A 42,992-nucleotide genomic window follows, 5' to 3' on the forward strand; every position below is an offset into this window, starting at 1 on the left:
GAGCTTCTCGAACACCTCGGCCGCCTGGCGCCGATGCGTCCGGGCCGGTCGCTTCGCGAAGGCACCCGCGCGGCGCGGCTGCGCGCGGCCCGCACCTGCTACGACCACCTCGCGGGCCGCCTCGGGGTCCAGTTGATGGGCAGTCTCCTCGAACGCGAGATCCTCGTCGGCGGTGACGGCCGATACGACCCGCGCCGCGACACAGGCGATGCGCTGAGCAGCCCAGGCTACGACGTCCATTACGAGCTGACCGACGACGGCCGTGACTTCCTCTCCGGGATCGGTGTCGAGATACCCGACACCAGAAGGCCTTTGGTCCGCTACTGCATCGACTGGACCGAACAACGCCACCACGTCGCCGGTGCTCTGGGGCGCGGGCTGCTCGACCGTTTCTTCGCGGCGGGATGGGTGAAACGAGCGGCTCGGGGCCGAGGTGTCGCCGTGACCGACAGCGGCGGCAGGGCGTTCGCCGACCACTTCGGCATTCAGTGGCAAGGCTGATCGAAACATACTGGGAAGCAAGCACATCAGTGCTGCCCAGGGTCGGCCGTGTATGACGTGCCGACTGGCGGGGATCGCAGTTTGATCCCCGCCAGTGGCGTTGTGTGCTCGGCTCAGAACAGGCCGGCGTCGACGCTGGTGCTCACATCGACGTCGGTGTTGACCTGACCGGAGTTGTCGGTCGAGTTGTCCTGCCCGGAATTGTCGACCGAATTGTCGACCGAGTTGTCCACCGAGTTGTCCTCGACACTCGTACCGCCGGAGATCCCACCGGACACGCTGCCGTCGATGTCGCCGACATTGGTCTGGTTGCCATCGACATTGGTAGTCGTGGTGTCGTTGTCGTTGATCACGATGCCCCCACCCGAACCGCCGGCCCCGCCGGTGGCGTTGCCGCCGTCGTTGCCGACCCCGATCAGCCCGCCGCCACCGTCACCGTCAGAAGCGCTGCCGCCACTGCCCCCGCTCATGTCGACGTCGTTGATGACCGGGCCGTCGTTGTCGGAGATGATGTCCCCACCAGCGGTCTGATCACCACTGTCGTCGATCTCGTTGTCCTCACCGATGTTGACGTTGGAGTCCTCGATGTCACCGGTGTTGACGTTCTCGTTGTCATCGCCGACCACGTTGCCATCACCCTCGACGTTGGTGGCATCGATATCGCCGGCATTGCCGGTGTTGACGACCCCGCCGTCGGTGGCGGTGTTGGTGGTCTTGTCACCGAAGGTGATGTCACCGAACTCCAGATCGAAGTTGCCGACGCCCTGCTGCTGATCGGCGCCGACATGGTTGACCGTGTTGGTCTCCGGGCTCAAGAACCGGGTGTCGTTGTGGCTGAGCGTGTCGTTGTTGGACAACACCTCGGTCTGACGCTGCGGGGTGAACGCAATCCCATGCGTCTGAGCCACCGCCTGCTGCAAACCCACCACCGGATTCCCACCACCGTGCACCACCGCCGCCGGCGCGACCGCCGCGGCAGCGTGTTGCAGTTGGGCCGCCGAGGCATTGTGCACACCGGCGGTGCACATGGCCCGCTCGGGGTCGTCGACGAAGGCCTGAGCCGAGACCTCGTCGCGAAACAGGTTCAGAATCCAGTCAATTACGTTCGTCATCTCCGTGATCCTTTCGTGTCGCTGAGAGTTGGTCACCGGGCCGTCCGGCGAACTGATGCGAACGTTATGGATCCAAAGAGTCCCCCGAAACGGGTCGCCGCCCCCTCGCCAGGATCCGCGCATGCAGGGTCGACGCAACACCCCGTTAGGGGGTTAGGGGGTGGCGAGGGAGAGGCAGGATGCGTTAGCGTGAGGCCTTCTTGCGTTCGATGTCGGCAAGGGCCGCCGCGAGCTCCGCCCGTTGCGCCGCCGATGTCTCCCAGGCGAGTTGGCGGTTCTTGACCACCTTCGCCGGCGCGCCGACCGCGATCGAGTAGTCGGGGATGTCGCCCCGCACCACCGCGTGCGATCCGAGCACGCAACCGCGCCCGATCGTGGTGTTGCGCAACACGGTGACCTTGACGCCGACCCAAGTGTCGGGCCCGATCCGCACCGGCCCCTTTATGATTCCCTGATCTTTGATGGGCATGTTGATGTCGTCCATGCGATGGTCGAAATCGCAGATGTAGCACCAGTCGGCCATCAACACCGAATCCCCCAACTCGATGTCGAGGTAGGTGTTGATGACGTTGTCGCGGCCGAGCACCACCTTGTCGCCGAACCGCAGCGAGCCTTCGTGGCAGCGGATGGTGTTCTTGTCGCCGATGTGCACCCAGCGACCGATCTCCATCGTCGACAGCTCCGGCGTCGCCTCGATCTCGACGCCCTTGCCGAGGAAGACCATGCCGCGCGTGATGATGTGCGGATTGCGCAGCTTGAACTTCAGCAGTCGCCAATAACGCACCATATACCACGGGGTGTAGGCGCGGTTGGCCAGCACCCACTTCAGCGAGGCCAGGGTCAGGAACTTCGCCTGCCTCGGGTCACGCAGCCGCGACCCTCGCCAGCGCTTGTGCAATGGCGCGCCCCACATGGTCGTCATGGCCGGAAAGCCTACGCGAGGGTTTCGGTGCGGAACGGTTACCCTCACGTGGACCGACGACGAGGAACGGGAAGGATCCAGTGTTCCGGCGATTGACCGTGCTGGCGTCCACAGCGCTGATCACGGCCACCTTGGCAGGCTGCCAGGACACCGACTCCTGGGTCGACGCCAAGGCCGCCGACGGCTGGGCGGCCCAGTACCGCGACGCCGCCAACAGCAGCTATCAGACGGTGGCCGGCGCCGACACGCTCCGGCTGGAATGGACACGGTCGGCCAAGGGCGAACTCGCCGCCGAGGTCGCGCTCGGCACCGGCAGCTACCTGGCCGCCAACGCCCAGACTCGCGACGGTTGCTCGTTGATGGTGTGGGAGGCCGACAACAAGGCCCGGCAGCGGTGGTGCACCCGCCTCGTCCAGGGCGGCGGTGCGTCCGGCCCGCTGTTCGACGGCTTCGACAACCTCTACGTCGGCCAGCCGGGGGCCATGCTGTCGTTCCCGCCGACGCAGTGGATCCGCTGGCGCCAGCCGGTCATCGGGATGCCGACCACGCCCCGGATCCTGAGCCCGGGCCACCTGCTGGTCGTCACGCATCTCGGTCAGGTGTTGGTGTTCGACGCCCACCGCGGCACGGTCGATGGCAGCCCGGTGGACTTGGTGGCCGGCGTCGATCCGAAGGACTCCGAACGCGGGCTCGGCGACTGTCAGCCTGCCCGCCCCCGCTGTCCGGTGGCGGCCGCGCCCGCGTTCGCCGCGAGTTCCGGCCTCATCGTCCTGTCGCTGTGGGAGCCCGGCACGGACGCACCCATCCTCGTCGGCCTGCGGTACTGGCCGGGGCAGTCGCCCCTTCTGACCCGCGAGTGGACCAGCGACGCCGTCGGCAGCGGTCCCCTTGCCAGCCCGGTGTTCTCGGCCGACGGATCGACCGTGTACGTCAACGGCCGCGACGACCATCTGTGGGCGCTCGACGCCGCCGATGGCAAGGCCAAGTGGTCGGTGCCGCTCGACTACCTAGCGCAGACCCCGCCTTCCGTGTCACCCGACGGGCTGATCGTGGCCGGGGGCGGCCCCGGGGCGAAGCTGATCGGGATCAAGGACGAGGGCGACCGCGGCGAGGTGCAGTGGACCCGCGACGACGTGCAGCCGCTGTCCACCTCGAGTCGGTCCGGCCCCGACGTCGCCTACACCGTCGTCCGCGACGGTGACGGAGAGGATGCCGGACTCGGGCTGATGGTCTTCGACCCCGCTGACGGGCGCACCCTCAACACCTATCCGCTGCCCAGGGCGACGGGCTGGCCCGTCGGCGTCTCGGTCGGGAAGGATCGCCGCGTCGTCACCGCCACCAGCGACGGTGTGGTGTACGGCTTCACGCCCGCCTGATGCCACATCCTGGCGGCGTTTCGAATTTGTCATTGCAATGAAACACACCGGCACCGCGGACATGCCAACATGCCACCCGTGTGTGCCGCCTACTACTACATGGCCGAGACCAATCTGCGGTTCATCCTCGGCCGATTCTCGCCGATGTCCATGCCGGTCATCCGGGGCACGGTGGGGTCCAACGCGACCATGCTGCTTCAGGCGCTGATCCTGGTGTCGGTGGTCATCGGTGCGGTGTCGACGGCGGCCGAGGCGTGGGTGCTCGGTGACATCGGCGTCGGCTTGATGGCCTGGCTCAACATCATCGGATCATGATCCTGCAGCAGCCCGCGTACCGGGCGCTGTGGGATTACGAGAAGCAGAAGAAGGCCGGCCGGGATCCGGTGTTCGACCCTCGCGCGCTGGAGATCACCGGCGCGAGGTTCTGGGAGAACTACGACCCGCTGGCGGGCAAGGACCGGGAGTCGGCGCGGACCTGAGCCCTCACAGCGCGAGCATCGGCGCCACCGCCGCGCGCGGAACCGTTGCCTGCACCGGGCCCGCCGACTCCGGGAACAGTTCACCCTGGCTGAAGAAGAAGATCAGCGAATCGTCGGTCAGTGCAAAGTTCTGATAGTTCGCGGGATCGGTGCCCTCACTCTGGGAGACCGGGTCGATCATCCCCTGCCTCTCCAGGTACCGGCCGACCTCCGGGTAGATCACATCCATCGGCTTGGTGCCGGGTTTGAACAAGGTGCCGAAGGTGATCGGCGATTTGGTGGCGAGGTTCCAGTTGAACGACTGATAGAAGGTCTGCGGACGCACTCCGCCGACGTTCTGCCAGACGGTGAACACCACGCTGCGGGTGCCGGTGCCCGGAGGTCCGGATTGATAACCCGCACCGTCGGCGTCGAGTTCGTAGGGCAGGTTGTTCGCGTCTGGGTCCTCGGCGACGTTGACGAACCCGTCTCGCGCCTGGGTGAGGTAGGCCACCAGCGGCGCTTGGTCGGGATAGTCGTTGGGGAAGCTCAAATCGAGCGTGTAGTTCGGCTTTTGGACGTGCACCCGACACATCTGGTCCGGGCCAACCGTGCCTTGCAGGTCGGCGCAGCCCGGCTGGGCGGCGGCCGCGGGATTGGCGATCGCTCCCGTGACGGCGGCCACCGCGAACAGAACGGTCCACCTGGAAATGCGCATCGTCGACATCCTCGCAGCCGGCACCGGTCTGGATACCGGCGCATCACCGCCAGGATACGTAACACCTCAACGTGAGGGACGACAAATGAATGCCGTTGCCCGGCTTGCGCCTCCGGACCCGATGCGGGCGATCACCACCGAAGCTTGCTGCGAGCCCCGCAGGCGAAGCCGCGAGCGTAGCGCGTCGGGGTCGACGTCGACGCCGCGCACCAGGATCTCGACGGCGCCGACGTCGCGCGCCGAAAGCGCCTGCCGCAACCGTCGTTCGCCGAAGGCCAGTTGTTCGAGCACTTCGAAGCCGCGCACACCGGGAGGAAGGCGGTCGCCCGACAGGTAGGCGATGTCGGGGTCGAGTTGCCACAGCCGGTGCCGTGCGGCGTAGTGGCGGACCAGCCCGGCGCGCACGACGGCCCCGTCGGGGTCGACGATCCACCGCCCGGCGGGTGCGACCGCACAGTCATCGGGTTCGGCGTCGGTTATCTGTTCGCCGGTGTCCAGCAACGAGGCTCGGCGCCGCACGCCCGACTCCGCGAGACCGGCCGACCACAGGCACGCTTCCCGCACGCTGCCCGACAGCGACGTCAGCTCGATCTCCCCGTCGAAGCCCAGTCCCCGCACGGCGTCGAAATCGATTCCGGGAGCACATTTCACGACGGTGTCGCGATGGCGGTACACGTCGAGCAACTCGTCGAGCGGCGGCGCGTAGTCACGCGGGTCGAACCTGCGACGCCCGCCGCTGCGGCGCGCCGGATCGAGCACCACGACGGCCCCGCGGGTGATGGGCCGCAGCGCGTCGGCGCGGCACAGATCGACACCGTCAACATTGTTGTGCGCCATCGCGAGCCGCACCGGATCGAGGTCGCTGCCGATCACCGTCGCCGCCGAGTCGCGCAACGCAGCGAGCTCGGTGCCGACCGAACACGTCGCATCGTGTACCAGTGCGCCGCCGAGCCGGCGGGCGCGGTGGCGGGCGACCGGTTCGGCGGTCGCCTGTTGCAGGGCTTCGTCGGTGAACAGCCAGCTGTCGGGGTTGGCCAGCTTGGCCGCCGCTCTGCGGCGCAGCAGCGTGGTCTCGACCAGAACCGCAGCGCGGTCGCCGAAACGTTTACGCGCCGAAGCGATATCGGCGACGAGCGTGTTTCCGGTCAACGGCAGCGTGGCCGTTACGCGCAGCGCATCCGCGCCGGCCGGGCTCCGCAGATACTCGACGTCGCCGACGCCGAACGCCACGGTCACGCGGCGGGCTTGACCCCTGTGATCATGACGTTGTAGTACCAGGATTTCGGCACCACGCGGCTCCAGAGGTTCGCGTCGATCCAGCTCAGCCCGATCCAGCTGTGGAAGGCGAATTTCGCATAGCCCCAGCCCAATCGGCCCGGCGGCACGGCCGCTTCGAAGGTGCGCAGCGGCCAGCCCAGCATCGCGGCGGTGAACTCGGTGGTGGCGGTCGACACCTCGACGGCGCCGGCGTTGCTCGCCATCCGTTCGAGGTCGGCCGGAGAGAAGGTGTGCAGGTCGACGACCGCCTCCAACGCCGCCGCGCGTGACGACTCGTCGAGCTCGGCCTGTGGGCGGCGCCAACTCGAAAGTCCCGGCAGCTTGGTCACGTTCGTGACCACGCGCCAGGTCAGCGTCGACAGCGGGCGCGCGTAGTTCTCCCCCGCGTTGGTCGGCTCGCCGGCGAAGATGAATCGTCCGCCGGGCTTGAGCACCCGCACCACTTCGCGCAGCGACAGCTCGACGTCGGGGATGTGGTGCAACACCGCGTGGCCGACAACGAGGTCGAAGGTGTCGTCGTCGTACGGAATGCCCTCGGCGTCGGCGACGCGGCCGTCGATCTCCAAGCCCAGGTTCTCACCGTTGCGGGTGGCGACCTTGACCATGCCGGGAGACAGGTCGGTCACCGAACCGCGCCGCGCGATGCCCGCCTGGATCAGGTTGAGCAGAAAGAAGCCGCTGCCGCACCCGATCTCCAGCGCCCGGTCGTAGGGCAGCTTGCGCTGCTCGTAGAACGGAACGGTCGCGTCGAACAGGTCGCGGGCGTAGTCGACGCAGCGTTTGTCGTAGGAGATCGACCACTTCTCGTCGTAACTCTCGGCTTCCCAGTCGTGGTACAGCACCTGGGCGAGCTTGGAGTCGTGGCGGGCCGCCTCCACCTGCTCCGCGGTGGCGTGCGGATTCGGCTCCGGAGCCGCATCGGCGACGTTCAAGCGGGAATCAGTGCTCATAACAGGGCAGCCTAGAGGTCGAACGTCGCCTTGGCCGCAGCCAGTACCTGGGGCGGGTGCTCGACGAACCGTTGCGCCCAGGCCAGCGCGGCGTCGTACACGCCGTCGGGCGCCACCATCTGGTCGATCAAACCCAGGGCCTGCGCCTCCTTGGCGTCGACGAACCGGCCGCTGAAGACCAATTCCTTGGCCTTGCTCAGGCCGACGGTGCGGGCCAGGCGTTCGGTGCCGCCGGCGGGCACCCGCCCGGCCAATATCTCGGTGACGCCGAACTTGACGTTGTCTCCGGAGACTCGCCAGTCGGCGGCCAGCGCGACCGTCAGCCCGCCACCCAGCGCATAGCCGGTGATCGCGGCGACGGTCGGTTTGGGGATGGCCGCCAGCGCGTCGACGGCCTCGCGGCAGACCTGCGTCGCCGCGGTGGCTTCCGCGGCGTCGAGCGTGCGGAGTTCGGGAACGTCGTCGCCGGCGGAGAAGATCTCGTGTCCGCCGTAGAGGATCACTGAGTGGATGTCGTCGCGCTCGCCGATGCTGCGCGCCGCGCCCGCCAGTTCGCGGTAGACCTGGCGGGTCAGGGCGTTGGTCGGCGGCCGAGACAACAGCAGCGTGGCGATGCCGGGTCGCTCAACGCTTGTGTGGACGGAGACGAACTCGTTCATGCCTGGCGCGCATCGGAGCCGTAGCCCTCAGGGCTGCGGCGGTTGCGGGCGGCGTTGTACCGATGGCTGTCGAAGAACTCGATCTCCCAGTTGCCGGTGTCCTTGTCCGCAGCCAGGTGCGGCGTGACGGACACGATCTGGCGTTCCACCGCAAGCACTTCGGCGACGGTGCGGTTCTTGAGGGAGTCCAGCTGCGTCCACGTCGGCGGCAGCAGGAATGTGCGGCCGTCGGCGAAGTCGTCGAGAGCCTGTTGCGGGGTGATCCAGTCGGCCTTGTCGGTCTCGGTGTTGTCGCCGTCGGCGCGTTGACCCCCGGGCAGGGCGCCGACGAAGAAGTAGGTGTCGTAGCGGCGGGTGCGCTCCTCCTTCGGCGTCACCCAATTGGCCCACGGGCGAAGCAGATCCGCGCGCAGTACCAGATTCTCGCGGTGCAAGAAGTCGGCGAACGACAGGGACCGGTTCACCAACGCGGCCCGCGCCTCACGGTAGACCGAGGCGTCATCGACGAGAACGTCGGGATCGTCAGCGGCGCCGGCGAACAGCACGCCGGACTCCTCGAAGGTCTCGCGGGCAGCGGCGCACACCAGTGCCTGCGCCAGATCCGGCTCGACGTTGAAACGCTCTGCCCACCAAGCGGGTTCGGGACCGAACCAGGCGATGTCGGCGTTGCGGTCGCGGTCGTCGACGCCGCCGCCGGGGAACACCATCACGCCGGCGACGAAATCCATCGCCGAGTGCCGCCGCATCAGGAAAACTTCCACTTCGCCGGCGAAGCCCTCGCGCTTGTCGCGGATCAGCATCACGGTCGCGGCGGGCCGCGGCGTCAGTGGCTGTTCGACTGGTTCTTCGGTCATGCTCGTCTCCTGTGGGCGGCGCGGCTTCTGGCCCGGCGCGCGAAGTAGCGGCCGTCGACCACCTCGAGGGAGATCGCCTGGCCGAACGCCTTCGAAAGATTCTCGGCGGTCAGCACATCCGGGAGCAGCCCGGAGTCGACCACCTTGCCTTCGGACAGGATCAGGCCGTGTGAGAACCCGCGCGGAATCTCCTCGACGTGGTGGGTCACCAACACCATCGCCGGCGCATCCGGATCGGCGGCCAGATCCTCGAGGCGGGCAAGGAGTTCCTCGCGACCGCCGAGGTCGAGTCCGGCGGCAGGCTCGTCGAGCAGCAGCAGTTCGGGGTCGGTCATCATCGACCGCGCGATGAGCACGCGTTTGCGCTCGCCTTCGGACAACGTGCCGTATCTGCGCTCGGCCAGGTGTTCGGCGCCGACGCTTTCGAGCATGTCGATCGCCTGCTCGTAGTCGACGTCGTCATAAGCCTCACGCCAGCGGCCCAGCACCGCGTAGCCCGCGGAGACCACCAGATCGCGGACCACCTCCTCGTCGGGCACCCGCTGCGACAACGCCGAACTGCTGAGGCCGACCCTCGCACGCAGTTCGGACATGTCGGTTCGGCCGAGCCGTTCGCCGAGCACGTAGGCCGTCCCCGACGACGGGTGCTCCAAGGCGGCGGCGATGCGCAGCAGCGACGTCTTACCGGCGCCGTTCGGGCCGATCACCACCCAGCGTTCGTCGAGTTCGACCGCCCAGGTGATGGGCCCGACCAGCGTCTGACCGCCGCGCCGCAGCGACACCTTGGCGAAGTCGATCAGCACATCGGGGTCGGCTGCATCTCCTTCGGCGGCGGGCACTCGCCCATCGTAGTCAGGCGACTCGTGCGTGATTTCGTTCGCCCGGCGATCGATTTCACGCCCAAATCGCGCGTGCGCCTGCGGCGAGCCTCGGCGACGGAAGTCCAACCGCTCGCCGCCACCACCTTCTCCGGCGTGATCCGCAGGAAGAACTGCACCAGCGGGCCGATCCCGAACGCGTAGACGACGGTTCCGACGCCGACCGTGCCGCCGAGCAGCCATCCGGCCACCAGCACCGTCGCCTCGATCGACGTGCGGACCAGCCGCACCGACAGCCCGGTGCGCTCGACGAGGCCGGTCATCAACCCGTCGCGCGGGCCGGGCCCGAGGCCGGCGCCGACGTAGAGCACGGTGCTGACCGCGTTGAGCACCACTGCGCCGACCATCATCGCGATGCGCAGCGGCATCGACGTGGGCGTCGGCAGCAGCCACAGGCCCGCATCGACCGTGACCGCGATGACGACGACGTTGGCCACGGTGCCCACGCCGGGTCGGTTGCGCAGCGGAATCCAGGCCAATAGCACGGCCGCCCCCACCACCGCCGACGCCAGCCCAATCGACATCCCGGTGTGCCGGGCCAGTCCCTGATGGAAGACGTCCCAGGGGTCCAGCCCGAGGCCCGCCCGCACCATCAACGCCATCGAGAAGCCGTAGCCGGTCAACCCGACCATGAGAACCAATCCGCGCGCCGCGCCCCTACGCATGGTGGGGAAAGCGCAACTTGATCAGCTCCAGTTCCCGGGCGATCCGCGCGGCGTCGCGGTCAACGTAATCGGAGGGGCTGACCGGCGGCTGCCAGGCGAGAGAAGCGGCGAGGCGCCTGCCCAGGCGGGGGATCCAGTTCATGCTCATATCGCCATCATCGGGACCAACTGGCTTGCCTCTCAATAGCCAGTTCGGCAATACTGGCCTGTAATGACGCTTGAGATACCGGCACGTGCGCTCGATGTGGACCGACTGGCCCGCGAGCTGGGTAACTGGCGCACATCCAGTCGGAGCGGCCCGGCCTATCAGGGCCTGGCCGACGCGATCCGCCTGCTGATCATCGACGGGCGCTTACCCGTTGGCGCGCGCGTGCCCAGCGAACGCGCGCTCGCCGACGCGCTGCGGGTGTCACGCACCACGGTCACCGCGGCCTATTCGCAGTTGCGGGAGGACGGCTACCTCAACGCCCGCCGCGGCGCCCGCAGCACCACGGCGCTTCCCGTCGCGCCCGCGGCCCACGTCGACACTGCGCCCCCGTCGGTGAGCCTCGCCGCGGCCGCGCTGTCGGCACCGGCGGCCGCCGTCATGGAGGCCTTCGCCGAGGCCACCCGCGACGTGACGCCGTATCTGCACGCACCGGGACACGAACTCGTCGGCGTCCCGGCCCTGCGACAAGCCATCGCCGAAAGATATTGCGAGCGAGGCCTTCCCACCGAGCCGGACGAGATCATGGTGACCACCGGCGCGTTGCACGCCATCGGCCTCATCCTCACCACCTATATCCAGCCCGGCGACCGGGTGCTCGTCGAGCAACCGACGTATCACGGTGCGCTGTCGTCGATCACGACCGCCGGTGCACGCCCCGTCCCGGTCGCGATGACCGAGGACGGCTGGGACCTCGACGCGCTGCAGAACGCGCTGCACCAGGTGTCGCCGACCCTGGCGTATCTGATCCCCGACAACCAGAACCCGACCGGGATGACCATGCCCGCCGCCGATCGAAATCGATTGGCGCGCATTATCACCGAGACCCGCACCCGCACGGTCATCGACGAGACCATCCTCGACATGTGGCTCGACGAACCCGCGCCCGGGCCCCTGGCCGCTGAGATGAGCTCGCGACGTGATCTCGTGCTGACCATCGGTTCGATGTCGAAGTCGTTCTGGGGCGGCCTACGGGTGGGCTGGATCCGCGCCGAGCGCGCGACGATCGCCACCATCGCCGCCCTGCGCCCGTCCATCGACATGGGCACCGCAGTGCTCGAACAGTGCGCCGCTGCAAGGCTTCTCACCCGGCACGATGAGCTGCTGCCGGAGCGGCGCGAGATCCTGCGCAGTCGTCGTGCGTACCTGCTGGCTCTGTTGAGCCGGCATCTGCCCGACTGGGAACCGGGCCCCGGTGCGGGCGGCATGTCGTTGTGGGTGCGGCTGCCCGCCCCGATGAGCACAGCGCTGTCGGCGGCCGCCTCCCGGCTCGGACTCGAGCTTCCCGCGGGCCCCCGCTTCGGCGTAGACGGCACCCTCGAGCGGTTCGTCCGCGTGCCCTACGCTCTGCCCGAGGAACAGCTGAGCGAGGCCGTCGAGCTACTGGCGCGTGCCTGGCGCAGCGTCACCGGGCTGTCGGCGCCGGAACCCACGACCGTCGTCGTCTAGTTCCTGCCCCGCGAGCGACCGTGTTTGCCCGTCGACACGCCGCGAACTCGCGGACAAATGCGGTCGCCCGCGCGAGACGAAAGGCCTCAGTCCGGGATCTCGACGCGGCGGACCACGCCGTCGAGCGCGTCGGCGGCCTCGATCTCCCCGCGCGTGATTCCCAGAATGAACAGAACGGTGTCCAGGTACGGCTGGCTCAGCGACGCGTCGGCCACCTCCCGCAGCGCCGGCTTGGCGTTGAACGCCACGCCCAGGCCCGCGGCGGCCAGCATGTCGATGTCGTTGGCGCCGTCGCCCACGGCCACCGTCTGTTCCATCGGCACACCGGCCTGCTGCGCGAAATCCCGTAGCGCCTTGGCCTTTCCGGGCCGGTCGATGACCGGGCCGATCACTCGGCCGGTCAACTTGCCGTCGACGATCTCGAGCTCGTTCGCCGCGACGAAGTCCATCATCAACTCGTGCGCGAGCGGCTCGATCACCTGCCGGAAGCCGCCCGACACGATGCCGCAGTGGTAACCCAGCCGCCGCAGCGTCCGCAGGGTGGTGCGGGCGCCGGGGGTCAACTCGATCTGCTCGGCGACGTCGTCGAGTACCGAGGCGGGCAAACCGGCGAGCGTCGCCACGCGCCGGTGCAGCGACTCGGCGAAGTCCAGTTCGCCGCGCATCGCCGCCTCGGTGACCTCGGCGACCGCCGCTTCGGCGCCCACCTTGGCCGCCAGCATCTCGATCACCTCGCCCTGGATCAGGGTCGAGTCGACGTCGAACACGATGAGCCGCTTGCCTCGTCGGGTCAGGCTGTAGTCCTCGACCGCGACGTCGATCTCCTGAGCTACCGCGACGCGCGCCAGTGTCTGCTGCAGCTCCTCGTAGACCGCTTGGGACGGCACCGACACCCGCAGCTCCAAACCCGTGACCGGGTAGTCGGACACACCGCGGATCGTGTCGATATTGACCTCGAGCCGCGCGAGTTCGCGCGCCACCACGCCGAACTCCTCGGCGGTGATCGGGCGGCCCAGCACGACGATGCTGTGGGTCGACGGTTCACGCATGACGGGTTCGCCGTCGCTGCGCTCGATGGTGACGTCGAGGCCCACGTCGCGGATGGCCGCCGTCACCGCGTCGCGCAGTTCCGAGTTCCCGGCGACCTCTGTCGAACAGCACACGAGCACGCCGAGCGTCAGACGGCCGCGGATCACGACCTGTTCGACGTTGAGCAGTTCGACCCGGTGACGCGACAGCACCTCGAACAACGCCGAGGTGACGCCGGGTTGATCGCGGCCCGTGACCGTGATCAGCAGCGACGCGCGTTCGCGTGGTTGAACGGTCATGCCGCGATCGTCAGGTGCGGACGCTCGCGTCGTCCAACCGTGTCACGTCGCCGTCTTCGGGGCCGTGGCTGCGGCCGACGTGCGCCTCGGCGCGCATGCGCTCCACCATGTGCGGGTAGTGCAGCTCGAATGCCGGCCGCTCCGAACGGATTCGGGGCAGCTCGGTGAAGTTGTGCCGCGGCGGCGGGCACGACGTCGCCCACTCCAGCGAGTTGCCGTAACCCCACGGATCATCGACCGTGACCGGCTCGCCGTAGCGCCAGCTCTTGAACACATTCCACACGAACGGCAGCGTCGAGAGTCCGAGAATGAACGCGCCGATGGTCGAGACGACGTTCAGCGTGGTGAACCCGTCCGTCGGCAGATAGTCGGCGTAGCGGCGCGGCATGCCCTCGTCACCCAGCCAGTGCTGCACCAGGAACGTGGTGTGGAAGCCGATGAACGTCAGCCAGAAGTGCAGCTTGCCCAGCCGCTCGTCGAGCAGCCGGCCCGTCATCTTCGGGAACCAGAAGTAGATACCGGCATACGTCGCGAACACGATCGTGCCGAACAGCACGTAATGGAAGTGCGCGATGACGAAGTAGCTGTCGGTCACGTGGAAGTCCAGCGGCGGGCTGGCCAGCAGCACACCCGAGAGACCGCCCAGGAGGAACGTCAGCAGGAACCCCACCGAGAACAGCATCGGTGTCTCGAACGTCAACTGGCCTTTCCACATCGTGCCGATCCAGTTGAAGAACTTGATACCGGTCGGCACGGCGATGAGGAACGTCATGAACGAGAAGAACGGCAGCAGGACCGCGCCGGTGGCGTACATGTGGTGCGCCCACACCGCCACCGAGAGCGCCGCGATCGCCAGCGTGGCGTAGATCAGCGTGGTGTAGCCGAAGATCGGCTTGCGCGAGAACACCGGGAAGATCTCCGACACGATGCCGAAGAACGGCAGCGCGATGATGTACACCTCGGGGTGGCCGAAGTACCAGAACAGGTGCTGATACAACAGCACGCCGCCGTTGGCCGGGTCATAGATGTGCGCCCCGAGATGGCGGTCAGCCGCCAGGCCGAACAGCGCGGCGGTCAGGATGGGGAATGCCAGGAGCACCAGGATCGACGTCACCAGGATGTTCCAGGTGAAGATCGGCATCCGGAACATCGTCATACCGGGTGCGCGCATGCACACGACGGTGGTGATCATGTTGACACCGCCGAGGATCGTGCCCAGACCACCAACGGCCAGGCCCAGGATCCACAGGTCACCGCCGGCACCCGGTGAGTGGATGGCGTTGCTCAGCGGCGCATAGGCGGTCCAGCCGAAGTCGGCGGCCCCGCCCGGGGTGATGAAGCCACCCATGGCGATCAGGGCGCCGAACAGGAACAGCCAGAACGACAGCGCGTTCAGCCGCGGAAACGCCACGTCCGGCGCGCCGATCTGCAGCGGCAGCACCAGGTTGGCGAACCCGAACACGATCGGCGTCGCGTAGAACAGCAGCATCACCGTGCCGTGCATGGTGAACAGCTGGTTGAACTGCTCGTTGGACAGGAACTGCAACCCCGGCATCGCCAGCTCGGTGCGCATGAACAGCGCCATCAGCCCGCCGATGAAGAAGAAGATGAAGCAGGCGACGCAGTACATGATGCCGATCATCTTGTGATCGGTCGTGGTGATGAGCTTGTAGATGAGGTTGCCCTTGGGGCCGAGTCGCTCCGGGAACGGACGCCGTGCCTCGAGTTCTCCTATAGGGGGCGCTTCGGCTACCAACAGGTCCTCCATACATCCAGCGGTTGTCTTGATGAATCCTAACTGCCGCCTCATCGGCGATGCTCGCCGGTCCTACAAAGTGTCGTAATCGCCCGCCACGCGGCTTTCCGCCCCGGAGCTGGCCGGATGTTACCGTCGGCGACGTGTTGAGCGGCGGTTCGCGGAGGGCGCTCGTGGCCACCAGGACGATGGGCCTGGCCGCGCTGGCGACCGCCGTCGGCCTGACCCTGGTGAGTGGGTGCGGCTCCCCCGGCGACGAGGCGTCCGACACCGCGCCAGCCGAGACGATCGTCACCAGTACGACGAGGATCGCGAACGCGGGTGTGCTGGGCAATCAGCGTCGGCCCGACGAATCGTGCGCGGCCGAACCGACGCCGGTGGACCCGGGCCCACCCGAGCGGATGGTGCGCCACGCCGCGGGCGAAACGCAGGTGCGCGATGACCCGCAGCGCATCGTGGTGCTCTCCGGCGACCAGCTCGACGCACTGTGCGCGCTGGGCCTGCAGTCGCGGGTGGTCGGGGCCGCGCTGCCGGACGGCTCGGACAGCCAGCCGTCGTACCTGGGCCGCGTCATCCACGACGTACCGGGCGTCGGCACCCGCAGCGAACCCGACCTCGACGCCATCCGCGCCACCAACCCCGAACTGATCCTCGGTTCACAGGCGCTGACGCCCGAAGCGTTCGGCGCGCTCTCCGAAATCGCGCCGACGGTGTTCACAGGGGCGCCGGGCGCGGCGTGGCAGGACAACCTGCGCACGGTGGGAGCCGCGACCGGACGCCACGACGCCGCGAACGGCCTGGTCGACGGGTTCCACAGGGCCGCAGACAAGACCGGCGCCGACAACGACGCCGCACACTTTCAGGCGTCGGTCGTGCAGTTCACCGACTCCACGATGCGCGTCTACGGCGCCGACACCTTCCCCGGCAGCGTGCTCTCCGATGTCGGTGTCGATCGCCCTGTGACACAACGCTTTACCGACAAGCCCTACATCGAGGTGGGGATCAGCGACACCGACCTCGCCGACAATCCCGACCTGTCCATCGCCGACGGCGACATCGTCTACCTGTCCTTCGATTCACCCGCCGCACGGGACCGCGCACCCGAGGTGCTCGAGAGCGACGCGTGGAAGAAGCTGGGCGCCACGCGCGACGATCGGGTGTTTGCGGTCAACAACGAGGTGTGGCAGACCGGGGAGGGCATCGTCGCCGCACGCGGCATACTCGACGACCTGCGATGGCTCAACGCGCCGATCAATTAGCGTTGACACCGTGTTCCACGTCCTGAAATCGACCTATCTGCAACCGCCTGAGGTCGTCAATCAGACCCGGCCCGCCCACCTCGAATGGCTCAAGGACGAGGTCAGCGCAGGCCGGATCGTACTGGCGGGCCGACTGGAAGACGAGTCCGGCGCCATCCTGATCACCGGCGACATGGACGCCGAGCAGGCGCAGGACATCGTCGACCGCGACCCGTACACCTCCGCCGGTGTCGCCCGTTACGAGCGGGCGTCGTTCAACGGCGCATTCCGGGCCGCAGGTCTCTAGGAGCAAGCTCACAGCTCGCCCCGGAATCATGGGAGCCGGCCGCCTCGTTGACCTTGGGGTCAGTCGCGCCGTCAGCGACGGCTTTTTCTCGATAGCCGTTTGAACGAAAAGAGGGTCGTAATGAGCACTGTTGCCGCATATGCCGCGCCGTCGGCGTCCGAACCATTGACCAGAACCACCATCACCCGCCGCGACGTCGGGCCGCACGACGTGGCGTTCGACATCCATTTCGCGGGCATCTGTCACTCCGACATCCACACCGTCCGCGACGAATGGGGCCGCGCGAGGTATCCGATCGTGCCCGGGCACGAGATCGCCGGCATCGTCACCGAGGTCGGCTCGGAGGTCACCGGGTTCACGGTCGGCGATCGCGTCGGCGTCGGTTGTTTCGTCGATTCCTGCCGCGAATGCGCACAGTGCCGCGCGGGCGAGGAACAGTACTGCGCCAGAGGCATGGTCGGCACCTACAACGCCGTGGGCCGTGACGGCGAGCCGACGCAGGGCGGCTACAGCGGCGCGATCGTGGTGGACGAGAACTACGTGCTCCGCATCCCTGACAGCCTTGCGCTGGACGCCGCGGCGCCGTTGCTCTGCGCCGGTATCACGCTGTATTCGCCTCTGCGCCATTGGAACGCGGGTCCGGGAACCCGAGTCGCGGTCGTCGGCCTCGGAGGGCTGGGCCACATGGGCGTCAAGCTCGCCCACGCGATGGGTGCGCACGTGACGGTGCTAAGCCAATCGCTGAAGAAGATGGAGGACGGCCTGCGTCTGGGTGCCGACGAGTACTACGCCACCTCCGACCCGGAGACGTTTGCCGCACTGAAGGGTTCGTTCGACCTGATCCTCAACACCGTTTCGGCCAATCTCGATCTGGGCAGCTATCTCGGATTGCTCGCACTCGACGGCACTCTGGTGGAACTGGGTATGCCGGAGCATCCCATGTCGGTACCCGCCGGCGCGCTCATCGCCGGGCGGCGCCGCATCGCGGGCTCGCTGATCGGCGGTATCGCCGAGACCCAGGAGATGCTCGACTTCTGCGCCGAGCATGGCGTACGGCCCGAAATCGAGGTCATTGCACCCGATTACATCAACGAGGCCTACGAGCGGGTGCTCGCCAGCGATGTGCGCTACCGCTTCGTGATCGACACCGAGTCGCTGCGCTCGTAGTCATCCGCTTCGCAGACGCCGTGCCGCCGATCAGAACTGACGAACATCCGCGCCGTTGATGAAAAGCCCGTGACCGGTGGCGTCATAAGTGAAGCGGGTCCGTAGGTCCTCGTCTTGAATGGTCCAGCCGTCGACGCGATATGTCTGTCCGGCGTCCAGGACGGTGTCTCCGGCGGGGGCGTCGTTCGGGGCAGGGACCGCACCCCGCTCCCAATACATCTCCCCGGTGCCACGCACTACCGCGAGGTTGAGCCGGTTGTTGAACTTCGACGTTTCCCACGGAGCCTGACCCCATGGTTGGCCGTCGACGCGCTGACATACCACCATCGGTCCACCGCCGCGCTTCACGTCGTCGGCACTCACTAGGCAGCGAACCGTGCCTCCGCCGACCACCACGAGCCGTCCGACGTCGGCCGCCGCCGGCGGCGCAAGAGGTGACGCTAGCGAGACTGACAATGCCGCAACCACGACGACAACCTGCCGAACCATGTGAGCCTCCGCGTGCGCAATCCGTTTGCGGGACATGCTTTCACGTCGACGGTTCCGAAATGCCGGTTTCGGCGAACTCGGGCTCTTTCGTCCGAGCGCTGGTAGTCCTGGTCTTCGTCTTCGGTCACGACGTCTTGCCGATCACATAGCTCGCACCAGGACCCGACTTGAACCGTTGTTCGGATCGCGATTGGCGCCTGTCGCCACTGCACCTTTTCACCCTTTGACTGCAGGTCACGGGCGGAAGTCTTAACCTCCCGGCATGGAACGCATCTGGCAGTCCGCGTGGGATCGGTACGGCGCGAAATACTCATGGGTGATCTACGCGATCTCGTTTCCTGCAATGCTTCAGACCTATCTCCTCATGTCGCTCATTGTTGTCGCTCTGGAGCGGTCCGGGCGCTACCTGGAGTGCGCTGCCGTCACGGTTGTAGGCGTGCTGGTGCTGATGTATGTGATGGTTCTTCCGGGGTCCGGCCAAGCAAAACGTCTGGAGCAGTGGGCATCCGGCCGCGAGGTCGACCGGATGAGGGCGCTCGAAGCCACCTACACCTGGGCTCGGACGGCGATCGGCCGGGCGATAGTAGCGAACGCAGCGTTCCAGGCCATAGTCCTCGTACTAGTCGGCACAATCGCCGGGGCGAGCGCGACGCGGATCGTGCAGTACGGGATCCTTGGGGTTGTCTTCGGAACTGCCACCATCCTGCCCGCTGTACACAACTTCGTGGAAGCTGCGCTGCGGCCGGCAAGGGTCGCGATAATCGGTGACACAAAGATCGGTGACTCCCTGCCGCGCCCTCGGCCGACTTTCGGTACGTGGTCGACCGTGACCTTGCTGGCAGCAGTGTTCCTGTTCTCGGTCTGGGCAGCGATGCTTGCGTCCGTATTCGAAGCACCTCAGATGCCCTTACTTTCCGTGGTGATCGCGACTGCACTCACGCTCGGTTTCGCAGTGCCGGTCACCGTGGGCTCTGCGTTCTCGCCGATCCAACGACCGATCCGCGACCTCGCTGAAGGAACGAAACGTGTGGCGGCCGGTGACTACAGCCAACGTCTTCCGGTCGTTCAAGACGACGACCTCGGTGCTCTTGCAGCGTCGTTCAACCGTATGCAGGCGGGTTTGGCTGAGCGGCAACGCCTTCAGGCTGCATTCGGCACCTATGTTGATCCATCTTTGGCGTCACGGCTGCTTGAGCAGGGCGACGATGTGTTCACCGGGGAGCGCCGTGAAGTAACGGTGATGTTCGTCGATATCCGCGACTTCACGCCGTTCGCCGAGGCGAACACCGCCGAGGACACCGTCGCCCGCCTCAACGCATTGTTTGAGATCGTTGTCCCCGCCGTCGTCCAAGCCGGTGGACATGTCAACAAATTCCTCGGTGATGGCGCTTTGGCCGTCTTCGGCGCTCCTAATAACCTCAAGCAACATGCCGACGCGGCCCTGAGCGCCGCTATACAGATCCACCGCCTGGTGGCCGAGCGGTTCGGTGGCGAGCTTCGTATCGGCATCGGAATCAACACGGGGGCGGTGATTGCGGGCACCATCGGCGGCGGAGGCAAGCTGGAGTTCACCTTGATCGGTGATGCCGTCAACGTCGCCGCCCGCTTAGAGCAACTCACCAAGACTACGGGCGACACGATCCTTCTCACCCATCAGTGCGTCGACGCCCTCACTTCACGGCCGGCGGAACTCCTCGACCGCGGGCTGCATGCCGTGAAAGGCAAGTCGGAAGCAGTGCGAGTGTTCGCTTTATATGAAGGCAATCCACTCGAGTCGCAGTTGTCGCTCTAGGCGTTCCTGCGGGCACCGCTGAGAGGCTGGTTGCCGCATCTACCTCGCACGCGTCAACAGCCCGGTAGCTGCGTGCGCATAGCAGCGATATCAGCATTCGAGGACCGATCGGAAACGTTCGCCGGGTACAGGCGAGCGGTTGAATCTCAGCCGTTCTTGGTCAGCCCGTAGACGATCGCCGAGCGATATCCTGGGCAATCACTGGTCAGGACCGAAATGTCGCTGTTCATGGAGTATGTGCAGACATGGTCACCCGTTTCTGTGGTACGGGTTCCAATCCATGTGTCGCCTTGCCAGTGCAGATCACTTTGGAAGGCTTCGATCGCCCCAAGTTGAAGATGAGTGCAGTCCGCTCCGCACGGCGTGAAAATGAGGGGTACGGTATCGCCGACGTTCAAGTCAATGGCCGGATTACCGGTTGTCACGGTGGCGGTGTAAGAGCCGCTGGGAGGTTCTGCCGACGCTGGACCTGCCAGTCCGATCGCTGCGCCAGTCACGACGATTCCGACAGCCAGTCCACGGGTAATTTCCATCTTCTTCCCCTAAGCCTTTGTCAACTGATGGGCCAGGAGCTGGCCGTCACAATTCCGGCTCGTAAAGGCGGCATCGCTGTTAACCGATTCTGTGCACGAGATGCCGGATCCCGATACCCAGGTTCCCGTCCACACGTTGTTTCGCAGCTGCAGCTCCACAGGCGTTCCGGCCCCGATAACGAGGCGGGTGCAGTCCGGGCCACATGGAGTGAACGTATAGGTGGTAGACGGATACATCGCCCCCATGCCGTTGGCGTCCCTTACCGGAGTTGCCGAGCCCAGCCCACACTCCGTCGTGGGCAAAGGCTTGCCCCCGCTGCATACCGCTGCTCTGCTCGGTGGGGGGGATTCGCCAGCTCCGCTTCTCTGACCACTTCGGGACACACACGCTCTATCTGGCCAATGATGAACTTCCGGCGAGACACACAGGCGACAAACCGCAGAACCTGCCTGTAGCGGGCGCGATCCCGCCAAGCTGAGCCGTTATGGTGCGTCGGTGTCGATTCTCAGGCGGCTCCACTGCTGGGCGGCGTCAGCACACCACCGCAGGTCTCAGAGGTCGTGTCTGAAACCCGTCCACGAGGGATGCCGTAGGGAGCCGTTCGAGCCGCGGCATCGAATCTTGTTGGCGCATCGGCGGACGCCTTCCAAAGATGGCTGGCTGAGTGTATGCCCGGACGCCCGGTACGCGACCTCTGCTCCAGTCGGTAGCTGCCGGATCAAGACGCAATCTCAACTCACCAGCTGAGGGTGTTCCATCTTTATCTTTCGAGCTTCGCAAATCCCTATGAATGTCCACGACTCTTGCGACACGGTTCGTCGGTTTCTGCGAAATCGGATCGACTGGGCAATACCTGTGAGAATCCTGAAAACTTGCTGCTGGCAACATATTTCGTTAGACCTGCTCACCACACGGCAAACCAGAGAATTGTGCCGAGTATAGATTCGCCAACTTAGAAAATGTGATACTGACCACAGTGCCCCCCGCAACCGTGTCGCTGCCCGATGAAAGAAGTGCCAATGAGGGTAATTGGACTTGCGGCGACCGCCGCTTTCACCATCGCTCCATTTGCAGTGCTCGCACCTGTAGCTCAGGCGGGACCGTTGTGTCCGCAGTCGATGGCCCAGTTTCCGTCGATCTATCAGCAATGTTTGACTGCAGAGCAAAATCAGAACTATTGCACTGATGCGTCTGGCTGCACTCCGGGTGACCCGTGTGTGGTCGGGTCGGCGTACGAGAAAGCTATCTGCGACGACAGTCGGGCGGCGGGACGATGAAAATTCTGGCGACAGCGGCCGCGGCTGCGTCCTTTGTCTCCATGATGACGGTAGGCACGCTTGCGGCTGGCCCGGCACAGGCATGTGACCGATTCGTCGGCCGAGGGACCAATATGCAGTGTGCAGATCCGCCCAGTGATCAGGTTACTCCCGGAGATCAAGTCGCCGGAAACGACTTGAATCCCGTACTGATCCCAGGAGTTGGCCAACCGGGTCCTGTGCAAATTCCGATAACGCCGGTGATCCAGCCGCAGCCGCAAAAGCCCAGTGGGCCCGCAGGCGGGACGACGCTTTGCCCTATCAGGGGCAGCTTTGGATGCGGTTGATCGAAACAGGTTGCGTCACTGGGTTTTACAGGCATGGGCGGCTCTCCGGCCTCGATGCGCTTGCGGTGGTACTCGCGGGCTGTTCCATTCCTCGTATCTGTGTTTGGGCGACTCGGTGCAGCGCGGCGTTGGCTTGGCGGGTGCCCGTCTTGACGTGACGCCAGCGTCCCCGCGTTGATCCCCACCACGCCGGTGATGGTGCTACACCAGCGAATCGCGGGCGAAGGCGGCCCTCTGTTGGGAACCGGCGGATCCACAGCCACGCACTGTGAACTAACGTAAAAGCTGGCCCGGGGAAATTAGGTGCCATCTAATTCATGAGGCTTCTAAAGCGTCGGATGCATGGCGATCACGGAGTCACCACGATGAAGCGCGGCGAGGTGCGGGCGCTAGCCACCGTGCCAGCTCATGAGTCACCGGTTAAGGCGTTGCAGTGATACGCCTGCCACCCCACGATGACCGTCTCATCGCCGCCTGGAGTTACGGAGGCTATGTTTCCAGCGGCAACCGCGGATAGTTCTTCGGCTATCAGGGTCAAGTCCGGTTTTACTGCTGGAGGGGCGTCGTCAGCCAGCTGTTGGGCGTTCTTCGCAGTCTGCGCTAGGCCTTTCGTGTTGATCGAAGGTTCTGACCCGGCTTGATGGGCGGAGAATACTTCAGCCACCACGTCAGTGTGGGCTTGCCGTACCCCTCCGTCCCACAGCGAGTTGAGTTCGGCGCAGAACGCTTCAGTTGACTTCCCGGCAGACGTCCCGAAGCCGAAGATGCCTAGCGAGCCAAGAGCAACAACAAAGACTATGGCGGCGGCGACGGCAGCGGCTGCGCCCGCTGAGGCCCATATGATCTTTCGTTGCCGAGACTGGTGTGACCAGAACTGACGGCCGTCGTCCCGCGCCTGGTTAACATGAGGCCGGATCCGCTCCCACGGGCCTGGCGTCGCCGGGGCAGGGGACCCGGGGGGCATCTGCAGCGGTTGCGCGGGCGGCCCAGGAGTCGGCATGGGCGCGGGCCAGGGCCGCGCGGGCTGCCCCATCGACGGGGTTGTCTTAAGTTGCTGGTGAGGAGTCCAGTTTCGGCCGTCCCAGAAACGCTGCGCGTTGGCATCGTACGGGTCGTCGTACCAACCTGCTTGATAGGGATTCGTCATGGGTCGACGCTCCTGTCCGCGGATGCCTCGAGTGCGGTCGCGGGAGGTTGTCCGGGAAGTCGGTGGACCTTCATGGGCGGCCTGCGATCCTGCGGTGACTAACGAACTACATCAACTATCGCTCTGTATGGCGTGGTGCACATGGTTTTGAGCAAAACACTTCTGGGTTGACCGCAAAGGCTTGGACCGCATTACTCGTGTGCGTCGTCGGCGCTCAGGCGTGCCAGCACATCGGACGCCACCTCAGGCAGCCACACCACTCGATCCCACTGTGCTGACGCGCCACCGCGTCGGCGTACGCCGCGGACTCGTCGCTATTAGCGAGGGTTTAAGGCTGGAGGATATGACATTGCGCCTCGGGGAGGCGCGTTGCAGCGGGGCAGCGACTTGTTCGGCGTCGTCGGCTCCTTCTCCTTCGGCTTGTGCTTCGGGTGCTGCTTGTTACCGAGCCGGTACCGCCGCTGCGCATGGCCGGTGTCGCATTGGTTTTCGTTAGCGGTGTAGTGATTCACTACACCCGACGCGACGTCGCTCCGCGAAGTCTGATCGGAGATGCCGACACGAGCGGCTCGGGCGGATCGACAGCTGGGAGCCGCGCGGCGCACACGCCGCATCGGCCGCTCCCAGCGGGGCAACCGGATGCGGCTAGCGCCGGATTCGACTTCGCAGTAGCCGTACCGTGGGCCTCCCAACGCAATCCGTGCGCGGCGGTTGTACCTCCAGCCGAGTCGACGCTGGTCCGGCACGAGATGCTTACAGAAATCTTTCAGCAACTTCACAGATTGCACATCGTCGAGAACTTTTTTGCGAAAACGCCGTCGCAGCGCGCGGTAGGGGGATGATCGACATGAAAGTAAAGCGCAGCGAGCGGCGGCGTTAGGGGGCGGCCCATGAAGAGACGAATCGTCGTGGCAGCGGCCACCGCAGTCCTGGCACCTCTCGCGGCATACAGCGGTCCCGCATGTACCGCATCGGGCAACAGCAGCAGAAGTCGGTCATGACAGCGCCGCGCGTCCTTTCAGAGGTTGAGCGCAGCCAGATATTGCGTCAAGTCATCGACACTAAGGTCATCAGCCAGCAGGGAACGGCCACACAGATCAACACCACCGGTTACGTGACGAACGTGGGCGGAATGGTAAACCCAGTCAGCGCCACCAGCTCCGTAACATCACGGCGCACCGGTCCCTTTGTTAAGCAATGGGGCACTACCTGGGCCGTGGTTGCCTACGGGAACTGGCTCTGGCACCCAGCAGTGATCGTGATGCGCGCGATGGTTTCCTTTTTTACGTGTGGCTTGTACTTGCCTTGGTGGTTCTATCTCACCTTCAAGAAGCCACCGCTCTACACGCTCGCGATCAACGAGTTCGGCTATGAGTCATGGATGCAGCATCCGATACCACAGGCGCAGCTGATTCTGCGCTACGTCCTGCTTGCCGCGCTTGTCTTGTGGGCATTCATGGCGCTGGGCGTACTAGGCGCACTCGGACAAGCGGCAAATTCGCAATGACTAGGTTCCGCTTGCTATCGCGAAACTTGTAGGACTCTTGCGAGTTCAGTGAGTCTCGTTGTGGCTCATAGCTGTAACACAGATCCAGTTCGCCTAACTCGCCGCTGGCCGACCAGCACGATCAAGTTTTAGTGCGCCGCGACTACTCCAGCGTGGCCAGTGACCAACACCAGCCGGCCAGCTCATGAGCGACGGTGACGTTGGCCACCACATGGTGCTCCCTGCGCTCGTTGCGGTCATGGCGCTCCTGTCGATCCGGGTTGGTGATGGGTTCACTCTCGTCCCGATCGGCGGTCGTGTCCTCAACACTGGCCACAATCTTCGCCGCCGGAACTGCGGGCCCCGCCCTACCCGGTACCCCCCAAAAGCGCGCCCGAGCCGGGCGATGTGCGCCGATCGGTGCGAGAATCCTGCAGATGTGCGCACTCCGGGTCGTCATCGCCGACGACGATGTACTGCTGCGCGAAGGCGTGGCCAGCCTGCTTCAGCGGTCCGACTTCGAGGTCAGCGGCCAGGCCGGCGACGCATCCGAACTGCTCGATCTGGTGCGTGAACAGCGTCCGCAATTGGTGCTGACCGACATTCGCATGCCCCCGACGAACAGCACTGAAGGCCTCGACGCCGCGCGGGTCATCCGTGAAGAATCGCCGGACACCGCGGTCGTCGTGCTGTCGGCGCACATCGACGTCGACCATGCGACCGAACTGCTGGCCGGCGGCCGCGGCATCGGATATCTGTTGAAATCCCGCGTCACCGATGTCGACGACTTCGTCGACACCCTGGAGCGAGTCGCCAACGGCGCATCGGTGGTCGACCCGGCGTTGGTGGCCGAACTCGTCGATGCCCGGCGCCGCGACGATCCGCTGGCCGCGCTGAGCACCCGTGAACGCGAGGTCCTCACGTTGATGGCCGAGGGCCTGTCGAACGCCGGGATCGGACGTCGCCTGTGGGTCACCGAGGGCACCGTCGAAAAGCATGTGCGCAGCATCCTGACCAAGCTGAACCTGCCCGAGACGGGTGACGATCACCGGCGCGTTCGCGCCGTGATCATGTACCTCGAATCACGCTGACGACAACATGTTCCGGATAGCGGCGGGTGAGAGCGCAAGCTTCGGCAGGAAGCCGCGCGCGGGGCTGGCGGCGATCAGATCGGCGAAATCCTGTTCGTCGTGGGTGGAGATGAGGATGACCGCGGTGTCGGCGACCTGTTCGGTCAGCTCTCGGGCGATGTCGAATCCGCTCTCGGCTCCCAGATCGACGTCGACGAGCGCAACATCGGGCCGCAGCTGCCTGCCCTGGCGCACGGCCCCTGCGCCGTCACACGCGGTGCCGACGACAGAGATGCCGCCGCGCTCGAGCATCACACGGGCGGCATCGCGGAATCCGGCGCTGTCATCGACGATCAAACAGCGCATGGCGAACCTCCTCGACGTGCATACCTACCAGGCTGGCAGGACGGTCGGCTTCTGGCATTCCCGCTAACCGGAAAGATTCACACCATGGCGCGCATTACCATCGGCCGGTGACCCGGCAATCGCTGCCGAACCGCCTGCTCGCGGCTTTCGTCCGGCCCACCGCGCGTCCGCTCGGTCTGGGCATCGTCGTCGCGGCGTCTTTCCTCGTTGCCGAGATCCTGCTGGTGTACGGGCTGAAGCGGATCGCACCGGAGAACGCGTTCGGTGCGATCCTGCTGTTGGGCGTGCTCGTGGTGTCGGCGGGTTGGGGTTTCGGGCTCGCGGTCGCCACCTCACTGGTGAGCACGGTGGTCTACGCGTATTTCCACCTCGAGGGGCACGGGACCCTCGCACCCTCGATCATCATCTTCCTCACGCTGGCACTCCTGGCGAATGTGCTTGCAGGGCAGGCGCGGCTGCGGACCGCCGAGGCCGAGCAGCGCGGTCGAGAGGCAGCGGCGCTGGCCGCGCAGCAGGCGGCGCTGCGCCGGGTCGCCACGCTGGTCGCCCGCGGTGCCGAACCCGTGGAGGTATACCGCGCCGCCGTCGACGAATTGGCCGAGAGTCTCGACGTCGAGCACGCCACGCTGCTGCTCTTCACACACGAAGACGGATGTGTGGTGCTCGCGGCGCGCAACCGCGGTGACCGCCCGGGTTTGTCTGAGGGCGAACGCTTTTCGCTGGACGGGGACAGCATCAGCGCCCGGATCCGCAAGACGGCGGAGCCTGCACGCATCGACGACTACTCGATCGCGACCGGTGAAATCGCCGCGCGCCTGCAGGGTCTCGGCACGCGTTCCGCCGTCGGTGCCCCGCTGATCGTCAGCGATGAGGTGCGCGGTGCGCTCATCGTGTCGGCGGCTCGGCCCCACGCGATACCGGCGGACACCGAGGCGCACATCTGCGACTTCGCCGATCTGGTGTGCACGGCGATCGCCAACGCCGAGACCCGCGCGGAACTCACCGCGTCGCGGGCGCGCATCGTGGCGGCGGCCGACCAGGCGCGCAGGGGGTTCGAACGTGATCTGCACGACGGAGCCCAGCAGCGGATTGTGTCGCTGAGCCTGGAACTACGGGCGATCGAGGCGTCGGTTCCCGAAGACGACGAACTGCGCCCGCAGCTGTCCAACGTCGTCGCCGGCCTCGGCGGGCTGTACTCCGATCTGCAGGAACTTTCGCGTGGTCTCCATCCGGCGATCCTGTCAAAGGGCGGGCTCGGCCCGGCGGTCAGGACGTTGGCCCGCCGCTCCCCCGTCCCGGTGGAACTGGACATCGATGTCGAGGGCAGGTTGCCCGAGTCGGTCGAGGTGGCCGCGTATTACGTTGTCGCCGAGTGTCTTACCAACGCCGCGAAACATGCGAACGCGGAACTGGTGACCGTGTCCGCGAGGCGGGGGGACGGAGAGGTGCGGCTCTCGGTCAGCGACGACGGCGACGGCGGAGCGACGCCCGGCGAAGGCTCGGGGTTGGTCGGGTTGCGCGACCGAGTCGAAGCGTTGTCCGGGCAGCTCGCCGTCACCAGCAGGCCGGGTCAGGGCACCACTGTGTCGGCGACGATCCCGGTGCCTCCGGAATAGCGCCCCTTAGAAGCCGCGGACCGAGGCATCGTTGATGAAGAAGCCGTCGCGGCTCGCATCGTTCATGATGCATGTGCGGTAGCCCTGCTCCGGCTGAACGGTCCATCCGTTGGTTTGCTACGTACCGGAGTCCACCGTCACGGGCGGGGTGGTCGGTTCGGCGATCAGCCCTCGGTCCCAATAGAACTCGCCGGTGCCGCGTACGACCGCGAGATTTGGCCAGGAATGCGCGGTACCGCTTCATCATCGACACGGAGTCACGATGCGTCTGGTTCTCGCCTGCACACCTGGTGGCCGATCAGAACTGACGGACGTCAGCACCGTTGATGAACATCCCGTGACCGGTGGCGTCATAAGTGAAGCGCGTCCGTAGATTCTCGCCTTGAATGGTCCACCCGTCGACGCGGTGAATCTGCCCTACGTCGACGGCGACATCTCCGCCGGTGGCTTCGTTGGCGGCAGGGACGACACCCCTCTCCCAGTACATTTCGCCGGTGCCGCGCACGACCGCGAGGTTGAGCCGGTTATTGAATTTCGACGTCTCCCACGGCGCCTGACCCCATGGTTGGCCGTCCACACGCTGACATACCACTATCGGCCCGCCGCCGCGCTTGACGTCGTCCGCACTCACCAGGCAGCGAACCATTCCCCCTCCGACCACGACGAGCTGGCCGACGTCAGCCGCTGCCCGCGATGCAAGGGGCGACGCGAGCAACATCGACAACGCCGCGAAGAAGGCGCCGAAGTGTCGAACCATGTGATCCTCCATGCGAGCGAAACGTTCAGCGGGATGTTTTCACGTCGGCGGACCCGATTCGACGGTTTCGGCAAACTCGCGCTTCACCCTGACGGGCGCGTTTCCCGAAGGGGCCGGTGCTGTAAGAACTGGAAGCCTCAGCGCTCTTGTTCGGTCACGACAGCCGAACAGCTCCACGGACGCAGTCCGGTTTCAAACGATTGTCGAACGCGTATCACGCTTCGGACGCCCAGAGGATGCGGCGTGCTGCGTGGAAACCGGCCAGCACCGAGACGGCGAGCATCATGACGAACATCAGTAGCCAGTTTGGTACGCCCGTGGTCGCCGTACCACCAAACGATGGTGAACAGCACCAGAATCGCGCCGGCAGAACAGAGCGAGGCGACGGCCCCAACCGACGACCCCAACCAGGGTTGGAACCTTGAGCTGCGGCTTAGAAGTCCCAGTCCTCGTCTTCGGTCACGACGGCCTTGCCGATCACATAGCTCGAACCCGAGCCGGAGAAGAAGTCGTGGTTCTGCGCAGCTACCTGGTGGGGACGTCGAAATAGCATCTCAACTGGGAAGATAGCTATCTGCTGATACCTCTGGATACCCCAAGAAGTCGCCAAAATGTGGACAAAATGTGGGCACGAACCACCGGGGTCGGACTCGCCGCGTATCGCGTAGGTCGCTGGGCCACTGCACTCAGCCGGTCGCGCCAACGGTGGAATACTGGGCGCGCAGTTCGGCCTCCGACGGGTCGGCGCGTAGCGCGCCTGGAAAGGGACGTCGATCCCGAGTGCAAACGTCAGTCGACCTGTAGACAGAACCAAAAGGGTGACACTGAAGTACGTCGTCCAGGCGCTTACGGTTGATTGTTGCGTTGGGATCTAACCTGCTGAACAGCAGGGATATGAAGTGGCCTGTGCACATGAAGTACCTGCCAGTGGACCCCTGGCCACAGGGTCTGGGCCGGGCGGGTCTCGCCCGTTGCAGCGCACCGTAATCAATTCTCGCGCGGCTCGGCTCGGCGACAACACGACACCGCCGTACCGTCCGCGATGTCGTGCCTGAGGCCCTTCCTGGAGGGGTGGCTGCAGGAGGCCGTCAGCTGCCGGTGCTCGACGAGGGACGCAGATTGCCGCCCGTAATGAACTGTCGCCTGAGGGAAGGTGATCAGATGGCCTCCAGCGACTCCGATCGGCGACGCGCGCCGAGCTGGCCGCCGAACTCGGCTTCCATCTGGCCAGCCTGGCCTCCGAAGGCATCGAACCGCTCCGGCGGCAGAATGCGGCTGGTGCTCCGCATCTGTTGTCTGCTAGTCGGATCGCCGAGCGGTTCTACGCTTGGTGCAGATGACCCGATGAGATTGGGTCGATAAGAACGTGACTCGTCAACAATGACTCGAAGGGCCTGCGGACCTCGTCAAAGGCAGCGGCCCAATCTGCGGTGACTACAGCGTGATCAGCCCGCGCGGTGCGGTCCATCGCGGCTAGTGTCGGCAACCTCACCATGACATTGCGGTTCCGAACAATTCTTGGTGCTTGCGCACCATGTAATCATCGTCCTTGAGGTAGACGACGTAGAGCAGCCCCCTCACCAGAAGGCTCAGCGTCTCCAGGTCACTGAAGTACATATGCATGTCATGCGCCGATTCCGGGTCGCTGGAGCAGCTCGATAGGTGCGCACATTGTGTGGCCGTTTCACCCACATATCGCCACAACACCACTTCACTTTCGGCGGTGTGGAGATCGGTAACTACGTGGACGACACCCGCACCTTCGATCGGCACCCTCGTGTGCAATTTTGGGTGCCCGACGCCATTGTTGTGCGGCTTACCGAAGGGATCAACCAACACACACTCATTTGGAGGATGTGGCGGAACCCTGGGCATACCAACACTTTATCGATGGCTACCGACATAACTTGCGTGCTCGCACTGACGCTACGACCCGGTAACCGGCGGCTAGCAGATCCTCTTCTAGGAGCCTCGACACGTTACGGCAGTCTTCAACGGCCCAGACTGTGTCAGGTCCAAACCTGCTGCGCGCCCACCGAATCGCCGCCAGATGTCCGAGACTGTTCGTGTCCGAAACCTTCTGGCCGATCTTGCGTCCTGACTCATCTATTGCTACGAAGGTGTGGCTGCGCTTGTGCGCATCGATTCCTACGGTGGCCAAACGAAACACGTCCTTTCGCGCGCGAACCAGGCGCGCCCGACACCGGTCATATGTAGCCACCTACCGGCGGCAGCTTCCTGCAAAAGTCAGGCGCGCCCGGCGATGCGAACGCAAAACCGATTCGGTTGATCTCATCATCTGAACCCGTAACAGGTTCATTGACTCCGCCCCGTCGACAACTCCCGTACATAGCCCCACGACATCGGCAAGTTTTCATCAAGAGTCGATCAGCGCGAAGGTGCCGACCCTACCCCCGAACTACGCCCTCGGGATAGGGCCGCGAGCCGCCACGCGCGGTCACGCATTGTCCCTTTGGTTAGGGGATGTGCGACCGTGCCCCCGTGATCGCCAGGACGACGGCTGATCAGCCGTTCGCCATCAGGCCAGGCGCTTGGCTTACAGCCGACGCGGAGGCGGTGTCGATGGAACTCGAATCGGGCGTGGTGGCGGGTTCACCGATACCTGGGGTAGAGCGGTCAGGTCGTGTCCACCGACCGCTGGCGGTCCCTGCGAGGTGCCCGAGGGTGCCACGCACTTCCCATTACCCTCGGGGCCGCTGTTTATGGGCTGCCAGACTCCGCCGGATTCAAGGCAGCACGTCGCGAGCGCCCGGAAGTAGTACTCCCAGCTCGGGCCACCAGCCGGGCCGGGGTTGTGGGACCTCGCGGCGTACGCAGTTGTCGTAGGCCTCGATGTCCCAAGACGGGCCGGTGTTCGGCTTGGCCGACACCGGGGCCGCAAACGCCAGGGCACCCGCTACCACGGCCAACGTGCCGACGAACATCGTTGAGTATTTGAACGAAGCCCTTTTCGGGCGGACCGATTCGGTCATGGATATCTACTCTCGTGCTCTGTTAGAGGGAATGCTCCGTGGTCAAGCGGTGCGTTCGTAATCGCCCCGAAGCTAGGTTTCTCTTCTGAGGGGGAAGGGTTTGCTATTGGCTGGGCTAGGAAGTAACGGAAGAAGGCCTCCAGGGCAGTCTGAGGTATACGCCCACGAGAGACCGGATGAACAACCCTAGGCTGTGTAACTGTTCTTTGGCTGTGGCGACGACGTCTTCGAGATCACGCACACGCACAGGTGCTCTCCACCAGCCGCCAGCGGGATTCAGCCTCGGCCTCCAGCGGCTGCTTCGCGTCTGTGTTGGAGGCTAGGGCGAGCAACTCGTCGGTGAAGCGGATGCCGCGCAGCGACTGCTTGCGCTCGTCGTGGAAAAACCGAGTCTCTTCATCGCCGGTGCCGACCACGTGGAAGGCGTCGATGACGTTCTCGAAGCCGAGCAGCGCAGTTGTGGTCACCACTTCCTCGTGGGTGATGATGCCCGCGTTGAAGTGACGGCACGCATCGAGAAACCGGCTTGTGGCAGAGGTGGACTGTGTGTCCTCGCGCTGGATGTGGGCGCACAACTCACGGCTGAACGGGACCGCCGATTCCTCCAGCGACGCCGACGTCGCGCCCGACTCGGCCAACGACAGCATGGACTTCGCCAGGGCGAACTTGAACGAGGCCACATTGCGCCCGCGCAGGACAACACTGCGGAAGTCCTCCAATGACGCCGTCGTCGACGGCACCTTGGTGACGCTACTCATCATCGGTGACACCGAACGTCGCGTTCGAGACCACGACAGCGCATCTGCGGTTCTGCCTTTTTCCTGCGGGTCGAGCGTGGACGACGTCTAATCCGGGCATGGATCGCATCTGGCAGTGGGCGTGGGATCGGTACGGGCCGAGATACTCGTGGGTGATGTGCGGGGTCTTGTTCCCCTCGTCGATGGCGGCCTACCTGCTGCCCTCGTTTGTCGTTGTTGCTTTCGAGAAGTCAACTCATTACCTGCACGCGGCCGCCGTCACTGCTGTCGCGGTGGTGGTGCAGAATTACGTGCTGGTTCTTCCCGGCGGCCGTCGATGCCGCCTTACCCAACGCTGGGCGGCTGGCTGTGAGGTCGACCGGGCGGCAGCGCTGCAAGACACATACACCTGGGCTCGCGCGGCGGTTGTTCGAGGGTTGGGGTTCATGCCGGTGTGGGACGCCCTGCTTTTGGTGGCGGTCGGCGTGATCGCGCACGCGAGCGGGTCGCGGCTCGTCCAATACGCGATCTTGGGCTTGGCGCTAGGACTTGTGATGCCGCTGTTGGGTGCCCACATCTTTATGCAAGGCGCGTTGCGACCGGCCAGGGCCGCGCTGGCCGGGGACACCGGGATCGGCGACTCCCTTCCCCGGACGCGCCCGAGTTTCGCCGCGTGGCTGGAGCTGTCGCTACTGTGCTCGGTGTTCGTGTTCACCCTCGGCGGAGCGTTGTTGAGCGGTGTGATTGATAGGGGCGGTCAGTTTCCGGTGCTGGCCGTTGTCATCGCTGGCGCGGTGACGCTTACCCTCGGGCTTGCCAACACCATTGGCTTTGCGTATTCGCCCTTCCTGCAATCGATTCGCGACCTCGCCCAGGGGACCGAGCGCGTCGCCGCCGGTGACTACAGCCAACGCCTGCCGGTGGTTCAAGACGACGACCTCGGCGCGCTGGCAGCATCTTTCAACCGTATGCAGGCCGGTTTGGCTGAGCGGGAACGACTTCAAGCCGCCTTCGGCACCTACGTGGACGCCACACTTGCAACCCGCCTACTAGAGCAAGGGGACGATGTCTTCACCGGCGAGCGCCGTGAAGTGACGGTGATGTTCGTCGACATCCGCGACTTCACCCCGTTCGCGGAGTGGAACCCTGCCGAGGATGTGGTCGCCCGGCTCAACGCCTTGTTCGAGATTGTGGTACCTGCCGTCGTCGATGCGGGCGGGCATGTCAACAAGTTCCTCGGTGATGGCGCGCTGGCGGTCTTCGGCGCTCCCAATGAGCTTGCAGACCATGCTGATGCGGCACTGAACGCCGCCGTGCTGATTCAGCGTCGCGTCGAAGAGCGCTTCAACGGTGAGTTACGGATCGGTATTGGGATCAACACGGGTGTGGTGATCGCGGGCACTATCGGCGGCGCAGGCAAGCTGGAGTTCACCCTGATCGGCGACACCGTCAACGTCGCGGCCCGTGTCGAGCAGCTCACCAAGACCACCGGCGACACGATCCTCGTGACACAGCAGTGCGCCGATGCCCTGACTGCTCGACCTCCCAGACTCCGGGGCCGGGGATTGCATGCGCTGAAGGGGAAGTCGGCTCCGGTGCAGATCTTCGGCGTCTGTCCGTGATGTGAGCGGGGCGGTCCCAGCAACTATGGTGTTCAAGCGGGTTCGTGACCGCGAGATCATTTCAGTACATCCGCTTTCGCACGCGGTTTCACGGTGAACATGCGCCGCCATATGTTCTGTACCTGTTGGGCGGGAAGCAGGCGATGTAGCCACGGCAGGAAGGCAGCACTGCGCGGTCCGATCACGTAGGTAAGTTTCAGGTGCTTGGCGCAGATGATCTTCTTCCACACGGCCTCGGCAAAGACATCCGGCGGTTCTAACTTGAAGTTGTCGCCGATCGCCGTGGCACCATCGAGGAAATGCTGACGGTACTGCTGTCGTAATGGTTCTGGATCAGCTCCCAGAATTGCGCGGCGGTCTCCGGGCTGGTGTCGACCATTGGGGTGTCGACGCCACTGGGTACAAGGTTGGTGACCTCGATTTCAAAGGGTGCTAGCTCCATGCGGAGATGCTGGGTGAAGACACCGAGCGCGGCTTTGGCTGCCGGGTAGGCCGAGGCCATGGGGATGGTCATGTAAACCGACGCTGATGTGGTGTTGATGATGCGTCCCTTGCTTTGGCGCAGCATCGGCATCATCGCCTGCACCACTTGTACCGGCCCCCAGAAGTTGACCTCAAAAGCCCGGCGGTACTCGGCCATGTTCGCCGCTTCGATCACTCCTTCCCGCGACGAGTACCCAGCATTGTTGATCAAGAGGTCTAGCCGACCGCCGGTATGGTCATTGACGGTCCTTGCTGCCATCTGCACCTGTTCGGAGTCGGTTACGTCGCAGGGCACCGGGATGACATTGGCCATGCCGAACCACCGCGTTTGATCAGGTGGACTCTTGCGATACCCCGCGAAAACCTGCCAGCCTGCACGGAGCAATCGCACCGCAAGTGCCTCGCCGATTCCGGTCGCAGCACCGGTGATGAACGCCGATTTCATCGGCGAACCATAGCCCCGGCAATGCGGTTCAACGAGGCAAATGATCCGGTTCGCGGATCATTCGTTCATGTCCGAAATAGGAATGCTATCCGTGTGACATTCTGTGCCCGTGTCTGCGGGGGACCCGCCCGCAGGGGTGGTCACCTTTCTGTTCACCGACGTGGAGGGTTCGACCCGTCGGTGGGAGGCCGACGCTGACTCGATGCGTGCGGCTCTCGCCGACCACGGTGAGGTGCTGCGCTCCGTGATCGAAGCGCACGGTGGTTTCCTGTTCAAGCACACTGGTGATGGTGTGTGCGCCGCCTTCGCCTCGCCGAGGTCAGCAGCGGATGCAGCAGTTGCCGCTCAACGGGCGCTGGAGTTGCCGGTGCGGATGGGGCTGGCCACCGGCGAGGCCGAGTTACGCAACGGTGATTACTTCGGCGCTGTCCTGAACCGGGCCGCGAGAGTGATGGCTGCCGGACACGGTGGTCAAGTCTTAGTAGCCGAGTCGACGGCGGGTCTGCTCAGTGGATTAGACCTGCTTGATCTGGGGCCGCGACGGCTACGGGATGTGCCGATGCCGGTCGGGGTCTTCCAACTACAAGCTGAGGGTCTCCGCACAGAGTTTCCGCCACTGAGGGCGTTGGACACGACCCCAGGAAACCTACGTCCAGCGACCACCAGCTTGATCGGGCGCGAGTCAGAGATCACAGACATTCAAGGGGCGATCAAGGCTAAACACCAACTGAGGAATGCGCTGTTAGTGCCGACGACGCTCCGGTTGATGAAGCAGGTGCCAAATCTGGGGCGCTTCAATCTCAATCTGCGTTCGCTGATTTCGGGCGGTGAGGCGGTGGGTGCGGAGATCATCGAGTGGACGCAACAGGCGCTGCACGTTCGTATCAATGAGGCGTTCGGTCAGACCGAGTGCAATCTTGTACTCGGTCACAACGCGAGCCTGATGCAACCGAAGCCCGGCTCGCTTGGCCGGCCGATTCCCGGTCATATCGGTGCGGTGGTAGATGACGAGGGCCACCCTTTGCCTGCGAGCGAGGTGGGCCATATCGCGTTCCGGCGGCCCGATCCAGTCATGCTGCTGGAGTACTGGAACAACCCGCAGGCCACGAAAGATAAGTTCGTGGGTGACTGGCTGCTGACCGGCGACCTGGGCCAGCGCGATGAGGACGGCTACTTCTGGTATCGGGGCCGCGCTGACGATGTCATCACCTCGGCGGGTTACCGCATCGGCCCTGGCGAGATCGAGGAGGCGCTGCTGCGGCATCCGGCGGTGCGCCTTGCTGCGGTGATCGGCGTGCCCGACCCGGTGCGCACAGAAAGCATCAAGGCTTTCCTGGTGCTGACCGAAGGTCAGCAGCCGAGCGAGGCGCTAGAGCATGAGATCTGCGAGTTCGTCAAGACGCGGCTCGCGCGCCACGAATACCCGCGCGCCATCGAGTTCGTTGACAGCCTGCCGACGACGACCACAGGCAAGATCATGCGACGTGAATTGCGCGAACGCGAACGGGCGAAGCTGTGAGCAGGAGGAGGGCGGACCGTGGCCTTGCGGAGATTGAGTACTCGTCGATGGGACTGCCGCGTGGTGTCGAACGATACGAACCTTCGCCTGGGCCAAGCACGCCCTCATTGAGATCGCCTGGGACGCCAGCCATCCCGGCTCGCCGCGCCGAGTGGGGCTGATCAAGAGCTACGACGAGACACCAAGGAGGTGCCACTCGCCGGGCACGCCTTTGAGTTGGTGAGCACCTCGATCTTCGAACTCCAGTCCTGACCCGATCACCAGATCCCGCAGCGTGCTGGACACCAACACCTCGTTGGGTCCCGCGAGGGCGCTCACGCGGGCACCGATGTGCACGGCGATGCCACCGAGGTCGTCGCCACGGACTTCGCACTCACCGGTGTGTAATCCGGCGCGTACCTCGATGCCGAGTGCCTGCACGGCATCCCGGATCGCCATGGCGCAGCGGATCGCTCGTTGTGGACCGTCGAACATCGCCAGGAAGCCGTCGCCGGAGGTGTTCACCTCACGGCCCCGAAACCGGTTGAGTTGTACACGGACGACGGCGTCGTGCGCGTCTAGCAGTGCATGCCAGGCCCGGTCGCCCATCTCGGCGGCCCGGCGGGTGGAGTCCACGATGTCGGTGAACAGGACCGTCGCGAGCACCCGATCATCGACCACCTCAGCCTGCTCGCCGGTAAGGAACTCGGCGGTCTCCCGGAAGGACTCCCGCCATGGTTCGACGAAGTGGTACATGTTACGTCCAGGCAGTTCAACGTATTTCGCGCCTGAAATGTGGTCGGCGACGTACTTGCCGTGCACGGGCAGGATAAATGGGTTGTCGCTGTGGTGGAGCACGAGGCTCGGCACGCGGACTGCCGGAAGCACGGCCCGCACGTCGACTTCGGTTACCAGCGGTAATACCAGCGCGAAAGCCGCTGGACTTGCTGCCAGGCGTTCCTCTCGCGCCCAGGCGGCCCGAATCTCCTCGTTCCATGGCATGTCGGGATTGATCACGTGCTGGAATTCGCCTGTTCCCCACATGGCGGTCATGGCCGCAGCGGCCTCGTGCGTGTTTTCACTCACGGGATCCGCATAGCCCTCCAGCACAACGAGCGCGGTAGTGCGAGATGGGTGGGTGGCGGCGAACAGCGCCGCTGTGGGCAACGCGCCCACCGACGCGAGCAGAACTGCCTCGGGACTTCCCAGATCATCGAGGACTGAGGTGACGCTGTCTGCCCATTGCTCCAACGTCGGCAGTGCGCCCGGCTCGACAGGATCAGACGCTCCGGTGCCCGGCTGGTCAAAGAAAATTACTCGCCCCAGCGAAGTGATTGCTTCAAGCCATCCCTGGACGGAAGGTAGCTCCGGCAGTAGTTCGCAGCAGGTGAACCAGTTCGGGACCCACACAATGTCGCGCTCACCCTCGGGTGATGCGCGATAGGCGACGCGCAGGTCCCCGTTCATCGCGTAGCGCGTCTCGGAGAACACGGCGGAAGTGTAAGCCGACGACTCGGTCAGATCCTCGGTGTCAGACAAGACCACCAGCGCGAACTTGCGGAGGGTCCTGTCTCGAAAACGATGACATACAAGAGTCTCGAAATTCGGTCTCGGAACGTCGGTCCGCAACTGCGGTCGGAAGCCGCAAAGACGATGGTCATTTCCGGCGGATTGAAGGGGAGGGACGCTTAGTCTCCCGGCATGGATCGCATTTGGCAGTGGGCGTGGGATCGGCACGGGCCGAGGTATTCGTGGGCGATCTGTGCGGTCACTTTCCTCGTGGTCCTTCCGTCCTATCTTGCGTTGTCGATCATTGTTGTCGCCTTTCAGAACTCAGACCATTACGTCGAGGCGGCTGCCGTCACCGCTATCGCCCTGCCGGTGTTGGTGTTTGCGTATTTCCTTCCCGGCGTGGGACGACTCCGGCTTGTGGAGCAGTGGGCCGCCGGGCGCGATGTCGATCAACACAGCGCACTGGAGGCGACCTATGCAGCGGCCCGAGGCGTGATTGCACGAGGGTTGGCGAGCAACGTCCTTTGGCTTGCTCTGCTGTCAATCGTTGCCGCTGCGCTTGCCGGGGCAAGCGGGCCTCAGTTGATCCAGTATGGGATTTTGGGCGCTTGCTGGGGAGCTGCCTCCCATTTGATCGCTGTGCACAGCATCGTCGAAGGCGCGATGCGACCGGCCAGAATCGCCATCGCTGGTGACACCGGCACCGGTGATTCTCTGCCGCGTTCCCGGCCAACATTCGCCGCGTGGTCGATATCTTCGATACTCGCTGTTGCGTTCTCCAACGTGGTCGGGGCCGCGATGCTGGGCGCGGCATTCCACCAGATCAGTGGAAAGCCCGTCTTCGCCATCTTGCTCGGGTGTGTAGCAATGGCCTTTGCAGTGCCGGTCACCGTCGGTGTTGGCTTCGCGCCGTCATTGCGGCCAATCCATGATCTCGCCGAAGGGACTGAACGGGTCACGGCTGGTAACTACACCCAGCGCCTGCCCGTGGTTCAAGACGATGATCTGGGTGCCCTGGCGGCGTCGTTTAATCGCATGCAGGCGGGACTCGCTGAGCGGCAACGGCTTCAGGCCGCATTTGGCACCTACGTCGACCCCGCCCTTGCGACCAAACTCCTCGAACAGGGTGACGACGTGTTCACCGGTGAGCGCCGCGAAGTCACAGTGATGTTCGTCGACATCCGCGACTTCACCCCCTTCGCCGAAGCCAACCCCGCCGAGGATGTCGTGGCTCGACTCAACGCGCTTTTCGAGATTGTGGTGCCCGCCGTGGTCGATGCGGGCGGGCATGTGAACAAGTTCCTGGGCGACGGAGCACTGGCGGTCTTCGGTGCCCCGAATGACCTTGCCGATCATGCCGATGCGGCGCTCAACGCCGCTGTGTTGATCCAGCGTCTCGTCGCGGAGCGGTTCGGTAACGAGTTGCGGATCGGTATCGGCATCAACACCGGCACGGTAATTGCCGGAACTATCGGCGGCGGCAGCAAGCTGGAGTTCACGTTGATCGGCGACACCGTCAACGTCGCGGCCCGTGTCGAGCAGCTCACCAAGACCACCGGCGACACGATCCTCATCACCGAGCAGGCCATCGATGCCCTGACTGCTCGACCTCCCGGACTCGTCGGCCGTGGATCTCATGCGCTGAAGGGTAAGTCAGCCGCCACGGCGGTTTTCAGCGTCGGTCCAGGACCATTGACCGGTGGTGGGTGTTAAGCGGCGACGGCCAGGAGATGCCACTCACCGGGCACGCCCTTGAGCGCGTGCGCGCCTCGGTCGTCGAACTCCAGCCCCGATCCGATCACGAGGTCGCGCAGCGTGCTGGACACCAAAACCTCGCTGGGTCCAGCCAGGGCGCTCACCCGTGCCTCGATGTGTACGGCGATACCACCGATGTCATCACCACGCACCTCGCATTCGCCGGTGTGTAATCCGGCACGCACTTCAATACCCAACGCCTGCACCGCGTCACGAATCGCCATGGCACAGCGGATCGCCCGCTGCGGACCATCGAACATTGCCAGGAAGCCGTCGCCCGTGCTGTTCACCTCGCGGCCTCGGAAGCGGTTGAGTTGCACACGGACGATGGCGTCGTGGGCATCAAGCAACGCATGCCAGTCACGGTCGCCCATCTCGGCAGCACGACGAGTCGAGTCCACGATGTCGGTGAAAAGCACGGTGGCGAGTATCCGGTCGTCGGACACGTCGACTTGACTACCGGTGAGAAACCGGGCGACTTCCTGAAAGGAGGCGCGCCAGTCGGGATCGTAGAAGTGGGTGACGTTGCGCCCCGGCAACTCAACGTATTTCGCGCCCGGAATCCGATCAGCGATGTCCCTGCCCCACTCAGATGGGATAAAGGGATCATCGGCGTGGTGGAGGACGAGCGTCGGGACGCGCACCGTAGGAAGCAACGCCCGCACGTCCATTTCGGCTACCAGAGGCAGCATGAGGGCGACAGTGCCGGGGCTTGCAGCCCCGCGTTCCCAGCGTGCAGTCGCCGCCCGAATCTCCTCGTTCCATGGCATGTCCGGGTTCATCGCATGCTGGAACTCACCGGTGCCCCATATGGCGACCGCGGCGGCAGCAATTTGCTCGGGCGTGGGTCCGTCAGTGCGCTCAGTCGTCGGATACGCATAGCCCTCCTGCACAACTAGCGCGGTAGTACGGGATGGATGTGTTGCGGCGAACAGCGCACCTGTGGCGACCGCGCCGACGCCCGCGAGAAGAACCGCCTCACGACTACCGAGATCGTCCAACACTGCTGTGATGCTGTCGGCCCACTGCTCCAAGGTCGGCAGCGCGCCCGCCGAAACGGGATCAGACGATCCGGTACCCGGCTGGTCGAAGAAGATCAGTCGACCCAGCGATGACATCGCGCTGAGCCACCCTTGTATGGCCACCTGATCCGGCAAGGCCTCGCAGTTGCTGAACCACGCCGGGACGAACACGAGGTCTCGCTCACCCTCAGGCGACGCACGATAGGCGACCCGCAAACGCCCGTTGAGGGCATAGCGCGTCTCGGAGAACACGGCGAAAGTCTAGTTGCCAGGAAAGCGCGTCGGCGGACGTTTATGCTGTTCAAGGGCATCCGTGGGAACGCGGACATGCAGGCGGGCGGTGATGACATGGTCCGGATGCACGAGCAGCGGACGATAGCGGCCTCGCCAGAACGGGTATTTGAGTGGCTACTCGACCCGACCAACCTGACCGTCTCACCTTGGTTTCGCAAAGCCGCTTGGGTCGACGCCTCGGGTCCCGGCCTCGGAGCGACGCGTGAGGTAAGAGGATTCGGCTGGTGGGTCCACGAGCAGATCACGGCCTACGACCCGCCCCACAGTTGTTCGTACCGCGTCGTCGGTGGTGTCCCGCCCACCCATCAAAACGGGACGCTCACATGTACCCCGGCTGGCGGCGGCACCCATGTTGATTGGATAAGCGGCTACACGATTCCAGCTCGCGGGGGCGGCAAGGTGCTGGAGGTACTCACCGCGCCGCTGATGCGCTCCCTCGTTTTCCGCAAGATCCTGGCTAGCTGCGCGGAGGCGCTGGAGGCCTAGAAGCCAACACAAGGAGGACCCTATGAAGGCAGTGCGTAACGCGCCGCCGACAGTTGAGGTCGTTGATGTCGATGAGCCAGACGGCGATGGAGAACTGGTGCGAGTCGCTGCGGCAGGTATCTGCGCTTCAGACTTCAAATACCTCCAATACGGCAGCACACAGATCGCAGGCCAGGAGTTCGCCGGAGCGTTGGAAGACGGCACTGCCGTCGCTGTCGAGGGCTTCTTCGGGTGCGGCAAATGTACGCAGTGCCAGCAAGGCGCTTTGCACATGTGCACGGCTGGACCGCCGACCGCGCCCGGCATGCTCAGCCCAGGAGGCATGAGCGAATGGTTTCGAGCGCCGCGCCATGTGCTGGTCCCCCTGCCTCCGGATCTCGACGTCGCCGACGCGGCGCTGGTCGAACCCGCGAGTGTGGCTTGGCACAGTTGTCACCGTGCCGAGGTGACTGACCAGACCCGTGTAGCAATCGTTGGGGCGGGGGCAATCGGCGTCCTCGCGGCGGCGGCAGCCCAACAGATGGGGGCACCAGAAGTTGCCGTTGCGGCACGCCATGCCCACCAGCACGAAGCTCGCGAAGGCATCGGGGCTGTCGTGCCGACAGCTGACTACGACGTGGTGATCGAGACGGGCGGCAGTGAAAGCGCGTTGCATCGCGCCGTTGAGCTCTCGAGGCCGGGCGGGACGGTGGTCCACCTTGGCGCGTATCCCGCAGAGACTGTCTGGCCGATGGAGGCCTCATTCTCGAAAGAGGTGACAGTGCGTCCTTCACTGGGCTATTGCAGCCACGGGCGGCGGCGAGACTTCGCTGAGGCGGCTGACTTATTGGCTGCGCGCCCAGAACTCGTCCGCACACTGATCACCCACCGATTCCCTATCGATGATGCCGTGGAAGCATTCCGTGTCGCGCAGGACAAGTCCAAGGGCGTGTTCCGCGTCGTAATTCAGCCCTAGTCTTCAGCGGTCACCCCGACGTCGACCTAGGCCTCGTCTCGAAACAGATGACATATAAGAGTCTCGAATCGGGGTCTCGAAACATCGACACGCCATTGCGCTCCGGAGCCGTAGCGGTGCTGGCCATTTTCGCCGGACGAAAGACAGGGACGCCTAGTCTCCCGGCATGGATCGCATTTGGCAATGGGCGTGGGATCGGTACGGCGCGAGTTACTCGTGGGCGATGTGGGCGATCTCATGGATCGCGGTGCTGCCGATCTACCTTTTTCTTTCATCCGTCGTTGTCGCTTATGAACGGTCGGATCAGTTTGTCGAAGCTGGGGCTGTCCCGATTCTCACCTTGCCGGCGATGAGCTACCTATTTATTCTTCCTGGCCATCGACGATTGCGTCGCGCAGAAGAATATGCAGCTGGCCACCAAATTGATCGAGCGTGTCGGCTCCGGTCGAATCTTGAGCAGTTTCTTCCGGGGTGGTTTCTAGGGGCGGTCGCAACACTTCTCTAGATTC

At 64.8% G+C, this 42,992-nt stretch carries 43 protein-coding genes and 3 pseudogenes (1 of these 46 running past the window's edge); 17 read left to right on the top strand and 29 right to left on the bottom strand.

Annotation, left to right across the window (positions count from 1 at the left end; translation table 11 throughout):
* Positions 1-501 carry the 3' portion of an ArsR/SmtB family transcription factor gene (locus A5650_RS16985; RefSeq protein WP_067293858.1) on the top strand. It extends 261 nt beyond the left edge of the window, so only the last 501 of its 762 coding nucleotides appear in the window; its start codon lies off the left edge, out of view; its stop codon occupies positions 499-501.
* A 113-nt stretch (positions 502-614) separates the two neighbouring features.
* On the opposite strand, the gene A5650_RS16990 is transcribed toward A5650_RS16985, so the two are convergent.
* Both A5650_RS16990 and A5650_RS16995 read right to left on the bottom strand, forming a co-directional pair.
* The gene (locus A5650_RS16990; protein WP_067293860.1) at positions 615-1,613 is read right to left on the bottom strand and encodes an IniB N-terminal domain-containing protein; all 999 of its coding nucleotides are present in this window, start codon (positions 1,611-1,613) and stop codon (positions 615-617) included.
* 184 nt (positions 1,614-1,797) lie between these two features.
* Complete coding sequence (locus A5650_RS16995) at positions 1,798-2,535, bottom strand: acyltransferase (protein ID WP_067293863.1); 738 nt, start codon at positions 2,533-2,535, stop codon at positions 1,798-1,800.
* Between the two features lie 80 nt (positions 2,536-2,615).
* Between A5650_RS16995 and A5650_RS17000 the strand changes: the two genes are divergently transcribed.
* Positions 2,616-3,911: an outer membrane protein assembly factor BamB family protein gene (locus A5650_RS17000; RefSeq protein WP_067293866.1), complete on the top strand. Its 1,296-nt coding sequence runs from the start codon at positions 2,616-2,618 to the stop codon at positions 3,909-3,911.
* An 87-nt stretch (positions 3,912-3,998) separates the two neighbouring features.
* Positions 3,999-4,390: pseudogene (locus A5650_RS26465) on the top strand (alanine:cation symporter family protein); the annotation flags it as partial.
* A gap of 4 nt (positions 4,391-4,394) precedes the next feature.
* Here the strand turns inward: A5650_RS26465 and A5650_RS17010 are convergent.
* The 8 genes from A5650_RS17010 to A5650_RS27150 form a co-directional block, all read right to left on the bottom strand.
* Positions 4,395-5,087, bottom strand: coding sequence for an esterase (locus A5650_RS17010; protein WP_067293977.1), 693 nt, complete (start codon positions 5,085-5,087; stop codon positions 4,395-4,397).
* Between the two features lie 66 nt (positions 5,088-5,153).
* Positions 5,154-6,317, bottom strand: coding sequence for a class I SAM-dependent methyltransferase (locus A5650_RS17015; RefSeq protein ID WP_067293980.1), 1,164 nt, complete (start codon positions 6,315-6,317; stop codon positions 5,154-5,156).
* Positions 6,318-6,319: 2 nt separating this feature from the next.
* On the bottom strand, positions 6,320-7,315 hold the full coding sequence (locus A5650_RS17020; RefSeq protein WP_067293871.1) for a class I SAM-dependent methyltransferase: 996 nt from the start codon (positions 7,313-7,315) through the stop codon (positions 6,320-6,322).
* A gap of 11 nt (positions 7,316-7,326) precedes the next feature.
* Positions 7,327-7,974 carry an enoyl-CoA hydratase gene (locus A5650_RS17025; protein ID WP_067293873.1) on the bottom strand — a complete coding sequence of 216 codons (648 nt, stop codon included), beginning with the start codon at positions 7,972-7,974 and terminating at the stop codon, positions 7,327-7,329.
* Positions 7,971-8,828: an NUDIX hydrolase gene (locus A5650_RS17030; protein ID WP_067293875.1), complete on the bottom strand. Its 858-nt coding sequence runs from the start codon at positions 8,826-8,828 to the stop codon at positions 7,971-7,973. Before A5650_RS17030 ends, A5650_RS17025 begins: the two co-directional genes overlap by 4 nt.
* Positions 8,825-9,667 (bottom strand): ABC transporter ATP-binding protein, encoded by an 843-nt coding sequence (locus tag A5650_RS17035; protein ID WP_067293878.1) that lies wholly within the window; start codon positions 9,665-9,667, stop codon positions 8,825-8,827. The genes A5650_RS17030 and A5650_RS17035 overlap by 4 nt, the downstream gene beginning before the upstream one ends.
* Positions 9,625-10,371 (bottom strand): membrane protein YczE, encoded by a 747-nt coding sequence (yczE, locus tag A5650_RS17040; RefSeq protein ID WP_067293881.1) that lies wholly within the window; start codon positions 10,369-10,371, stop codon positions 9,625-9,627. The genes A5650_RS17035 and yczE overlap by 43 nt, the downstream gene beginning before the upstream one ends.
* On the bottom strand, positions 10,364-10,519 hold the full coding sequence (locus tag A5650_RS27150) for a hypothetical protein (RefSeq protein ID WP_197501898.1): 156 nt from the start codon (positions 10,517-10,519) through the stop codon (positions 10,364-10,366). The genes yczE and A5650_RS27150 overlap by 8 nt, the downstream gene beginning before the upstream one ends.
* Positions 10,520-10,582: 63 nt before the next feature.
* Between A5650_RS27150 and yczR the strand changes: the two genes are divergently transcribed.
* Positions 10,583-12,025 carry a MocR-like transcription factor YczR gene (gene yczR, locus A5650_RS17045; RefSeq protein WP_067293884.1) on the top strand — a complete coding sequence of 481 codons (1,443 nt, stop codon included), beginning with the start codon at positions 10,583-10,585 and terminating at the stop codon, positions 12,023-12,025.
* Positions 12,026-12,111: 86 nt separating this feature from the next.
* Here the strand turns inward: yczR and serB are convergent, their stop codons facing one another.
* Positions 12,112-13,353, bottom strand: coding sequence for a phosphoserine phosphatase SerB (serB, locus tag A5650_RS17050; RefSeq protein WP_067293887.1), 1,242 nt, complete (start codon positions 13,351-13,353; stop codon positions 12,112-12,114).
* Positions 13,354-13,363: 10 nt separating this feature from the next.
* Entirely contained in the window at positions 13,364-15,109 is a 1,746-nt protein-coding gene (gene ctaD, locus A5650_RS17055) for an aa3-type cytochrome oxidase subunit I (protein WP_067293982.1), read from the bottom strand.
* Between the two features lie 188 nt (positions 15,110-15,297).
* Between ctaD and A5650_RS17060 the strand changes: the two genes are divergently transcribed.
* The 3 genes from A5650_RS17060 to A5650_RS17070 all read left to right on the top strand — a co-directional run bounded on the left by A5650_RS17060 (position 15,298) and on the right by A5650_RS17070 (position 17,821).
* Positions 15,298-16,368, top strand: a complete 1,071-nt coding sequence (locus A5650_RS17060; RefSeq protein ID WP_067293985.1) for an ABC transporter substrate-binding protein — start codon at positions 15,298-15,300, stop codon at positions 16,366-16,368.
* A gap of 10 nt (positions 16,369-16,378) precedes the next feature.
* Complete coding sequence (locus A5650_RS17065; RefSeq protein ID WP_067293889.1) at positions 16,379-16,654, top strand: YciI family protein; 276 nt, start codon at positions 16,379-16,381, stop codon at positions 16,652-16,654.
* 120 nt (positions 16,655-16,774) lie between these two features.
* Positions 16,775-17,821 (top strand): NAD(P)-dependent alcohol dehydrogenase, encoded by a 1,047-nt coding sequence (locus A5650_RS17070; protein ID WP_067293893.1) that lies wholly within the window; start codon positions 16,775-16,777, stop codon positions 17,819-17,821.
* 30 nt (positions 17,822-17,851) lie between these two features.
* On the opposite strand, the gene A5650_RS17075 is transcribed toward A5650_RS17070, so the two are convergent.
* Positions 17,852-18,310, bottom strand: a complete 459-nt coding sequence (locus A5650_RS17075; protein WP_067293988.1) for a hypothetical protein — start codon at positions 18,308-18,310, stop codon at positions 17,852-17,854.
* 262 nt (positions 18,311-18,572) lie between these two features.
* On the opposite strand from A5650_RS17075, the gene A5650_RS17080 reads away from it, so the two are divergent.
* Positions 18,573-20,102, top strand: coding sequence for an adenylate/guanylate cyclase domain-containing protein (locus tag A5650_RS17080; protein WP_067293896.1), 1,530 nt, complete (start codon positions 18,573-18,575; stop codon positions 20,100-20,102).
* A 146-nt stretch (positions 20,103-20,248) separates the two neighbouring features.
* Here A5650_RS17080 and A5650_RS26870 read toward each other — a convergent pair whose 3' ends face one another.
* The 3 genes from A5650_RS26870 to A5650_RS27615 form a co-directional block, all read right to left on the bottom strand.
* Complete coding sequence (locus A5650_RS26870) at positions 20,249-20,635, bottom strand: hypothetical protein (protein ID WP_156744167.1); 387 nt, start codon at positions 20,633-20,635, stop codon at positions 20,249-20,251.
* Between the two features lie 1,629 nt (positions 20,636-22,264).
* Positions 22,265-22,549 carry a transposase gene (locus A5650_RS27545; protein WP_082950802.1) on the bottom strand — a complete coding sequence of 95 codons (285 nt, stop codon included), beginning with the start codon at positions 22,547-22,549 and terminating at the stop codon, positions 22,265-22,267.
* Positions 22,550-22,645: 96 nt separating this feature from the next.
* Positions 22,646-23,386 carry a DUF2510 domain-containing protein gene (locus A5650_RS27615; RefSeq protein ID WP_156744168.1) on the bottom strand — a complete coding sequence of 247 codons (741 nt, stop codon included), beginning with the start codon at positions 23,384-23,386 and terminating at the stop codon, positions 22,646-22,648.
* Positions 23,387-24,347: 961 nt separating this feature from the next.
* On the opposite strand from A5650_RS27615, the gene A5650_RS17085 reads away from it, so the two are divergent.
* Positions 24,348-24,893 (top strand): hypothetical protein, encoded by a 546-nt coding sequence (locus A5650_RS17085; protein ID WP_067293899.1) that lies wholly within the window; start codon positions 24,348-24,350, stop codon positions 24,891-24,893.
* A 142-nt stretch (positions 24,894-25,035) separates the two neighbouring features.
* On the opposite strand, the gene A5650_RS26880 is transcribed toward A5650_RS17085, so the two are convergent.
* Positions 25,036-25,209 (bottom strand): hypothetical protein, encoded by a 174-nt coding sequence (locus tag A5650_RS26880; RefSeq protein WP_156744169.1) that lies wholly within the window; start codon positions 25,207-25,209, stop codon positions 25,036-25,038.
* Between the two features lie 100 nt (positions 25,210-25,309).
* Between A5650_RS26880 and A5650_RS17090 the strand changes: the two genes are divergently transcribed.
* Positions 25,310-25,963 (top strand): response regulator, encoded by a 654-nt coding sequence (locus A5650_RS17090; RefSeq protein WP_067293902.1) that lies wholly within the window; start codon positions 25,310-25,312, stop codon positions 25,961-25,963.
* On the opposite strand, the gene A5650_RS17095 is transcribed toward A5650_RS17090, so the two are convergent.
* The gene (locus A5650_RS17095; protein WP_067293905.1) at positions 25,955-26,308 is read right to left on the bottom strand and encodes a response regulator; all 354 of its coding nucleotides are present in this window, start codon (positions 26,306-26,308) and stop codon (positions 25,955-25,957) included. The genes A5650_RS17090 and A5650_RS17095 overlap by 9 nt on opposite strands.
* Positions 26,309-26,415: 107 nt before the next feature.
* Here A5650_RS17095 and A5650_RS17100 point away from each other — a divergent pair, with 107 nt between their 5' ends.
* Complete coding sequence (locus tag A5650_RS17100) at positions 26,416-27,924, top strand: GAF domain-containing sensor histidine kinase (RefSeq protein WP_156744170.1); 1,509 nt, start codon at positions 26,416-26,418, stop codon at positions 27,922-27,924.
* Between the two features lie 298 nt (positions 27,925-28,222).
* Here A5650_RS17100 and A5650_RS17105 read toward each other — a convergent pair whose 3' ends face one another.
* The 7 genes and pseudogenes from A5650_RS17105 to A5650_RS17115 form a co-directional block, all read right to left on the bottom strand.
* Positions 28,223-28,681 (bottom strand): hypothetical protein, encoded by a 459-nt coding sequence (locus A5650_RS17105; protein WP_067293995.1) that lies wholly within the window; start codon positions 28,679-28,681, stop codon positions 28,223-28,225.
* A 433-nt stretch (positions 28,682-29,114) separates the two neighbouring features.
* Positions 29,115-29,207: pseudogene (locus A5650_RS27385) on the bottom strand (hypothetical protein); the annotation flags it as partial.
* Between the two features lie 631 nt (positions 29,208-29,838).
* Positions 29,839-29,970, bottom strand: a complete 132-nt coding sequence (locus A5650_RS27550; protein ID WP_286150382.1) for a hypothetical protein — start codon at positions 29,968-29,970, stop codon at positions 29,839-29,841.
* Between the two features lie 199 nt (positions 29,971-30,169).
* Positions 30,170-30,517: a hypothetical protein gene (locus tag A5650_RS26885; RefSeq protein WP_156744171.1), complete on the bottom strand. Its 348-nt coding sequence runs from the start codon at positions 30,515-30,517 to the stop codon at positions 30,170-30,172.
* A gap of 58 nt (positions 30,518-30,575) precedes the next feature.
* Complete coding sequence (locus tag A5650_RS27620; RefSeq protein WP_156744172.1) at positions 30,576-30,902, bottom strand: IS110 family transposase; 327 nt, start codon at positions 30,900-30,902, stop codon at positions 30,576-30,578.
* A gap of 526 nt (positions 30,903-31,428) precedes the next feature.
* The gene (locus A5650_RS17110) at positions 31,429-31,674 is read right to left on the bottom strand and encodes a hypothetical protein (protein ID WP_156744173.1); all 246 of its coding nucleotides are present in this window, start codon (positions 31,672-31,674) and stop codon (positions 31,429-31,431) included.
* Between the two features lie 233 nt (positions 31,675-31,907).
* Positions 31,908-32,435 (bottom strand): hypothetical protein, encoded by a 528-nt coding sequence (locus tag A5650_RS17115; protein WP_231992641.1) that lies wholly within the window; start codon positions 32,433-32,435, stop codon positions 31,908-31,910.
* Between the two features lie 95 nt (positions 32,436-32,530).
* Here A5650_RS17115 and A5650_RS17120 point away from each other — a divergent pair, with 95 nt between their 5' ends.
* On the top strand, positions 32,531-34,033 hold the full coding sequence (locus A5650_RS17120) for an adenylate/guanylate cyclase domain-containing protein (RefSeq protein ID WP_067293912.1): 1,503 nt from the start codon (positions 32,531-32,533) through the stop codon (positions 34,031-34,033).
* 56 nt (positions 34,034-34,089) lie between these two features.
* On the opposite strand, the gene A5650_RS26895 is transcribed toward A5650_RS17120, so the two are convergent.
* Positions 34,090-34,263, bottom strand: coding sequence for a hypothetical protein (locus A5650_RS26895; protein ID WP_156744174.1), 174 nt, complete (start codon positions 34,261-34,263; stop codon positions 34,090-34,092).
* Between the two features lie 26 nt (positions 34,264-34,289).
* On the bottom strand, positions 34,290-34,961 hold the full coding sequence (locus A5650_RS17125) for an SDR family NAD(P)-dependent oxidoreductase (RefSeq protein WP_067293914.1): 672 nt from the start codon (positions 34,959-34,961) through the stop codon (positions 34,290-34,292).
* 103 nt (positions 34,962-35,064) lie between these two features.
* Between A5650_RS17125 and A5650_RS27695 the strand changes: the two are divergent.
* Positions 35,065-35,691 (top strand): annotated as a pseudogene (locus A5650_RS27695) (adenylate/guanylate cyclase domain-containing protein); the annotation flags it as partial.
* Positions 35,689-36,480: an AMP-binding enzyme gene (locus A5650_RS27700; RefSeq protein ID WP_286150383.1), complete on the top strand. Its 792-nt coding sequence runs from the start codon at positions 35,689-35,691 to the stop codon at positions 36,478-36,480. The pseudogene A5650_RS27695 and the gene A5650_RS27700, both read left to right, overlap by 3 nt.
* Positions 36,481-36,648: 168 nt before the next feature.
* On the opposite strand, the gene A5650_RS17135 is transcribed toward A5650_RS27700, so the two are convergent.
* Positions 36,649-37,950 carry an adenylate/guanylate cyclase domain-containing protein gene (locus A5650_RS17135; protein WP_067293998.1) on the bottom strand — a complete coding sequence of 434 codons (1,302 nt, stop codon included), beginning with the start codon at positions 37,948-37,950 and terminating at the stop codon, positions 36,649-36,651.
* A 210-nt stretch (positions 37,951-38,160) separates the two neighbouring features.
* Between A5650_RS17135 and A5650_RS17140 the strand changes: the two genes are divergently transcribed.
* On the top strand, positions 38,161-39,684 hold the full coding sequence (locus tag A5650_RS17140) for an adenylate/guanylate cyclase domain-containing protein (protein ID WP_067293919.1): 1,524 nt from the start codon (positions 38,161-38,163) through the stop codon (positions 39,682-39,684).
* On the opposite strand, the gene A5650_RS17145 is transcribed toward A5650_RS17140, so the two are convergent.
* Positions 39,681-41,000, bottom strand: a complete 1,320-nt coding sequence (locus A5650_RS17145) for an adenylate/guanylate cyclase domain-containing protein (protein ID WP_067293923.1) — start codon at positions 40,998-41,000, stop codon at positions 39,681-39,683. The genes A5650_RS17140 and A5650_RS17145 overlap by 4 nt on opposite strands.
* Before the next feature lie 42 nt (positions 41,001-41,042).
* Between A5650_RS17145 and A5650_RS17150 the strand changes: the two genes are divergently transcribed.
* Entirely contained in the window at positions 41,043-41,528 is a 486-nt protein-coding gene (locus tag A5650_RS17150) for an SRPBCC family protein (protein WP_353615189.1), read from the top strand.
* A 22-nt stretch (positions 41,529-41,550) separates the two neighbouring features.
* Positions 41,551-42,483 (top strand): zinc-dependent alcohol dehydrogenase, encoded by a 933-nt coding sequence (locus A5650_RS17155; RefSeq protein WP_067293926.1) that lies wholly within the window; start codon positions 41,551-41,553, stop codon positions 42,481-42,483.
* Positions 42,484-42,992 lie beyond the last annotated feature (509 nt).

Source organism: Mycobacterium sp. 1164985.4 (assembly GCF_001668575.1).
Lineage (GTDB): Bacteria > Actinomycetota > Actinomycetes > Mycobacteriales > Mycobacteriaceae > Mycobacterium.

What these genes read in the sequence shown, in the direction of transcription:
- A5650_RS16990 (WP_067293860.1), bottom strand. Translation starts at nt 1,613, where the DNA reads ATGACGAACGTAATTGACTGGATTCTGAACCTGTTTCGCGACGAGGTC.
- A5650_RS16995 (WP_067293863.1), bottom strand. Translation starts at nt 2,535, where the DNA reads ATGACGACCATGTGGGGCGCGCCATTGCACAAGCGCTGGCGAGGGTCG.
- A5650_RS17010 (WP_067293977.1), bottom strand. Translation starts at nt 5,087, where the DNA reads ATGCGCATTTCCAGGTGGACCGTTCTGTTCGCGGTGGCCGCCGTCACG.
- A5650_RS17020 (WP_067293871.1), bottom strand. Translation starts at nt 7,315, where the DNA reads ATGAGCACTGATTCCCGCTTGAACGTCGCCGATGCGGCTCCGGAGCCG.
- A5650_RS17025 (WP_067293873.1), bottom strand. Translation starts at nt 7,974, where the DNA reads ATGAACGAGTTCGTCTCCGTCCACACAAGCGTTGAGCGACCCGGCATC.
- A5650_RS17030 (WP_067293875.1), bottom strand. Translation starts at nt 8,828, where the DNA reads ATGACCGAAGAACCAGTCGAACAGCCACTGACGCCGCGGCCCGCCGCG.
- yczE (WP_067293881.1), bottom strand. Translation starts at nt 10,371, where the DNA reads ATGCGTAGGGGCGCGGCGCGCGGATTGGTTCTCATGGTCGGGTTGACC.
- A5650_RS27150 (WP_197501898.1), bottom strand. Translation starts at nt 10,519, where the DNA reads ATGAGCATGAACTGGATCCCCCGCCTGGGCAGGCGCCTCGCCGCTTCT.
- yczR (WP_067293884.1), top strand. Translation starts at nt 10,583, where the DNA reads ATGACGCTTGAGATACCGGCACGTGCGCTCGATGTGGACCGACTGGCC.
- serB (WP_067293887.1), bottom strand. Translation starts at nt 13,353, where the DNA reads ATGACCGTTCAACCACGCGAACGCGCGTCGCTGCTGATCACGGTCACG.
- A5650_RS17060 (WP_067293985.1), top strand. Translation starts at nt 15,298, where the DNA reads ATGGGCCTGGCCGCGCTGGCGACCGCCGTCGGCCTGACCCTGGTGAGT.
- A5650_RS17070 (WP_067293893.1), top strand. Translation starts at nt 16,775, where the DNA reads ATGAGCACTGTTGCCGCATATGCCGCGCCGTCGGCGTCCGAACCATTG.
- A5650_RS17075 (WP_067293988.1), bottom strand. Translation starts at nt 18,310, where the DNA reads ATGGTTCGGCAGGTTGTCGTCGTGGTTGCGGCATTGTCAGTCTCGCTA.
- A5650_RS17080 (WP_067293896.1), top strand. Translation starts at nt 18,573, where the DNA reads ATGGAACGCATCTGGCAGTCCGCGTGGGATCGGTACGGCGCGAAATAC.
- A5650_RS26870 (WP_156744167.1), bottom strand. Translation starts at nt 20,635, where the DNA reads ATGGAAATTACCCGTGGACTGGCTGTCGGAATCGTCGTGACTGGCGCA.
- A5650_RS27545 (WP_082950802.1), bottom strand. Translation starts at nt 22,549, where the DNA reads ATGGCACCTAATTTCCCCGGGCCAGCTTTTACGTTAGTTCACAGTGCG.
- A5650_RS27615 (WP_156744168.1), bottom strand. Translation starts at nt 23,386, where the DNA reads ATGACGAATCCCTATCAAGCAGGTTGGTACGACGACCCGTACGATGCC.
- A5650_RS17085 (WP_067293899.1), top strand. Translation starts at nt 24,348, where the DNA reads ATGTACCGCATCGGGCAACAGCAGCAGAAGTCGGTCATGACAGCGCCG.
- A5650_RS17090 (WP_067293902.1), top strand. Translation starts at nt 25,310, where the DNA reads ATGTGCGCACTCCGGGTCGTCATCGCCGACGACGATGTACTGCTGCGC.
- A5650_RS17095 (WP_067293905.1), bottom strand. Translation starts at nt 26,308, where the DNA reads ATGCGCTGTTTGATCGTCGATGACAGCGCCGGATTCCGCGATGCCGCC.
- A5650_RS17105 (WP_067293995.1), bottom strand. Translation starts at nt 28,681, where the DNA reads ATGGTTCGACACTTCGGCGCCTTCTTCGCGGCGTTGTCGATGTTGCTC.
- A5650_RS27550 (WP_286150382.1), bottom strand. Translation starts at nt 29,970, where the DNA reads ATGCGGAGCACCAGCCGCATTCTGCCGCCGGAGCGGTTCGATGCCTTC.
- A5650_RS17110 (WP_156744173.1), bottom strand. Translation starts at nt 31,674, where the DNA reads ATGACCGAATCGGTCCGCCCGAAAAGGGCTTCGTTCAAATACTCAACG.
- A5650_RS17115 (WP_231992641.1), bottom strand. Translation starts at nt 32,435, where the DNA reads ATGATGAGTAGCGTCACCAAGGTGCCGTCGACGACGGCGTCATTGGAG.
- A5650_RS17120 (WP_067293912.1), top strand. Translation starts at nt 32,531, where the DNA reads ATGGATCGCATCTGGCAGTGGGCGTGGGATCGGTACGGGCCGAGATAC.
- A5650_RS17125 (WP_067293914.1), bottom strand. Translation starts at nt 34,961, where the DNA reads ATGAAATCGGCGTTCATCACCGGTGCTGCGACCGGAATCGGCGAGGCA.
- A5650_RS17140 (WP_067293919.1), top strand. Translation starts at nt 38,161, where the DNA reads ATGGATCGCATTTGGCAGTGGGCGTGGGATCGGCACGGGCCGAGGTAT.
- A5650_RS17150 (WP_353615189.1), top strand. Translation starts at nt 41,043, where the DNA reads ATGCTGTTCAAGGGCATCCGTGGGAACGCGGACATGCAGGCGGGCGGT.
- A5650_RS17155 (WP_067293926.1), top strand. Translation starts at nt 41,551, where the DNA reads ATGAAGGCAGTGCGTAACGCGCCGCCGACAGTTGAGGTCGTTGATGTC.